Below are 55,477 nucleotides of genomic sequence, written 5' to 3'. Positions count from 1 at the left end.
CCTGCGGCGGCAGCTGTTCGCGGTCAGCCAGGACGAGGAGTTCGCCCGGGTGACGGGCCTGCCGGTGCGCGCCCTGAACCTGCTGACGGCGATCACCGCGGCCGTCACGGTCACGGTGGCGATGCGCGTGGTCGGCCTGCTGCTGGTCAGCGCGCTGATGGTGGTGCCCGTGGCGGCCGCCCAGCAGATCGGCCGCAGCTTCGCCGCGACCTTCGCGATCGCCGTCGCCATCGGGGTGAGCGTGACGATCGGCGGCACCGTCACCTCGTACTACCAGGACGTGCCGCCCGGTGCGACGATCGTGCTGCTGACCATCGGCGCCTTCATCGTGCTGACGGCGCTCGCGGCCCCGCTGGCCCGTCGCCGCGCCCGGGACCGGGCCGCCGCACACGGCACGGCGGACCCCGCGGAGTGCTCGATTCCGGGCACCCGGGAGGCAGCCGACGAGGTCGGCGTCTGACCGCCCCCGCCCCGGGCTGGCACAATGGCCCGGGCAAGGCAGACGTGAGGAGGCAACGGTGACGACCGCTGGACCGTCCGTGAAGGGCCGCGCCACCAAGCAGCGTGCCGCAGTGGCGGCGGCCCTGCAGGAGGTCGACGAGTTCCGCAGCGCGCAGGAACTGCACGACATGCTCAAGCACAAGGGCGACTCGGTCGGGCTCACCACGGTCTACCGCACCCTCCAGTCCCTCGCCGACGCCGGCGAGGTCGACGTCCTGCGCACCGCCGACGGCGAGTCCGTCTACCGCCGCTGCTCCACCGACGACCATCACCACCACCTGGTGTGCCGCAACTGCGGCAAGGCCGTCGAGGTGGAGGGCCCGGCCGTGGAGAAGTGGGCCGAGGCCATCGCCGCCGAGCACGGCTATGTGAACGTGGCCCACACGGTGGAGATCTTCGGCACGTGCGCGGAGTGCTCCGCGGGTTGAGCCGGGGCGGTTCCGCCGTGGGGCTGCGGTGCGTCGGCGGGTGCGGGTGCGTAGTGGCTGGTCGCGCCCACGCGGCGGAGCCGCATATCGATGCAGCCCCGCGCCCGTGAGGGAACTGCGCCGCCCCCGCCTGTGAAGCGCTGCTACTCCTGCTTGCCCTCCATGGCCAGCAGCTCCTCGTTCGGGATGGCCCCGCCGAAGCGCCGGTCCCGGGAGGCGAACTCCAGGCACGCGCGCCACAGGTCGCGCCGGTCGAAGTCCGGCCAGAGCACGTCCTGGAAGACCATCTCGGCGTAGGCGCTCTGCCAGATCAGGTAGTTGGAGGTGCGCTGCTCGCCGCTCGGGCGCAGGAACAGGTCCACGTCCGGCATGTCCGGGTAGTACATGTACTTCGCGAAGGTCTTCTCGTTGACCTTCGACGGGTCGAGCTTGCCGGACCTGACGTCCTGCGCCAGCGCCTGCGCCGCGTCCGCGATCTCGGCGCGGCCGCCGTAGTTCATGCAGAAGTACAGGGTCAGCCGGTCGTTGCCCTTGGTCTGCTCCTGGGCGATCTGGAGCTCCTTGGCCACGGACCGCCACAGCTTCGGCATCCGCCCCACCCAGCGCACCCGCACACCCAGCTCGTCCAGCTGGTCCCGGGTCTTGCGGATGAAGTCCCGGTTGAAGTTCATCAGGAAGCGCACCTCTTCCGGCGACCGCTTCCAGTTCTCCGTGGAGAAGGCGTACAGGGAGATGGCGCCCACGCCCATCTCGATGGCGCCCTGGAGCACGTCCAGCACGCGCTCGGCGCCGACCTTGTGCCCCTCGGTGCGCGGCAGCCCGCGGTCCTTGGCCCAGCGGCCGTTGCCGTCCATGACGATCGCCACATGCCGCGGTACGAGCTCCCCGGGGAGCTTCGGCGGCCGCGCGCCGGACGGGTGCGGCTCCGGCGTCCTGTACTCCCGGCGCTGGCGCCCCAGGATCCCGCGTACGGCCATGTGTTTCTCGTCTCCTCGTGCTTGCTTGCTTCTCTTACTTCTCGACGTAGCGCAGGGAGCGCAGCCCGCGCTCCAGGTGCCAGTGCAGGTACGCGGACACCAGCCCGCTGCCCTCCCGGACGTAGCGCGCCTCGCACGCGTCCGCGGTCTCCCAGTCTCCCGTAAGCAGGGCGCCGAGGAGTTCCAGGGCCTGGGGCGAGGGTACGACGCTGCCGGGCACCCGGCAGTCCACGCAGAGGGAACCGCCCGAGGCGACCGAGAAGAACCGGTTGGGGCCGGGCATACCGCACTTCGCGCAGTCGGTGAAGCTCGGGGCGTAGCCGTTGACGGCCAGGGACCGGAGCAGGAACGCGTCGAGCACGAGATGCGGCGCGTGCTCCCCCCGGGCGAGGGTCCGCAGTCCGCCGACGAGCAGCAGATACTGCTGCACGGCCGGCTCCCCCTCGTGATCGGTGAACCGCTCGGCGGTCTCCAGCATGACGGTCCCGGCGGTGTACCGGGCGTAGTCGCTGACGATCCCGCCGCCGTACGGCGCGATGGTCTCGCTCTGCGTGCACAGCGGCAGCCCGCGCCCGACGAGCTCGCTGCCCTTCGCGAAGAACTGCACGTCGACGTGGGAGAAGGGTTCGAGGCGCGCACCGAACTTCGACTTCGTCCGGCGCACGCCCCTGGCCACCGCCCGTACCCGACCGTGACCGCGGGTGAGCAGCGTGATGATCCGGTCCGCCTCACCCAGCTTCTGGGTGCGCAGCACGATGCCGTCGTCGCGGAACAGACTCATGGCGCCATTCTCGCAGGGTCACCGTTTCAAGGGACCTCACCCCTGCTGCGTGCGTTGGCGTACGCCGTCGCCGCGCGCAGCCGCTCGGCCGGGGTGGCGTGCCGGACGGCACCGGGGTCGGCGTCCCACTCCTTGCCGCCCCCGTACGGCCTCAACTGCACATAGGGCCCCTCATGCCCCATGACGATGCCGATGCGTCCGCTGCGGGTGTCCACGACATACGCGCCGACGGGGGGCTTCATCGCAGCACCGCCGCGAGCCGCCGGGCGGTCTCCACGGAACACCGGCCCAATTCCACGAGCGGGCAGGGTGCTTCCCGCGCAAGACTCACCGGGTCGAGCCCCAGTGACGGCAGGATAATTCCGGCCTTGGCGAGTTCTGCCCGCAATTCTTTCACCGCATCCTCCGCTTCTTCGACGCAGAGCGCCGAGTGTCGTGCCTCCACCGTGCTCCCCTTCCTTTTGGAATTTCACTCTTCGCATCCCTGTGGTGACGCTCCGCGTCTACACTCGGGAGGGGTCTGTGCCCTACAACTGCGGCGCAGCACAAAGGGGTTCGGCAATGGCCAACAGTTCATGAAAGTTCGGCCGGCGGATTTTTTCCGGGCGGTCGTGCCGGTAGCCGATGGACGACAATCAGGCCATGGATGTGGGTACAGCGGCGAGGGAATGGTCCCTGCGCCCGGCGGAAGCGGCCGATGTCGAGGCGATAGCGGAGTTGCGCGCGGTGGTGATGCGCCCCGATCTGGAGCGGCTGGGCCGCTTCGACGAGCACCGGGTCAGGCAGCGCCTGCGGGACGGCTTCTCCCCGCCGCACACGTCGGTCATCGTGGCCGACGGCGCCTTCGCGGGCAGCGTCGCGCTGCGCCCCGCCGAGGACGGCCACTGGCTGGAGCACTTCTACCTCGACCCGGGCCTCCAGGGCCGGGGCCTGGGCTCGGCCGTCCTGCGCACCCTGCTGCACGAGACGGACACCCACGGCACACCCGTCCGCCTGAACGTCCTCCAGGGCAGCCCGGCCCAGCGCCTGTACGCCCGCCACGGCTTCACGGTGGAGACCCAGGACCCGGTCGACGTCTTCATGCTGAGACGGCCGGGGGCCTCCTCCAGTAGGGGGGAAACCCCCTGAAACATCGGGCAGTTGCCCGGATGTGGAACGGGGCGGGGAGCCGTCAGGCTCGGGGCATGAAGCAGATCACGCGCAACGCCTCACTGATCGCGGCCTCCGCCGTCCTGCTCGGGCTCACCGTCCCGCTGACCGCGTCCGCGGCCCAGCCCCCGGCCTCCGGGCCTCCCCCGCTGAAGTGGACCACGTGCGAGGGCACCGGCCTCGACCCCCGGCAGCGGTGCGCCACCGTGGAGGTCCCCATGGACTACTCCGACCCCGACGGCCGGACGATCAAGATCGCTATCTCGCGTATCCCCAGTGAGAAGCCCTCGGCGCGCCGGGGTGCGCTGCTGCTCATCCCGGGCGGGCCCGGCGGGGACAGCCTCGGCGACCCCTCCGGCAAGGGGCAGAAGCTGCCGCAGAAGGTGCGGGACGCCTACGACCTCGTCGGGTTCGCGCCGCGCGGCATGGCGCCCTCCACCGCCGTCGACTGCAAGCTCGACCCCGCCGACCTCGGCATGACCAAGCTCCTGCCCTGGCCGGCCCCGGACGGTTCCGTCACCGAGAGCATGGCCACCGCCCGGCGTACGGCGGGGGCGTGCGTCCGCAACGGCGGCGAGCTGATCCGGCACATCAGCACCGCCAACGAGGCCCGCGACCTCGACCGCGTCCGGGCCGCCCTGGGCGAGCGGAAGATCTCCGCGTGGGGCGTCTCGTACGGCACGTACGTCGGCGCGGTGTACAGCCAGCTGTTCCCGCACCGCACCGACCGCATCGTGCTGGACAGCAACAACAACCCCGACCACACCCGTGTGACGCGCGGCTGGCTCGCCGCCTTCGAGACCGGCGTCGAGGACAACTTCCCGGAGTTCGCCGCGTGGGCGTCCCGGCCCGGGAATCCGCACCGGGTGGCCCGTACGCCCGCCGAGGTGCGCTCCGGCTTCCTGAGCCTCGCCGCCCGCCTCGACCGCGAGCCCCTCCCCTGGCCCGGCGCGAACCCGCCGCGGCTGGACGGCAACGCGCTCCGCCAGACCATGCTGACCAGCCTCTACGACCCCGACGACTACCCGGTCCTGGCCAGGACGATCCTGGCCGCCCGCAAGGGCACCGTGCCGCCCGTGCCCGAGGCCCCGCCCGAGTCGGTGCTCCAGAACGTCGCCGCGGTCGGCGTCGGCACGATCTGCAACGACGTCGACTGGCCCGCCTCGGCCGCCGAGTACCAGAAGGGCGTCGACGAGAGCCGGGCGAGGTACCCGCTGACCGCGGGCATGCCGCGCGGGCCGATGGTGTGTGCCGCCTGGCCGTTCGCGCCCAGGGAACCGGCGGTGCGGATCACCGGCCGCGGGCCGTCCAACGTGCTGCTCGTGCAGAACGAGCGCGATGTCGCCACCCCGCTCAGCGGTGCCCTGAAGCTCCGTCAGGCCCTCGGCGGCCGTGCCGTCATGGTCACCGTGAACTCCACCGGCCACGACGCCTACCTCGCCAACGGCAACGCCTGCGGCGACCGGACCGTCTCCCGCTTCCTGGCCGGCGGGAAACGGCCCGGTTCCGACGTCCGCTGCGCGTGACGTCAGCGGTGGCCCGCCGCCCCGTATCGGCGGGCCACCGCGTGGAACGCCTCCTTCGGCTCCCAGTGCCAGTCGGAGGCGGGGTCGTCCGGGCGGTCCTTGACCACCTTGGTGATGGCGTACGTCGCCAGGTCGAGGTCGAGGCGGGGCTCGTCCGGGCGGTGCGGGGCGTCCGCGCTGATGAACTCGAAGGTCATCGCCGCGTACAGGCCCATCGACGCGAAGACGTCCAGCAGTTCACCCACGTACGCGGCCTGGACCCGCTCGCTGCGGACCGGGTTCCCCTTGATCTCCGGCGGTTCCTTGTCGTAGTCGACGATGTCCCAGCCCATGCCGCCGGTCTCGGGGGCGCCGACGTAGGCGCACGTGCCGAACTCGGTGATGGCGAGCGGCTTGCCCCAGCGCAGGTACCGCTTCAGCTCGCGGACGTACTCGGACCGCTGCTCGAAGTACGAGTAGTAGTCGATGCCGACGATGTCGAAGAGGGTCCAGTCCGGGTCGTCGATGCTCTGGGCGGCGGCGTAGCTGAGGTTCCCCTTGAAGACGGAGCGGCCCACCTTCGCGGCCTTCGCTGTGAAGTCGGCGAGGCGGCGCCGCATCCGGGGCCAGTCGACCGTGCCGTTCTGGAGGTTGCTGATGCGCTCCAGGACCGTCTCGCCCGGCAGGATGCCGGGGACGAAGAGCCAGAACTCGCAGCCGACGCTGAGGTCGACGCTCGCGCCCTGCCGCCGCAGCCGCTCCGCGAACCGGCCGGTCTCGGCGAGGTGCTCCAGGATGTCCCGCTGCGGGACGTCCCCGAGGGTCGGCTGCAACCAGACGTGCAGTCCGCGCTCGGCTGCCTCGGCGGCGGTCCGCGTGAGGCGTTCGACGCCGTCGCCGGTGACGTCGACGGTGTCGGCGTGCAGATCGTCGCGGATGGCGCGGATGTCCTCGCGCATCCGGGCGGCGCTCCACGCGGTGCCCGGCGTCTCCCCCGCTCCGACGGTGTAGACGACGCCCCGTCGGCGCAGTCCGGTGCCGTGCCGGGCTTCCGCCGCCCGGGCCTGTCCCGCCGGTCCCACCGCCCCGGCGACCCCCACCGCGGCCGCCCCGGCCAGGAACTGCGCCCGGCTGATCCCCTTGGCCTGCTTGATCCCCTTGGTCTCGTCCATGTCCTTCACTGTGGCGAGACGGGCGCCGGGTCCGCTGTCGGCCATCGGTCTACGGCAGCGCGACCAAGGTATGCGGTGGGGCACCGAAGGAGGGGCTCACCCCTCGCCGAACCGGCGCACGTACCGCCGCTGCCAGGGCGTTTCCACCGCGTGCCGGTCGTAGTGCCGGCGGACGTACGCCACCGCCTCCCCGGCGGGGACGCCGTCCAGGACCGCGAGGCAGGCGAGGGCGGTGCCCGTCCGGCCCCGGCCGCCCCCGCAGGCGATCTCCACCCGTTCCCCGGCGGCCCGCTCCCAGGCCACGACCAGGGCGGCGCGCGCGGCCGTCCGGTCCGCCGGGAGCCGGAAGTCGGGCCAGCGGATCCAGTCCGACTCCCAGGGGCCCTCGGGCGGCCGCTTGCCGAGCAGGTAGACGCCGTAGGAGGGAAGGGGTGCGGTGGGGTCCATGGGGTGGCGCAGGCCCCGGCCCCGCACCGCACGGCCGGAAGGCAGGCGCAGGACGCCGGCGTCGCTCTCGTTCCACAGCTCACTCACCACGCCATCATCCGCCGCGGGTGGCCCTCCGGGGAGCGGAATCAGCCCACCCCCCGCGACTCCTGCGCCGCCCGGGCCTCGATGCCCCTGAAGTGGACGGCCATCGCCCGCTGCGCGCCCTCCGCGTCGCGGGCGCGCAGGGCGTCGACGATGTCGCGGTGGCGGCGGACGGTGATCTCGGGGGACGGGTCGTCGGGCCGGCCGCGGGCGCCGGAGACCCGCCGGAACACCGTCCAGAAGGCGGCGAGGAGCTGCGGGACGAGGTCGTTGCCGAGGGAGGCGTACAGGACCTCGTGGAACTCGCGGTCGAGTTCGGGGAAGGAGCGGCCCGTGCCGCCCGCGGACTCCATGCGGGTCACCACGTCCTCCAGTTTGCCGAGTTCCGCCTCGGTGACCGTCGCGGCGACCCGGCGGATCAGGCCCACCTCCAGTACCTCGCGGACCTGGAGGATCTCGTCGAGGGCGCCGGTGTCGTCGTCGTGCCGGGCCAGCGTGCGGAAGGTGAGGCCGTCGACGAGCGGGGTGAGGGAGGCCTGGCCGACGTAAGTGCCGTAGCCGTGTCTGATCTCGACGATGTCGAGGGCCTGGAGGGCCTTGAGGGCCTCACGGACGGAGTTGCGGCTGACGCCGAGGGACTCCATCAGTTCGGCCTCGGTGGGCAGCGGCGCGCCGGCGGTGAGTCTGCGGTCGAGGATGAGCTGGACGACCTGGCGCTGTATCCGGCTGGTCCTGGGCTCCTCGGACATGCGCCGCATCGTACGCGCCCCGGACGTCCCACGTCCCACCTCTGGCGGTACCCGGTACCGGAGCTTCCCTGATAAGCCGTCAACTCACGCCATTCACAGCGCCATTGGTCCGACCTCTGGCAGATACGCCATTCGTGTGCGATCCCTTGACCGCCCCCACGGGCGCTCCTATGGTCGCGCTGACCGCAGGACGTAGGACGTCGTATCTCCTCAGCTCTTCCCCTTTCCAGACCTCTCCGCTGGAGGACCCGTGCGCGACGTGACCCACGACGTGCCGGCGCTGCACCGCCGGTCGTTCCTGAAGTACACCGGCGCGCTGGGCGCGGCCGCCGCCGTCTCCGCGTCGCTGTCGGCCTGTTCCTCCGGGCCCGAGTCCACGAACGACACCGGGGGCGGGGGCGGCGGGGCGAACCGGACGCTGACCGCGGTGATCGGCTACGGCAACGACGGCAGCTGGGACCCCACCCAGACGGCGTCCGCGTTCTGCATGGCCGCCAACAACCACATCTACGAGGGCCTGCTGGACACGGATCCGATCTCCCGGGAGCCGTACGCGGCCCTGGCGACCGAGGTGCCGAAGGACCCGAACAGCACGTCCTGGAAGTTCACGCTGCGGGCCGGTGCGAAGTTCCACGACGGCAAGCCGGTGACCGCCGACGACGTGGTGTTCGTCTTCGACCGGATCCTCGACCCGGACACCCAGACCCTCGCCAAGGGCTTCTTCGCGAGCTGGCTGAAGGAGGTCCGGAAGATCGACGCGCAGAACGTGGAGCTGGTGCTCAAGTTCCCCTTTCCGGACGGGCTTTCGCGGCTGACGCTCGCCAAGATCATGCCGAAGCACGTGTTCTCGCGGCCGGGCGCCTGGGACGACGCCATCAAGGGCAAGGCGATCGGCTCGGGCCCGTACCGGCAGACCGCGCACCACCCGAAGTCGAACACCACCTTCGAGGCGTTCGACGGCTACAACGGCCCGCGCAAGCCCGCCTTCGCCAAGATGAACTGGCTGACGATCGTGGACGCGGCGCCCCGCGTCGCGAAGATCTCGGGGTCGAGCGCGGGCGCGCAGATCGCGGACAACATCCCGTACGCCAACATCGGGCAGCTGGAGAGCAGCGGGCTGACGGTCGCCGGCGGGGCCGGGATGAACAACCTGTTCCTGATGTTCAACACGCAGCACAAGCCGTTCGACGACGTGCGCGTGCGCCAGGCCCTGCGCTACGCCATCGACACGGAGAAGATGGTGGAGGTCGCGCTCAAGGGCCACGGGAAGCCGTCGAGTTCCTTCCTCGACGAGAGCAACCCGTCCTACCGCCGGGCGAAGACCGTCTACGACTACGACCCCGACAAGGCGAAGGCGCTGCTGAGGGAGGCCGGGGTCAGCGGGCTGAGCATCGACATCCTGGCGGTGAACGTCAGCTGGATCGTCGACTGCCTGCCGACCATCAAGTCCTCCTGGGACGCGATCGGGGTGAAGACGACCCTGTCCCCGCAGGAGACCACCGCCGTCTTCACCAAGTTGGACCAGAAGCAGGACTACCAGGTCGTCGCCGCCGCCTCGAACCCCAACCAGTTCGGCCTCGACGCCGACCTGATCATGCACTACAACTACGGGCCCGAGAACCTGTGGATGCAGTACACGCGGTGGGCTTCCGACCCGGTCGCCAAGCAGCTCTTCAAGGACATGGACCGGGCGACCCGGGAACCCGACCCGGAGAAGAAGAAGGCGATCGTCCAGGACTACATCGACGTCGTCGCCGAACAGGCCGTGCTCTACCCGGTCGTGCACAACGAGCTGATGACGGCCTGGGACCCGAAGCGGCTCAGCGGGATAAGGGCGCAGCCGTACCCGGGGATCAACCTCCTCCAGGCCAAGTGGGCCTGAGCGGATGACGGCCGTCCTGCGGATCCTGCTCCGCCGTGTCGCCCTGCTCGTGCCGCTGATGCTCGGCATCGTGCTGTTCGTGTTCCTGGTGATGCGGTTCTCGGACGTCGACCCGGCGTCCGCGTTCTTCCAGGGCGCCAACCCCACGCCGCAGCAACTGCACGACTTCCGCGAGGAGCACGGCCTGCTCGACCCGCTGCCGGTGCGCTACGCCGCCTTCGTCGCCGACCTGCTCCACGGCGACATGGGCACCAGCGCGCTGACCCGGGCACCGGTGATCGACCAGGTCACCACCGCGCTGCCGCTCACCCTCCAGCTCACCTTCCTCGGGCTGGGCATCGCGGTCGTGCTGTCCCTGGTGGGCGGGGTGACGGCGGCGATCTACCGGGACCGGCTGCCCGACCAGATCATCCGGGTCGTGTCGCTGACCGGCGTCGCCGCCCCCGGCTTCTGGCTGGCGCTGCTGATGATCCAGTACCTGGCGGTCGACCTGGGCTGGTTCCCGACCGGCGGCTACATCAACCCGGCCGACTCCTTCACCGGCTGGCTGAAGACGATGGCACTCCCCGCCCTCGCTCTCTCCCTCCCGGTGGCGGCGCAGCTGACCCGGATCGTGCGGACGGCCGTGGTGGAGGAACTGGACAAGGACTACGTACGGACGGCGATCGGGAGCGGGCTGCCGCCGCACGTGGTCGTGGGACGGAACGTGCTGCGGAACGCGCTCATCAACCCGCTCACCGTGCTCGGTCTGCGGGTGGGCTATCTGCTGGGCGGCGCGGTCGTCATCGAGACGATCTTCTCGCTGCCCGGCATGGGCAAGCTGATGATCGACGCCGTGAAGAACGGCGATCCGGCCGTGGTCCAGGGCGTCGTGCTGACCACGGCGGCCGGGTTCGTCGTCGTGAACCTCGTCATCGACGTCCTGTACCTGCTGGTCAATCCGCGACTGAGGGATGCGCGCCCATGATGACCCGCATGATGACCCGGAAGGGTCTCGCCGAGGCGCTGTCCCGGCCCGGCCTCCGGCTGCGCGGCTGGCGCCGGCTGCCGCTGCTGTCGAAGGTCGCCGTCTGCTTCCTGGCGGTCGTCGTCCTCATGGCGCTGCTCGCGCCGCTCCTCGCCCCGCACGACCCGCTCGACCAGCAGCCCCCGGTCGACGGCACCGGGCATCCGTCCGCCGGGCACTGGATGGGCCAGGACAGCCTCGGCCGGGACATCCTCAGCCGGCTGATGTACGGGGCGCGCTGGTCGCTGGCGATCGGGCTCGGCGCGACCGCGCTGGCCCTGGTGGCCGGCGCGCTGCTCGGGGCGATCGCCGCGACCTCCCGCAAGGCGGTGGACGAGACGCTGATGCGCTGCCTGGACGTGGTGATGGCGTTCCCGGGCATCGCGCTGGCCGCCGTGCTGGTGGCGGTGTTCGGCGGCGGGATCACGGTGCTGATCTGCGCGATCGCGTTCCTGTTCACCCCGCCGGTGGCCCGGGTGGTCCGGGCGAACGTCCTCGACCAGTACGGCGAGGACTATGTGACGGCGGAACGGGTCATCGGCGCCCGGACCCCGCACATCGTGCTGAAGCACGTGGCGATCAACTGCGCCGCGCCCGTGCTGGTGTTCTGCACGGTGCAGGTCGCCGAGGCGGTCGTCTTCGAGGCGTCGCTGTCCTTCATCGGGGCGGGCGTACGGCCGCCCGACCCGTCCTGGGGCAGTGTCATCGCGGACGGCAAGAACATGGTGCTGACCGGCGGCTGGTGGGCGACCGTGTTCCCCGGGCTGCTGATGCTGGTCACCGTGCTGTCGCTGAACATCCTGTCCGAGGGCGTGTCCGACGCGTGGGCGGCCCCGTCGGCCCGGGAGGTGGACGCGCCCGAGGGCGACCGGCTGGAGGCGCCGGAGCCCGGCAGCGGGGAGGTCGTGCCGCTGCCGGGCCTGGCGGAGGCGGCCCGGCGGCTGCGGGCCCGGGCCCGTCCGCTGCCCCGGGGCGGGCAGCCGGTGCTGGCGGTGGAGAACCTCGCCATCGGCTTCGACCAGCGGCACGGCGGCGTGGACATCGTGGACGGCATCAGCTTCGAGGTGCGTCCCGGTGAGGTGCTCGGGCTGGTCGGCGAGTCGGGCTGCGGCAAGTCGCTGACCGCCCTGGCGATCATGGGACTCGAGCCGAAGGGGGCGCGCGTCCGCGGCCAGGTCCGGTTCGACCAGCGGGACCTGCTCGCCGAGCCGATGCGCGTACGCCGCAGGCTGCTCGGCCACGAGATGGCGATGATCTACCAGGACGCCCTGTCGTCGCTGAACCCCGCGATGACGATCCGCGCCCAGCTCAAACAGGTCGTCCGGCGCGGCGGGCGGCGCGGTCCGGCCGAGCTGCTGACGATGGTCGGCCTCGATCCGGAGCGCACCCTGCGCAGCTACCCGCACGAACTGTCCGGCGGGCAGCGCCAGCGCGTCCTGATCGCGATGGCCCTGTCCCGCGAGCCGAAGCTGATCGTCGCCGACGAGCCGACCACCGCCCTCGACGTCACCGTGCAGGCGCAGGTCATAGAGCTGCTGCTGCGGCTGCGCGAGGAGCTGGACTTCGCGCTGATCCTGGTCTCGCACGACCTGGCGCTGGTCGCGGACGTCACCGACCGGGTGGTGGTGATGTACGGGGGGCAGATCGTGGAGACGGGCGTGACCGCCGACCTGGTGGAGGCTCCGGCCCACCACTACACGCGCGGCCTGCTCGGCAGCGTGCTGTCGCTGGAGTCGGGGCAGGAGCGGATGACGCAGATCAAGGGCGTCGTGCCGTCCCCGGCCGACTTCCCGGCGGGCTGCCGCTTCGCCGACCGGTGCCCGCGGGCGAGCGAGGTCTGCCGGACGACGGCTCCGGTGCTGACCGGTACGCCGGCGCACACGGCGGCCTGCCACCACCCGGCCATAGAGCTGGCGACGACGGAGACCGAGGCGGTGTCATGAGCGCCCTGGCTGACGACGACGGAGACCGAGGCCGTGTCATGAACGCCCTGGTGGAGCTGTCCGACGCCCACGTCGTCCACAAGGCCCGCAGCGGCGGCCTGTTCACCCGCGACCGGGTGTACGCCCTGACCGGCGCCGACCTGGCCATCGCGCCCGGCGAGACGGTCGGCGTGGTCGGCGAGTCGGGCTGCGGGAAGTCGACGCTGGCGAAGGTGCTGGTGGGCGTGGAGCGGCCGACGCGGGGGACGGTGGCCTTCCGGGGACAGGACCTGTGGGCGATGCCGCCGGGCGAGCGCCGCCGGGCCGTCGGCAGCAGCACCGGCATGATCTTCCAGGACCCGTCGACGGCGCTGAACCGCCGCCTGACCGTCCGGCAGATCCTGCGGGACCCGCTGGACGTGCACGACCGGGGCACGCGCGGTGAGCGTGAGGACCGCGTAAGGGAGTTGATGTCCCTGGTCGGCCTTCCCCGGGCCCTCGCGGACGCCCTGCCCGGCCAGCTGTCCGGCGGGCAGCGGCAGCGCGTCGCGATCGCCCGGGCCCTGGCGCTGGACCCGGACCTCGTCGTCGCGGACGAGCCGACCAGCGCCCTGGACGTGTCCGTCCGGGCCCAGATCCTCAACCTCCTGCTGGACCTGAAGGAACGCCTGGGCCTGGCCCTGGTCTTCGTCTCGCACGACATCCAGACGGTACGGCGGATGAGCGACCGGGTGATCACCATGTACCTGGGCCGGATCGTGGAGGAGTGCCCGGCCGCCCTGGTCACCGACCGGGCCCGGCACCCGTACACCCGTGCCCTGTTCTCCGCCACGCCCGGACTGCTCGACCCGATCGAACCGATCCCGCTGGCCGGTCCCGTCCCGTCGGCGACGCGCCCGCCGAGCGGCTGCCCGTTCCGCACCCGCTGCTGGAAGGCGGACGCGACCTGCGCGGACGAGATGCCGGGCTTCTCCGCCGCGTCGGCCCCCGCGCACCGCTTCCGCTGCCACCATCCTGTCCAGGAGGACGAGTCGACCCGCGACCTCGTCCACCGCCGCGACCCGATGGAGGCTCCATGACTTTCACCCCGCTGACCGGTGTCATCCCGCCCGTCTGCACGCCCCTGACACCGGACCGCGAGGTGGACGTCCCCTCGCTGCTCAGGCTGATCGACCATCTGGTGGCCGGCGGGGTGCACGGGCTGTTCGTGCTCGGCTCGACCTCGGAGGCGGCGTATCTGACGGACCGGCAGCGCCGGCTGGTGGTCGAGTCGGTCACGGGCCACATGGGCGAGCAGCTCCCGGTGCTGGCCGGGGCGATCGACATGACCACGCCCCGGGTCCTGGACCACGTGGCGGCGGTCTCCTCGGCGGGCGCGAACGCGGTCGTCGTCACCGCCCCGTTCTACGCCCGCACCCACCCCGCGGAGATCGCCCGCCACTACCGCGCGGTCGCCGCCGCGAGCCCGGTCCCGGTCATCGCCTACGACCTCCCCGTCGCCGTCCACACGAAGCTGCCCGCGGACGTCGTCCTGGACCTGGCCGCCGACGGTGTCCTGGCCGGGCTCAAGGACTCCAGCGGCGACCTGGCCGCCTTCCGCCAGGTCGTGACCGGCGCCCGGAACCACCCGGGCATCTCGGGCTTCAGCGTGCTGACCGGCTCCGAGCTGATCGTCGACGCGGCCCTGGCGATCGGCGCGGACGGCACGGTGCCCGGCCTCGGCAACGTCGACCCGCACGGCTATGTCCGCCTGGACCGCCTGTGCCGGGCCGGGGACCGGGACGAGGCCCGCGCCGAACAGGAACGCCTGTGCGCCCTGTTCGGCATGGTCACCGTCGGCGACCCGGCCCGGATGGGCCCGAACTCCTCGGCGATCGGCGCCTTCAAGGCCGCGCTGCACCTGCGGGGCGTGATCGACTGCCCGGTCACGGCCGAGCCGCAGGTGCCGCTGTCGCCGGACGAGGTGGAGCGGGTCGGGGAGTACCTGGCCGCGGCCGGGCTGCTCTAGAACACGTCGGCCGGGAGGCGGCGGAACTCGATCGTCTCGTACGTCCCCCGCACGCCCGTCTCGTAGAGGACGCCCACCGTCTTCCGGCCCAGCGGCACCAGGTCGGAGTAGGCGGCGGGCTGCTCGGAGAGCGTCAGCGCCTTGGTGAAGGTGGCGCCGCCGTCCGTGCTGCGCCAGACGGCCAGTGCCCGGCGGGCGGTGGGCACGGACGGCCCGGAGAACAGCAACGGGCGGTAGCGGCCGGGAAGTTGGAGGACGCTGCCCTGGACGACGGGGACGTCGTTCAGGGTGGGCTGGACGGTGTACGGGCGGTCCAGGGACTCCCCGCCGTCGCCGGAGTGGCTGTCGAGGCGGTTGCCGGTGCTGGTGCCGTGCTGGTCCCGGGCGTTGAAGTAGAGCTGCCCGTCGGGCAGTTGCGCGGCGGTGGACTCGTTGGCGTTGTGCACGCCGTCGTAGGAGTCGTCGACGAAGCCCGTCCGCCAGGTCCTGCCCCCGTCGTCGCTGAGGAGGGCGTGGGCGCCGTAGTGCCGGGGTTCCTGGCCGGTGTCCGGGGAGCCGGGCGGCGGGGACGCCGAGTGGTTGGCGGGGACGACCAGGCGGCCCGCGTACGGGCCCCGGGTGAGGGCGATCGCGTGGCCGGGGCCGGTCGCGTACCAGCGCCAGGACGGGTGCTTGACCTGCGCGGTGATCTCGCGGGGCGGGCTGAAGTGGCGGCCGTCGTCCCGGCTGCGCTGCACGAACACGCGGCGGCTCTGCTCGGGCGTGACCTCGCCGCGCATGATCTGGGCCTCCGTCACCTTCCCGCTGTTGTAGGAGGTGAGGAGCACGACCGCGCCGGTGCGCGGGTCGACGACGGGCGCCGGGTTGCCCCGGGTGTCCCCGTCCCCGGCGGCGACGACCGTGAGCGGGCCCCAGGTGCAGCCGCCGTCCGGGGAGCGCCTGAGGACGACGTCGATGTCACCGGTGTCGCCCGCGCCGCCGCGCCGTCCCTCGGCGAAGGCGAGGACGGTGCCCCGGTCCGTGGTGACCGTGGCCGGGATGCGGTACGTGGCGTAGCCTCCCTCGCCCGAGACGTACGGGACGGAGGACGTGCAGCCGGGGGCGGCCGAGGCGGGGGTCGTGGCGGTGAGCGGGGCGAGGAGGACGGCGGTGACGAGGAGTGTGCGACCGAGGTGTCTCATGCTTCTCCTGACGGAACGTCGGACCGTGCCTGTCCGTCAGATGCTCCCCGGTGTCACCATCCCCGACTCGTACGCGACGATGACCAACTGCGCCCGGTCCCGCGCCCCCAGCTTGCCCATGATGCGGCTGACGTGGGTCTTCGCGGTCAGCGGGCTCAGGCCCAGGGCGTCCGCTATCTCGGTGTTGTTGAGGCCGCGCGCGACCAGCGCGAGCACCTCCCGCTCGCGGCCGGACAGGCACTCCGGGCCGCCGCTCGCCGGTGCCGAGGGGCTGCGCAGGAACCGCTCGATCAGCCGTGCCGTCGGCCCGGGCGACAGCAGGGACTCACCGGCCGCGACCGTGCGGATGGCGTCGAGGAGTTCGGCCGGCCTGGTGTCCTTGACCAGGAACCCGGAGGCGCCGGCGCGCAGCGCCGCCACGATGTTCTCGTCGGTGTCGTACGTGGTGAGGACCAGGACCCGGACGCCCGCGAGGTCCTCGTCGGCCGCGATGAGCCGGGTCGCCTCGATGCCGTCCAGGTCGGGCATGCGGATGTCCATCACCACCAGGTCGGCGCCGACGCCGCGGGCCAGTTCCACGGCCTGCCGGCCGGTGGCGGCCTGGCCGACGACCGCCATGTCCCGGGCCGACTCCACCAGCATCGCGAACGCCTCCCGGACCAGGGTCTGGTCGTCCGCCAGCAGCACCCGTATGGTCATCCGGCCCTCTCCCCCGTCGTGGTCAGCGGCAGGACCGCCATCACTTCGAACCCGCCCCCGGTACGCGGTCCGGCGTCGAGTGTGCCACCGACGCTGCGGGCCCGCTCCCGCATTCCGACGAGCCCGAAGCCCGGGGTGCCGCCCGGGGCCGGTCCGGTGCCGTCGTCGCTGACCGTCAGGTGCAGGGCGCCCTGCCGCTCGTCCAGCTCGACGCGGACGGCCGGTTCGGGTCCGGCGTGCCGTACGGCGTTGGTCAGGGCCTCCTGCACGATGCGGTAGGCGGCGGCGCCCACGGCGGGCGGTGCCTGCCGTACCCGTACGGTCTGCTCGACCCGGGCACCGGCGAGCCGCGCGGCCTCCACCAGGTCGGGCAGGCCGTCGAGGCCGGGCAGCGGGCCGCGGGCGTCCGGGGAGCCGTGCTCGCGCAGCACCTCCAGCGTCGTACGGAGTTCGCCGCGGGCGCTGCGGCAGGTCTCGGCGATGTCGTCGAGGGCCTTGGCGACCGTCTTGCGGTCCAGCCGCTCGGGGTCGGCGGACAACACGTGGGCGGCGACGGAGGTCTGCACGCCGATGAGGGTGATGCTGTGCGCGAGCAGGTCGTGCAGGTCCCGGGCGATCCGCAGCCGCTCCTCGGCGACCCGCCGCCGGGCCTCCTCCTCCCGGGTGCGTTCGGCCCGTTCGGCGCGCTCCACGATCGAGGCCACGTACTGGCGGTAGAAACGCACGTCGACCCCGCAGAACAGCACGGCGACGACCCAGCCGGACGCCTTCAGCAGTCCCAGCGCCTCCTGCGCGCTGATGGTGAGCAGCACGCCCACCGCCATGGTGATGACGCCGATGCCGACCAGGACAGTGCGCAGCGGCCGGCCGGTGACAGCCACGGTGTACAGGGCGACGTAGGCGGCCTGGGTGGCCGCGGTGTGCGGGTAGTCGAGGAAGTGGTAGGGGAACACGCAGGTGATCACGGCGACCAGGACGAGCACCGGACGGCGGCGGCGCCACACCAGCGGCACGTGGGAGACGAGCAGCAGGGCCCAGCCGAGCGCGTCGGGCCTGCGGCCGTCGTCGACGAACAGCGCGAGCGCTGCGGCGACAACGGCCACCGAGACGGCGAGCAGCGCGTCGTTGCGCAGTGCGTGCGGGGCGGTCAGGGGGTCGCGGTTGATCGCGGCCATGATCCGCTCGGCGGACCGCGACCAGGTCGCCTGCGGGGTGGTGGGTGCCTGCACGGGCATCATCCTCGGACAGGAAGGCGCCCCTCCGGGAGAGGAGGGGCGCCGTCGGTCAGCGGGCGTCGGCGGCCACCGGTTCCTGCTCTTTCTGCGGAACCGTCCGCTCCGGCGCGCGGGAGAGCCTGCCCGGCCACCACATCCGCCGCTTCAGCAGGACACTCGCCGTGGTCACCAGGTACGTACGCACGAGGAACGTGTCCAGCAGCACCCCCACCGCGATGACGAAGCCGAGTTCGACCAGCCCCACCATGGGCAGCGTGGTCAGCACGGCGAACGTCGCCGCGAGCACCACCCCCGCCGAGGCGATGACCCCACCGGTGGTCCGCAACGCGGTGAGCGCCGCTGCCTCCGGCTCGGCCCCGCGCACGGACTCCTCCCGCATCCGATGCATCAGGAAGATCCCGTAATCCACCCCGAGGGCGACCAGGAACACGAAGGAGAGCAGCCCGAGCCCGGGATCCGTCCCGCCGAACCCGAAGACCGGCTCGAAGACCAGCCCTCCGATGCCGAGCGCCGCTCCCCACACTGCGACCACCGCCGCCAGCAGCAGCAGTGGCGCGACCAGACTGCGCAACAGCCCGACCAGGATGACGAACACCGCGGCGAGGACCAGCGGCACGATCACCTTCCGGTCCCGCGACTCGCTCGCGGCCAGGTCGATCTGCTGGGCGCTGGGCCCGCCGACATAGGCGCCCTCGGGATCGACCCCGGCCCGCAGGGCCTCGATGGTGCGGGTCTCGGCCGGCGTCTCGGGCGCGGCCGTGGCGAAGACGGCGATCTCCGTCCACCCCGCGCCACTCCGCCCGGGAACCACCTCGGCGACACCCTCGACCGCACGCGCCCGGTCGAGAACCGCGTCCGCCCGATCGCCGGGCGCGATGACCGTCACGGGACGGCTGCTGCGCTCGGGATACTCCCGCGCGAGCGTCTGCATCGCGGTGATCGACTCGGGCCGGTCGGTGAAGGAGTCCTCCTGCTTGAGGCTGCCGGACAGGTTGAGCGTGCCGAGCGCGAGGGCGCCGAGCAGGGCGGCCCCGCCGACGAGGACGGTCACGGGCCGGCGCGTCGCCGAGGTGCCCATCGCGGCGAACAGCGACCGCCGGACCTTCGGCTCACTGCCGAACGCCGGGATCAGCGGCCAGAAGACGCGCCGCCCGAGCAGGACGAGCACCGCGGGCAGCAGGGTCGTCATGGCGACCAGCGCGGCGAGCACCCCGACCGTGCCGACCGGCCCCATGCCGCTGCTGCTGTTGAGGTCGGCGGCGAGCAGGCACAGCAGCCCGGCCGCGACGGTCCCCGACGAGGCGAGGATGGCCGGCCCGCAGCCGCGCAGGGCGGTGCGCATGGCGTCGTACGGCCGCTCATGGCGCCGCAGTTCCTCGCGGTAGCGTGCGATGAGCAGCAGCGCGTAGTCGGTGCCGGCGCCGAGGACCAGCACGGTCATCACGCCGCCGCTCTGGCCGGTGACGGTGACGTCGAACAGTTCGTGCAGCCCGTATCCCGCTGCCATCGCCATGGCGGCGGCGACGCCCGCGACGGCCAGCGGGACCAGCCACAGGAACGGGCTGCGGTAGATGAGGACGAGCAGCACGGTGACGACGCCGAGGGTGGCGAGCAGCAGCGTGGCGTCGAGCGTGCCGAACACCTTGTTCATGTCGGTGTTCAGCGCCCCCGGCCCGCCGACCTCGACGCTCAGCCCGGCCCCGCCCTCGGCGATGTCCCGCACCCCGTCGACGAAGGCGTCGCGGGCCTCCTCGTCCTGGCCCGGCTGGGTGCTGGACACCGGGTACATCAGGGTGGAGCCGTCCTTCGACGGGACGCCCCGCGGCTCTCCCGCCAGGTCGTAGGCGCCGCGCACCTCGGCGATCTGCTCGCCCGCCGTGCGCCGGTCGGCGTCGGTGAGACCGCCGTCCCGGTGGTACACGAGCACCAGGTCGGTCGACTCGCCGCCCGGCAACTCGTCCTGGATCCGCGCCACCTGCGTGGAGTCGGCGCTGTCGGGCAGGTAGTCGACCGCGCGGTTCTGCTGGATGCCGGCGAACTTCCCGGCGAGCGGCCCGAGCAGCACGAGCGCGGCCAGCCACAGCCCGACCACCGCCCAGGGCACGGCCCGCCGCCGCCGTGCGGATGTCCTTGTGTCCCCCATCTGCCGAGCTCCCTCCGGTCCGGTTGTCTGGAACGGACTCCAGACTCCCGGCGCGGGAGGGCCGATTCGTCGGGCGTGAGGGCGAGTTGGCGGCTACTGCCGGGGGCGGTACGGAGCGCGCTCTACTCCCCGGGGAGTAAGCGGGCCACCGCCCTACGACGGCGTCCGCGCCGCCGCCGCCAGCACGCGGGTCACGTCGTCGGAGCAGATCGTGAGGGCCGCCCCGACCGTGGCGAGGACGTCCCGCTCGGCCGGCGTGTACGGCCCGTCCGCCAGGGCGATGCGCGCACCCTGCAGCAGGATCGATTCGCGGCCGACGGTGGCGAGGTGCGGGGCGAGCGGGTCCAGCGCCTCGTGGAGCTCTATGGCCAGCCCCGCGCCGCAGGGTTCGCCGGTGATGCGGCCGGTGTCCGCCTCCAGTGCCTCGACGAGGGCGGCCAGCTGCTCCTCGGTGCAGTCGTCGAAGCCGGCCGCGCGCACGGCGAGCACGGCGGACTCCAGTGCCGTACGGGACCCGGCGCCGCCCGCGGCCAGTACGGCGAGGGCGACGGTGTGCACGGCGTCGCGGAGCATCGCGGAGAAGCGCGTGGTCGTCGGATGGTCGAGGACGTCGGTGCCGAAGTGGCGGCGGCAGGCGGCGCACTCCACGACCGGGCCGGTCTCGCCGCGCGGCAGCACGGGCAGGCCGAGCACGGTGAAGCGGCGCTGTCCGGTCAGCCGCTGGTAGTTGCGGTCGCCGCCGCAGCCGGGGCAGAAGAACTCCCCGTCACCGGCGGCCGTCCACGCGGTACGGGTGCCCAGGATGCGGGCAAGCCCGGCGGCACGGCCGTTTCGTCCCCGTCCTGGCAGCACGTCGCACCTCCGTCACGCCGCACGGCAACGTCGCCGCGCTTGCGTGATGTTAGCCACATCTACGAGGAGGAGTCAGCACCCCGGAGGAGACCTTTCCGTGACCCTCACACGGATTGGCCGGTATGTGACGGGGCTCCGCCCGCCGGACATCGGCGGACAGAGCCCTCGAACCGCCTTCAGGGCTGGTCAGCGCGTTGCGCGGTTGACGGCCGAGACGACGGCCTTCAGCGAGGCGCGCGTGGTGTTCGCGTCGATTCCGATCCCCCACAGGACCTTGTCGTCGATCGCGCATTCGATGTAGGAGGCGGCCTGCGCGGAGGCGCCCTCGCTCATCGTGTGCTCCTGGTAGTCCAGCAGGCGTACGTCGATGCCGATGGACTGCAGGGCGTCGAAGAAGGCCGAGATCGGGCCGTTGCCGGAGCCGGTGAGGACGGTGTCCTGGCCGTCGACCGTGGCCTCCACCTGCAGCGTGTCCACGCCGTCGGTGTCGGTCGTCGACTGGTTGTTCTTGACCTGGATCCGGCCCCACGGGTTCTCGGGGTTCGGCAGGTACTCGTCCTGGAAGACGGCCCAGATGTCCTTCGGCGTGACCTCGCCGCCCTCGGCGTCGGTCTTCGCCTGGATGATCTTGGAGAACTCGATCTGCATCCGGCGCGGCAGGTCCAGCTTGTGGTCGTTCTTCAGGACGTAGGCGATACCGCCCTTGCCGGACTGCGAGTTGACCCGGATGACCGCCTCGTAGGAGCGGCCGACGTCCTTGGGGTCGATCGGCAGATAGGGGACGGCCCACTCGATGTCGTCTACGGTGACGCCCTTGGCCTTCGCGTCGGCCTCCATGGCGTCGAAGCCCTTCTTGATGGCGTCCTGGTGGGAGCCGGAGAAGGACGTGTAGACCAGGTCGCCCACGTACGGGTGGCGTGGGTGGACGTCCATCTGGTTGCAGTACTCCCACGTGCGACGGATCTCGTCGATGTCGGAGAAGTCGATCTGCGGGTCGACGCCCTGGGAGAACAGGTTCATGCCCAGGGTGACCAGGTCGACGTTGCCGGTGCGCTCGCCCTGGCCGAACAGGCAGCCCTCGACGCGGTCGGCGCCGGCCATCAGGGCCAGCTCGGCGGCGGCGACGGCGGTACCGCGGTCGTTGTGCGGGTGGATCGACAGGCAGACGTGCTCGCGGCGGGAGAGGTTGCGGCCCATCCACTCGAAGCGGTCGGCGTGGGTCGAGGGGGTGGAGCGCTCGACGGTGGCGGGCAGGTTGAGGATGATCTCGCGGCCCGGACCGGGCTGCCAGACGTCCATGACCGCCTCGCAGACCTCCAGCGCGAAGTCCAGCTCGGTGTCGGTGAAGATCTCCGGCGAGTACTGGTAGCCGAACTCCGTCTCCGGGCCCAGCAGCTTCTCCGCGTACTCCATGACCAGGCGCGTGCCGTCGACGGCGATCTGCTTGATGTCGTCCTTGGAGCCGCGGAAGACGACCCGGCGGAAGACCGGCGCGGTGGCGTTGTACAGGTGGACCGTGGCGCGCTTGGCGCCCTTCAGGGACTCCACCGTGCGCTCGATCAGGTCCTCGCGGGCCTGGGTCAGGACGGAGATGGTGACGTCGTCGGGGATGGCCCCGGGCTCTTCGATGATCGAGCGTACGAAGTCGAAGTCGGTCTGGCCGGAGGCGGGGAAGCCGACCTCGATCTCCTTGTAGCCCATCTTGACCAGCAGGTCGAACATGGCGCGCTTGCGGGCGGGCGACATGGGGTCGATCAGGGCCTGGTTGCCGTCGCGCAGGTCGGTGGAGAGCCAGCGGGGGGCGGTGGTGATCCGGTTGTCCGGCCAGGTGCGGTCGGGGATGTCGACCTGCTCGTAGCGGCCGTACTTATGGATCGGCATGGAACTGGGCTGCTGGCGGTTCGCCATGATGCGGGGGCTCCTCAGGGGGTGTCCGGAAGGACGGCCGACGACGCAGCACCAAGCTCCGCGGGGAGGGAGTCGGCCTCGACTACAGGCCCTCGCCGCGGCAGCTAAGGAGAAGCAGCCCGAAACGCATGATGCGCAGCATGCTAGCCGAGCCCCTCCCGGCGCGCGGGGTCGTATCAGTATGCGGGACCGGGCGCACATTCGGGACAAAAAGTGCGCTATACCACTTCGCCACGGAGCGTGAAGGCCCTTGTCCCGGTATTTCACCAATCATGGTGGCGACTAGTGACAGCTTCGTCACGCAGTGCAAGGGTGCCGGGCATGACGACTCACGGGGGCTTCGAGCCCGTCTTCTGCACCATCGTTCCGCCCCATGTCCTCGACCAGCTCGCCCAGGCCGAGGACCCCGCGCTCGCCGGGCCCGCGCGCCGGACCCTGGAGCGCGACGCACTGGAACGCACCCACCGCCGCCTCACCACGGTCCTCGGCGCGGCCGCCGTCCCTTCGGCCGCCGACGGCAAACCGCAGCGCACGATCTACGACGCGCGCCACGGCACCGACCTGCCCGGCCACAAGGTGCGCGGCGAGGGCGACGAGCCGGGCAAGGACGCCACCGTCAACCGGGCGTACGCGGGCCTCGGCGCCACCTTCGAGCTGTTCCTGAAGGCGTACGGGCGCGACTCGATCGACGGCGGCGGACTGCCGCTGGACGCGACCGTGCACTACGACCGCGACTACAACAACGCCTTCTGGAACGGCGAGCAGATGGTCTTCGGCGACGGGGACGGCGAGATCTTCCTCGACTTCACCATCCCGGTCGACGTCATCGGCCACGAACTCGCCCACGGCGTCACCCAGTACACGGCCAACCTCACCTACTTCGGCCAGCCCGGCGCGCTCAACGAGTCCCTGTCGGACGTCTTCGGCGCGCTGATCAAGCAGTACACGCTGGGCCAGACCGCCGCCGAGGCCGACTGGCTGATCGGCGCCGGCCTGCTCGCCCCGCGGGTGACGGGCCAGGCGCTGCGCTCCATGAAGGCGCCGGGCACGGCCTACGACGACGACGTCCTCGGCAAGGACCCGCAGCCCGCGACGATGGACGACTTCGTCCGCACCGGCCGCGACAACGGCGGCGTGCACATCAACTCGGGCATCCCCAACCACGCCTTCTACCTCGCGGCCACGGCCCTCGGCGGCCACGCCTGGGAGCGGGCGGGGCAGGTCTGGTACGACGTGCTGACCGGCGGCGAGCTGAAGCAGCAGGCGATGTTCGCCGACTTCGCCACGCTCACCGTCAAGGCCGCGCGGGAGCGGTTCGGCGACGGGGAGGAGCTGGACGCCGTGTCGAAGGCGTGGGAGCAGGTCGGGGTGCGGACCCTGTAGTTCCGTACTAGACAGGTGCCATGCGGATTCAGGTGAGGCGCACGGGCGGGTTCGCGGGCATCGAGCGGCACGCCGAGGTGGACACCTCGGGCCGGCCCGATGCCCCCGACTGGCACGCGCTGGCCGAGCGGGCCGTCGCCGCCGGGCGGAGCACACCGCCGGTCGGGGTCCCGGACGGGTTCAGCTACCAGATCACGGTGGACGGGACGACGGTGTACGCGGCCGACCCGCGGCTGACGGACGAGCAGCGGGAGCTGATCTCGCGCGTCCTGAAGGAGGGGGCCTAACGGCCGGATTCCGCCCGGCCGTTGACTTCTGTTACCGCCGGTACGGATGATCCAGCGCATGGCGACTGACGCAGACCACCCGATCCCCCGCTTCCCTGCCGGTTTCCTCTGGGGCGTGTCCACCTCGGCGCACCAGATCGAGGGCGCGGCCGACGAGCGCGAGTTGTCCGTGTGGGACGCCTTCACGGCCGAGCCGGGGCGGGTCAAGGACGGCTCGACGGCGGCGGTGGCCTGCGACCACTACCACCGCCACCGCGAGGACGTGGCGCTCCTGGCCGGCCTGGGCGTGAACGCGTACCGCTTCTCGGTCTCCTGGCCGCGGGTGCGGTCCGGCAAGGGCCTGGACTTCTACGACCGGCTGGTGGACGACCTGTGCGCGGCCGGCGTCCGCCCGGTGCCGACGCTGTTCCACTGGGACCTGCCGGCGGACCTGGACTGGCTCGACCGGGACACGGCGGCGCGTTTCGCCGAGTACGTGGCGCTGGTCGCCGACCGCCTCGGCGACCGCGTGACGAAGTGGATCACCCTCAACGAGCCCGCCGAGCACACCCTGCTGGGCCACGCCCTGGGCGTGCACGCGCCGGGCCGGCACCTGCTGTTCGACGCGCTGCCGGCCGCCCACCACCAACTGCTGGCCCACGGCCTGGCCGTACGGGCCCTGCGCGCCTCCGGCGCCACCGACATCGGCATCGCCAACTCGCACGGGCCGACCTGGGCGGCGTCGGCCGAGGCGGCGGACGTGGAGGCGGCCGACTTCTACGACGTGCTGCTGAACCGCCTGTTCGCGGACCCGCTGCTGCTGGGCCGGTACCCGGAGGGCATCGGCGAGCTGATGCCCGGGGACGTCGAAGCCGACCTGGAGGTGATCGCCGAGCCGCTCGACTGGTACGGCGTCAACTACTACGCCCCGACCCGGGTGGGCGCCCCGCAGGGCGCGGAGATCGAGTTCGGCGGGGTCACCATGCCCGCCGAACTCCCCTTCTCCGTGCGGGAGATCGAAGGCCACCCGGTCACCGACTTCGGCTGGCCGGTCGCCCCGGAGGGCCTCACCGAGCTCCTCACCGGCTTCCGCGACCGCTACGGCGACCGCCTCCCGCCCGTCGTCATCACCGAGAACGGCTGCTCCTATCCGGGCGTCGACGACCAGGAGCGCATCGCCTACCTGGACGGCCACCTCCGGGCGCTGCACCGGGCGGTGGAGGCGGGCGTCGACGTGCGTGGCTACTTCGTGTGGTCCCTGCTCGACAACTTCGAGTGGGCGGAGGGCTACGCACGCCGCTTCGGCCTGGTCCACGTCGACTTCGACACCCTGGAGCGGACCCCGAAGGCCTCGTACCGCTGGTACCGGGAGGTGCTGAGGGCGCAGGGGCCTACGGCTTGATGCCCACGCCGGTCCACAGGCTGACCTCGGCGTCCGTCGGGGCCTCGCCCTCGGTGGCGTCGGGCCGCCAGCGGTGGCCCACGGTGATGCCCGGGTCGAGCAGCTCCAGGCCCTCGAAGAAGCGGGCGACGTCCTCCTGGGAGCGGAACTGCACGGGCGTCCCGGCCGTGGTGTAGATGTCGGTGACCTTCTGCCAGGTGGCGGCGTCGAAGTCGGGCGTGCAGTGGCTCAGCGCCAGGGCGCTGCCCGAGGGCAGGGCGTCCAGCAGGCGGCGCACGATGCCGTACGGATCCTGGGCGTCGGTGACGAAGTGCATCAGGGCGTTGAGGGACAGCGCCACCGGGCGGTTCAGGTCCAGGACCTCGGCCAGCTCGGGCGCGTTCAGGAGCGACTCGGGGTCGTTGACGTCCGCCTCTATGTACGTCGTGCGGCCCTCCGCGGAGCTGCGCATCAGGCGCTCGGCGTACTTCAGGACGAGCGGGTCGTTGTCGGCGTAGACCACCCGGGCGTCGGGGACCACGGACTGGGCGACCTGGTGCAGGTTGGGCTCGGTGGGGATGCCGGTGCCGATGTCCAGCCACTGGCGGATGCCGTGCTCGCGGGCGAGGACGCGGGTGGCCCGGTGCATGAAGGCCCGGTTCTCGCGGGCGCAGACGAAGATGGCGGGATAGGCCTCGGCGACTCGCTCGGCGGCCTGCTTGTCGACCTCGAAGTGGTCCTTGCCGCCGAGGTAGTAGTCGTACATGCGGGCGGAGTGCGGCCTGCTGGTGTCGATGTCCCGCGCGGCCTGCGAGTGGGTCATGGGGGGTGCCTCTCGTGGGGGGTGGTGGTGCGCCGGCGGTGCCGGGCGGAGGGCTGCCCGGAGGTTCCGTCGGTGGTCACGTGCGTAGGGCGGATCCGGTTCAGGGGGGTTTCAGCGGGCCGTCAGGTGGTCGGCGAGGCCCTGCTTGACCCCCGCGACGAACGCGGTGATCTCCTCGGGCGTGTAGATCAGCGCGGGACCGGCGGGATCGGCCGACTGACGGACCGCCACGCGCCCGTCGGCGAGTTGCTTGGTCTCCACGCACTGGCCCCCGTTGGGGCCGCTCCACGGACGTTCCCAGCCCTGGTCCCCGAGGTCCGACGCGGGCATCCCGTTGTAGACGGCGCCCTGGGCGATGGTCATGAGTACTCCTTCCGCATGCGGTTCAACAGCGCCTTGCTGTCGGCGGACGAGGTCTTCAGCGAGAGCCGGTTGTGCGCCTCCAGATGGGCCATGACGTCGGCGCGCTGGTCCAGGTAGACGGAGGCGGAGAGGATCTCGCTGTAGACGATGTCGGGCAGCTCGCGCTCCTCGAACCGGAAGTAGGTGAAGGGCGCGCACGCCCCGACGTGGGCGCCGGCGGAGAACGGCACGATGTCGACGCTGACATGCTCCAGTTCGGACACCTCCAGCAGCCGGTCGATCTGCTCCCGCATCACGTCGGGGCCGCCCACCACGCGGTGCAGCACGGCCTCCTCCAGCACCACCCACAGCGTGGGCGCGTCCGGTCTCGTGAGCAGGCTCTGGCGGCGCAGCCGCAGCTCCACGCGCCGGTCGAGGTCGTCCTCGCTGTCGTTCGGGAAGCCGCCGCGCAGCACGGCGCGCGCGTACCCGGGCGTCTGGAGCAGGCCGGTGACGTACTGCGGCTCGTAGATGCGCAGGGTTCTGGCGCCGGTCTCCAGGCTCACGTAGGCGGTGAACCAGGACGGCATCACATCGCGGTACGGGTGCCACCAGCCGGGCTCGTTGGCCCGCTCGGCCAGGGCGACGAACTCGTCGATCTCCTGCCGGCCCGCCCCGTAGGTCTCCAGCAGCTTCTCGACGTAGAGGATCTTCAGGCCGACCTCGGCCTTCTCCAGGCGGCGGATGGTCAGCGGGGTCACGCGCAGGGCCTTGGCCGCGTCGTCGAGGGACAGGCCCGCGGTCTGCCGTGCCTCCTGGAGCCGGCGGCCGAGGATCATGCGGAGAACGGTGGGTGCGCCGACGCCGGTGCCTGATCGTGCGTCGTTCACGCACTGCCTCCCTGAAGGGTCGTCAACGGCGCATGACTGACGGGGAGTTGATCGTTCCGCCGACGTGGCCGGGGCGGGGCGATACCGTCCTTCTGAAATTATCAGGGAGATGGTTGCAGCGTGAACTGTACTGCGAGCATAGTTGCTTCTGTGACCAGGAGCCGGAAGCTCTGACTCCCCTTTTCCGGACGGTCCGTTGTCCGCTCGCCCCTTCCATGACTGCGCCCATCCCCCACGGAAGGCGAACCGCCGTGTCCCCCCACACGACATCCACCCCACGGTTCCTGGACGCGGTGCGCCCGGGCCGCACCCACTGGCTGGAGCTGCCGCCGCACCGGACCAGTGTCAGAGCCGCCCGTCATGCCACGCGTGCGCGGCTGGCCGCGTGGCAGGTGCCCGACGAGGTGTGCGACAGCGCCGTCCTGCTCGTGTCCGAGCTGGTGACCAACGCCGTGCTGCACACGCTCAGCGAGCGGGTCCTGTGCGGCGTGCAGCTGATGCCCGACGAGCGCTTCCGGCTGGAGGTCCACGACGGCGACCTCACGGGCCGCGGCATCCCCGACTGCTGCCCCGGCCTCGACGACGAGGGCGGCCGCGGCCTGCTGCTGGTCCGGGAGATAGCCGACAGCTGGGGCATCACCCGCTCGGCCCTCACGGGCGGAAACGCCGTGTGGGCGAGCCTGGCGACGGTGTTGTAGCGCCGGAAAAGGGCTCAAAACCCCAGGACTCAGAACCCCAGCTTGCGCAACTGCCTCGGATCCCGCTGCCAGTCCTTCGCGACCTTCACATGCAGGTCCAGGAAGACGGGCGTCCCCAGCAGCGCCTCGATCTGCTTGCGGGACTTGATGCCGACCTCCTTCAGGCGCTTGCCCTTGGGGCCGATGATGATGCCCTTCTGGCTGGGGCGCTCGATGTAGACGAAGGCGTGGATGTCCAGGAGGGGCTTGTCGGCGGGGCGGTCCTCGCGGGGGAGCATCTCCTCGACCACGACCGCGATGGAGTGCGGCAGCTCGTCGCGGACGCCCTCCAGCGCGGCCTCGCGGATCAGCTCCGCGATCATGACCTGCTCGGGCTCGTCGGTCAGGTCGCCCTCGGGGTAGAGCGCGGGGCCCTCCGGCAGCAGCGGGACGATCAGGTCGGCCAGCAGGCCCACCTGCTTGTCGCCGACCGCCGACACCGGGACGATCTCCGCCCACTCGAAGCCGAGCTCCTTGCCGAGCTGGTCGATCGCGATGAGCTGCTCGGCGAGCGTCTTGCCGTCCACCAGGTCGGTCTTCGTGACGATCGCGATCTTCGGCGTCTTCTTGATGGACGCCAGCTCCTTCGCGATGAAGCGGTCGCCGGGACCCAGCTTCTCGTTCGCCGGCAGGCAGAAGCCGATCACGTCGACCTCGGCCCACGTCGTGCGCACGACGTCGTTGAGCCGCTCGCCCAGCAGCGTGCGCGGCTTGTGCAGCCCCGGGGTGTCGACCAGGATCAGCTGGGCGTCCGGGCGGTGCACGATGCCCCGCACGGTGTGCCGCGTCGTCTGCGGCTGGTTCGCCGTGATCGCCACCTTCTGGCCGACCAGAGCATTCGTGAGGGTGGACTTGCCCGCGTTGGGGCGGCCCACGAAGCAGGCGAAGCCGGCCCGGTGGACATCCTCGGCCGACTCTTCGGATGACTGGGTACGAACGCTCATGGCGCCTATTCTCCCTGATCCACAGAGCCCCGCCGTACAAGCGCCCGAGCGCCGGCCGTCCGTGAGCTCCCGGCAACCTCGAGTCCATGACCTTACGGTGCACGCCGGGACGGCCTACGATCACGGGGGCCCGGGCCGCGGCGCCCCGGTCTCCTCCTCCCTCGTCTCCCCCGCCCAGAAGGTCACCCCCCAGGCATGAAGCTCATCACCGCGATCGTCAAGCCGTACCGCCTCGACGAGGTCAGGAACGCCCTGCTGGAACTCGGCGTGCACGGGCTGACCGTGAGCGAGGCCAGCGGCTACGGCCGGCAGCGCGGCCACACGGAGGTGTACCGGGGCGCGGAGTACCAGGTCGACCTGGTGCCGAAGGTCCGGATCGAGGTCGTCGTCGAGGACGCGGACGCCGACGCCGTCGTCGACGCGGTCGTGAAGGCCGCGCGGACCGGCAAGATCGGCGACGGCAAGGTGTGGGCGCTGCCCGTGGACACGGTCGTGCGGGTGCGGACGGGCGAGCGCGGCCCCGACGCGCTCTGAGCAGCGGGGCCGCGCCGCGGTCTCAGTCGAACACGAACGGGCCCGGTGACTGCGGCCCGGCCGCCGTGCAGGTGATGGTGATGCCGAAGACGGTCATCTTCAGCGAGCCGCCGAAGGCCTCCAGGCTGTCGCCGGAGGCCACGGTGCCGCTGAGGGGGCCGACCTCGACGGGGGCGCCGGCGGCCATCGCCGGGTTCTCCTTGCCGGTGAAGGTGACGCTGCCGCCGCCGGCCTTCACCAGGGTGAGCGTGGACGAGATCGAGTCCTCGCCGAGCCCGATCGGCGCGGTAATCGCGGAGGACTTGACGGTGACGGTGGCGGCGGTGCCGTCCTGGGTGGCGGTGAGCGTGGCGGCGCCGCTGCCGAAGGTGCCGCAGTCGGCGCTGATCGTCGCCGTCTGTGGGGTGACGGCGAGGGCTGCGGGGGCGAAGGCCAGACCGGTGACCGCGAGGGCCCCGGCCGCCAGTGCCGCACCTGCTCCTATTCGCTTGCATCTCATGGGATTCCGGCTCCGTTTCCGTGTGGGGGGACGGCTCGGGACGCTTTGCGGAGAGCCGAACCTGACGGTCCGTCGGAACTGACGGTTCCATTGATGCGCGAGAGGCAGTCGGCGGCAAGGTTGAAATCTGGCCTACTTACCGCCGGTTACACCGAACTTCAGCCAGCGGCCACCGTGGCTCGAACCGTTCCGTCCGGTCCGGCCACCAGCACCGGCGTCTCGGCCCCGCCGAGGTCCCGTACCGCCGCCCGGTCCTCATCGGACACGGTCTCCCCCTCGGTCACCACAGCCGCCGCCTCCAGCGACCGGGCACCGGAGGCCACCGCCATCGCCACCGCCGTCCGCAGGGCGCTGAGCTTCAGGGAGTCGAGGGCCACCGTCCCCGCGACATACGTACGTCCGGTCTCGTCCCGAACGGCCGCCCCCTCGGGCACGCCGTTACGGGCCCGCGCGGAACGGGCCAGGGTGACGATCTTGCGGTCCTCGGGGTCGAGCGCGCTGCTGTCGGTCATGAGCCGAGCATACGGAGACGAGCACGCCTGCCCGGCCACGGGGTACGCCCGGAAGGGCTCCTCAGGAACGGTCGAGGCGGAGGCGCTCGGCGCGCGGCAGGCCGGCGACGACCAGGTCGTAGGAGTCCTCGATGAGCTCCCGGACCAGCTCGTCCGGGAGCTCGCCGTCGGCCGTGACCGTGTTCCAGTGGCGCTTGTTCATGTGCCAGCCGGGGACGATCAGGCCGGGGTACTCCCCGCGGAGCCGGATCGCGTCCTCCGGGTCGCACTTGAGGTTGACTTTCAGGGGCCGCGCGTCGAGGTACGACAGGGCGAAGAGCTTGCCCCGCACCTTGAAGACGGAGACCTCCGGGCTGAACGGGAAGTCCTCCACCGCCGCGTTGCAGGACAGGCAGAAGGCGCGCAGCTCCTGGGGCGTCATTCCGGCTTCTCCTCGTCGTCCCGGAAAGGCTCCGCCGGGTCCACCGGCTCCGCCAGTACCGTCACGATCTTGTTCCGGCGGCCGGCCGCGGCCTCCGCGGTCAGGCGCAGTCCCCGGCCGTCGGGGAGGTCGACCACGGACGAGGCCCCGGCGATCGGGACCCGGCCCAGCGCCTTCGCCAGCAGGCCGCCGACCGTCTCCACGTCCTCGTCGTCGAAGGACTCCAGGCCGTACAGCTCACCCAGGTCGCCGATGTCCAGGCGGGCGGTGACGCGGTAGCGGTCCTTGCCGAGGTCCTCCACGGGCGGCAGCTCGCGGTCGTACTCGTCGGTGATCTCGCCGACGATCTCCTCGAGGATGTCCTCGATGGTGACGATGCCGGCCGTGCCGCCGTACTCGTCGATGACGACGGCGACGTGGTTGCGTTCCTTCTGCATCTCGCGCAGCAGGTCGCCGGCGTTCTTGGTGTCGGGCACGAAGAACGCCGGGCGCATGGCCGTGGACACCTGCTCGGACTCGGCGTCGCGGCTGATGTGCGTCTTGCGGACCAGGTCCTTCAGGTAGACGATCCCGACGATGTCGTCCTCGCTCTCGCCGGTCACCGGGATCCGGGAGAAGCCGGAGCGCAGGGCGAGGGTGAGGGCCTGGCGGATGGTCTTGTAGCGCTCGATGACCACCAGGTCCGTGCGCGGGACCATGACCTCCCGGACGAGGGTGTCGCCCAGCTCGAAGACCGAGTGCACCATGCGGCGCTCCTCGTCCTCGATGAGGGACTCCTTCTCGGCGAGGTCGACCAGCGCGCGCAGCTCCGCCTCGGAGGCGAAGGGGCCGCGGCGGAAGCCCTTGCCGGGGGTGAGCGCGTTGCCGATGAGGATCAGCAGCGACGGGATCGGGCCCATGATCCGGGCCAGCGGCACCAGGACGTACGCCGAGACGGTCGCCGTGTTCAGCGGGTGCTGGCGGCCGATGGTGCGCGGGGAGACGCCGACGGCGACGTACGACACGAGGACCATGACCGCGATGGCGATCAGGAGGGCCTCGGTGGTGTTGTCGAACTCCATCAGGCAGCCGTAGGTGATCAGCGCGGCGGCGGCCATCTCGCAGGCGACGCGGACCAGCAGCGCCACGTTCAGGTAGCGCGTCGGGTCGGCGGCGACCTGGGAGAGCTTGGCGCTGCCGCGGCGGCCGGAGCGCACGGCCTCCTCGGCGCGGAAGCTGGAGACCCGCGCGAGGCCCGCCTCCGCGCAGGCGGCGAGCCAGGCCACGACGACCAGGGCGACGGCGCCCAGGGCGAGTTGCGGACTCATCGGCGGGCTTAAGAGACCGTCGGCGCCGGGGACGGGCCGGTCAGGCCCCGCTCCGCGCGCCAGCCGTCCACGATGGCGGCCTGGAGGCCGAACATCTCGGCCTTCTCGTCCGGTTCCTCGTGGTCGTAGCCCAGCAGGTGCAGCACGCCGTGGACGGTGAGCAGTTGGAGCTCCTCGTCCATGGAGTGCTGCGTCTCCGCTTCCTTGCCCTGCTTCTGAGCGACCTCGGGGCACAGCACGATGTCGCCGAGCAGCCCCTGCGGCGGCTCGTCGTCGTCCTTGGACGGCGGGCGCAGCTCGTCCATGGGGAAGGACATGACATCCGTCGGGCCCGGGAGGTCCATCCACTGGATGTGGAGCTGCTCCATGGCCTCGGCGTCCACGACGATCACCGACAGCTCGGAGAGCGGGTGGATGCGCATCCGTGCCAGCGCGTAGCGGGCGATGTCGAGGATCGCCTGCTCGTCGACCTCGGTTCCGGACTCGTTGTTGACGTCGATCGACATGGTGCTGTGTGTGTCTACTTCCCCTTGTGCCCGGACTTGCCCCGGCTCTTGTGCGCGCCGTTCTGGGTGCCGTGCTTGGTGTCGTACTGCTCGTACGCGTCGACGATACGGCCCACCAGCTTGTGCCGTACGACGTCGTGGGACGACAGCCGGGAGAAGTGGACGTCCTCGACGCCGTCCAGGATCTCCTGCACCTGGCGCAGACCGCTCTTCGTGCCGTCCGGGAGGTCGACCTGCGTCACGTCACCCGTGATCACGATCTTCGAGTCGAAGCCGAGGCGGGTGAGGAACATCTTCATCTGCTCGGGGCTCGTGTTCTGGGCCTCGTCCAGGATGATGAAGGCGTCGTTGAGCGTGCGGCCGCGCATGTAGGCGAGCGGCGCGACCTCGATCGTGCCCGCCGCCATCAGCCGCGGGATCGAGTCGGGGTCGAGCATGTCGTGCAGCGCGTCGTAGAGCGGGCGCAGGTAGGGGTCGATCTTCTCGTAGAGCGTGCCCGGGAGGAATCCGAGCCGCTCTCCGGCCTCGACCGCGGGGCGGGTCAGGATGATGCGGTTGACCTGCTTGGACTGCAGGGCCTGCACCGCCTTGGCCATCGCCAGGTACGTCTTGCCGGTACCCGCCGGGCCGATGCCGAAGACGATCGTGTGCTTGTCGATCGCGTCCACGTAGCGCTTCTGGTTGAGCGTCTTGGGGCGGATCGTGCGGCCTCGCGAGGACAGGATGTTCTGCGTGAGCACCTGGGCCGGGGTCTCCTGGCCGTCGCTCTCCCCGTTCTCGCTCGCCTTCAGCATGGCGATCGAGCGTTCCACTGCGTCCTCCGTCATCGGCTGTCCGGTGCGGAGCACCAGCATCATCTCGTCGAACACGCGCGAAATGAGGGCGACGTCCACGGGGTCGCCTGCCGCGCTGATCTCGTTGCCCCGGACGTGGATGTCGGCCGCCGGGAAGGCCTTCTCGATCACGCGCAGGAGGGAGTCGCCGGATCCCAGCACCGTCACCATGGGGTGCTGGGCGGGGACGGTGAACTGCGCTCTCGCCTGCTCCTGCGCGGGGGTGTGAGCTGTGGGTGTCTGAGTCATGGGCCGGCGCTTAAGGCCTGCGGTTCCTCCTCGTCACGGCCGCGTAGCTGAGGGCGGCCTCGCGATTCCCAGGGTACGACGGGGGAGTGACAAGGCCGTAGGGGTTTTGGGCGTGGGGTTGGAAACGAGGCCGACGGAGGCTCCTTGGCCGACCGCGTCGGGCGGTGGATGGCCAGGAGGTCACGCCGAGCGCCGGAAGCCGATCGTAGGGACGGCTCTCCGCAACGGCCAGGGCCTCACCAGCTCCTCCGACACGAGCCCGGCGAGGAACCCGTACCGCTGCAACGCCGCCGGGTCCTGCCCCTCGACCGACTGCACCCGCCGCCACCACGCCGCGATCTCCGACCACCCCGGCGCCGACAACGACCCCCCGAACTCCTGCACCGACAGCGCCGCCGTCAGCCCGGCGAAGGCCAGCCGGTCCGCCAGCGGCCAGTCCGCCAGCGTCCCGGTCACGAACCCGGCGACGAACACGTCCCCGGCCCCCGTCGGGTCGAGCGCCTCGACCTCGATGGCCGGCACCTCCGCCGTCTCCCCCGTACGCCGGTCCACCGCGTACGCCCCGTCCGCGCCGAGTGTGACCACCGCGAGCGGCACGTACTCGGTGAGGGCGTGCGCGGCGGCCCGCGGGCAGTCCGCGCCCGTGTACCGCATCGCCTCCTCCGCGTTCGGCAGGAAGGCCTCGCAGTACCGCAGGTCGGGCAGCGCCGCCAGGTCCCACGCGCCGGTGTCGTCCCAGCCGACGTCGCCGAAGACGCGGGTGCCCTTGCTCGCGGCCTGGGCGATCCAGGGCGCGCTGACGCCGGGCGCGAGGGAGGCGACGGCGGCCCGGGCGCGGGGCGGGCACTCGGGGGCCGGTTCCTCCGGGGGCGGCTCGTGGCCGTGCGAGACCATCGTGCGCTCCCCCTCGTACGCCATGGAGACGGTTACCGGGGAGTGCCAGCCGGGCACCGTGCGCGACGGGGAGAGGTCGATGCCCTCGCCGTGCTCCAGGGCGTCCCAGCAGTAGTCGCCGTAGTGGTCGTCGCCGAAGGCCGCCGCGAGGGACGTACGCAGGCCCAGGCGGGCCAGGGCGGTGGCCATGTTGGCGACGCCGCCGGGGCTCGAGCCCATGCCGCGGGCCCAGGACTCCGTCCCGCGCACCGGGGCGGAGTCGAGCCCGGTGAAGATGATGTCGAGGAAGACCGTGCCGGTGAGGTAGACGTCCCAGGGCGGGTCGTCCGGCGCGCGCAGCGGGGCGAGGGGATCGACCTGGCTCTGGCGGTGCGATCCCTTTCCGGCCGGGCCCTTTCCTGCCGGGGCGGTGGACGCGATCACGATGCGCTCCCTGACGTGGTGCGGACCAGGCCAGTCTGCACCACATCACCGACAACGTGACGCCGATCATGCCGGAGCCACCCGGCCCGTCAGCTCGCGCCGGGCCCCCGCGCGCCCCCGCCCGCGCAAGGCGCGGGCAGGCACTACCAGCGCGGCACCGAGGGCGTCACCCACCGCGGGTCGGCGATCCGCATGGCCGCCGCGTCGTCGCGGTCGCGCAGCGCACCGTCGTCCGCCAGCCACCGCCGGTGCAGCACGGCCAGCCGCTCGCGGTCGAGTTCCACGCCGAGCCCGGGGGCGTCGGACACCGCGACCCTGCCGCCCTCGAAGGCGAGCCGCTCGGTGAGGACGTCCTCGGACTGCCAGGGGTAGTGGGAGTCGCAGGCGTGGTGGAGGTCCGGGACGGTGGCCGCCACGTGGGTCATCGCCGCGAGGGAGACGCCCAGGTGGGTGTTGGAGTGCATCGACACCCCGACCCCGAAGGCGCGGCAGACGGCGGCGAGCTGCTGGGTGTTGCGCAGCCCGCCCCAGTAGTGGTGGTCGGACAGCACGACCTGGACGGCGTCCTTGGTGAACGCCTCCTTGATCTCGGCGAAGGTCGTCACGCACATGTTGGTGGCGAGCGGCACGCCGGTCTTGGCGGCGACCTCGGCCATGGCGGAGGTGCCGAGGGTGGGGTCCTCCAGGTACTCGAGGACGTCCCCGAGCTCCTCGGCCACCCGCAGCGAGGTCTCCACCGACCAGGCCCCGTTCGGGTCCAGCCGCAGCGGATGCCCGGGGAAGGCCTCGGCGAGCGCCCGGACGGCCGCGATCTCCTCGTCGGGCGGGAAGACACCGCCCTTGAGCTTGAAGGAGGTGAAGCCGTACCGCTCGGTGAACCGCCGGGCCTGTTCCACCACCCCCGCCGGATCGACGGCGGCGCCCCAGTCGTCCTGCTCGGCCGGCACGCCCTCGGGGTGGCCGGCCCACTTGTAGAACAGGTACGCGCTGTACTCGACGGCGTCGCGCACCTTGCCGCCGAGCAGCGCGTGCACGGGCAGTCCGAGCGCCTTGCCGAGGGCGTCGAGGCAGGCGACCTCGAAGCCGGAGACGACGGACAGCCGCAGCTTGTCGGCGGTCTGGACGCCGCGCAGCCCGCCGACGTCGACGGCGTTCTCGACCTCGGAGGCGTCCACGGCCACCTCGTCGGCGACCGTGAACAGGCCGTTGAGGTCGCTGACCCGGCGGCCCTTCAGCCGCTCGGCGAAGGGCCGGGCCAGGTCCAGGTACTTGGTGTCGCCGTAGGTCTCCCCCACGCCCGTGATTCCGTCGGCCGTGACGACCTCGACGATCAGCCGGGGCGTGTACGGCTGGTGCACGCCCTGCGTGTTCAGCAGCGGCGGGTCCGCGACCAGGATCGGCGTCAGCCGTACCTCCGCGATGGTGAGGTTCACAGGGCGGCTCCCACGAGGTCGAGTCCGGCGGTGAGCAGGCCCCGGAGGGCGGCCAGGTCGGCGGGCGAGGGGTCGGTGAGCGGGGCGCGGACGGGGCCCACGCGGTGGCCGCGCAGCCGGGCCGCCGCCTTGACCAGCGACACGGCGTACCCGGGGACGCGGTCGCGCAGTTCGACGAGCGGGACGTAGAAGCCGCGCAGCAGTTTGTCGACGGTGCCGTCGTCGCCGTCGCGCAGGGCCGTGAAGAAGGCGTCGGCGATCTCGGGGGCGAAGGCGTGCACGGCGGAGGAGTAGGCGGGGACGCCGACGGCGGCGTAGGCGCGGGCCTGGATCTCGGCGGTGGCGGCGCCGTTGAAGAACAGGAAGCCCTCGGGCGCGGCCAGGGTGAGGCGCTGGAGCCGGTCGAGGTCGCTGTGGCCGTCCTTGAGGCCGATGACGTTCGGGAGGGCGGCGATGCGCTTGAGCGACTCGGCGGTGAAGGCGACCTGGCCGCGCTGGTAGGCGATCAGGGGCAGCGGGGTGCGGGCGGCGAGCTGTTCCAGCTGGGCGACCAGGCCGTCCTGCGGGGCCGCGACGAGGTAGTGCGGGAGGACCAGGAGCGCGTCGGCCCCGGCGTCCTCGGCGATGCGCGCGAACCGGGCGGCCTGTGCCCAGCCGTAGCCGGTCCCGGCCACGACCGGCACGCGGCCCGCCGCCTCCTCGACGGCGATGGTGACGACCTGCCGGTACTCGTCCTCGTCGAGTGAGAAGAACTCGCCGGTGCCGCAGGCGGGGAAGACCGCGCCGGGCGCGGCGGCGAGCCGGTCCGCGACGTAGGCGCGGAAGCCGTCCGGGTCGAGGGTGCCGTCGTCGCGGAAGCTGGTCAGCGGGAACGACAGCACGCCGCCCGCCATGCCGTCCCGCAGCCGGTGCGCGACCGCTACCGGTCCAGCGCTCACGGGCATCTCCTTATGTAGACGTCATTTATGTATGAGAATGGAGGCTGGATATGCGAACGTCAACCGGGCGGGCGGCGCGATTACCATCGGGCCATGTCAGACACAGGGGGCGTCCGCGAGGTGAAGTCCGCGGCACGCACGGTCGAGCTGCTGGAACTCCTCGCGGCGCGCGGCGACCGCCCGGCCCGGCTCCAGGAGCTGGCCGGTGAACTCGGCGTGCCGCGCAGCTCGATGTACGCGCTGCTCCAGACCCTGATCTCGCGCGGCTGGGTCCGCACCGACGTCACCGGCTCCCTGTACGGCATCGGCATCCACGCCCTGCTCACCGGCACGAGCTACCTCGACTCCGACCCCCGGGTCCGGGCCGTACGGCCGTATCTCGACGAGGCGTCCGAGGCGCTCGGCGAGACCATCCACATGGGCCGGCTGGACGGCCGGGACGTGGCGTATCTGGCCACGCGCGAGTCGCACGAGTACCTGCGGACGATCAGCCGGGTGGGGCGGCGGCTGCCCGCGCACGTCGGGGCGCTGGGCAAGGCGCTGCTGGCGGAACGCCCGGACGAGGAGCTCCCCGAGGGGCCGTACGAGGCGCTGACCCCGAACTCGCACGCGAGCCGGGAGTCCCTCGCGGCCGACCTCGCGCGGATCCGGGCCCGCGGCTGGTCCGAGGACCGGGAGGAGGGCGTCACCGGCATCGTCGGCTTCGGGTTCGCGCTGCGCTACGACACCCCGGCGCAGGACGCGATCAGCTGCTCGGTGCCGGTCGCCCGGCTCACGCCGGAGCACGAGGAGCGGATCGTCGCCGTGATGCGGGAGATCCGGGCGAAGGCCGAGGCGACGGTGCCGGCGGGGCCCGGATCGGTGCACTGGCGCTAGCGGAAGACGCGGGCATCACCTCGTAAAGGGCGCTCGTTTACCCGGACTTCACCGCCCCAAACACAACGTGCTCCACATCACACCCCCCGGGCTCCCGTGCCCGACTGCTTGCTTGATACAAATTGCCCGCGCGTTCCTGTCCGTCGACGGTCGTCGCCCCATCCCCCTTTCTCCGCCGCTCCTTTCGCATGCCCTGGGAACGCCCGTGTTCGCCCCCCGCACCACCCCCTGGCCCCTCGTCGCCCTTTTCACGGCCGGGTACCTCGCTCCGTATCTGCTGCCGACCACCGTCGGCCGGCTCGACTCGGACCTTCCGCTCTCCGCCACGCAGGCCGGTGCCGCCGGCAGCGCGCTGCTGCTGAGTTCGGCCGCCGCAGGTTTCGTCCTCGCCTCGCGGGTCGAACGGATCGGGGCCCGCGCCCTCGCCCGGATCGGGCTCGCCCTGGCCGTGCTCGGCTACGGCACCGCCGCGCTGACCACCGCCGTCCCGGCCGTCGTCATCGGCGCGGTCGTCGGCGGGTTCGGATCCGGTACGGCCACCACCGTCGCCGCCACCCTCATCGCCGCGCAGCGCGATCCGCACCGGGCCTCAACCGCCGGACTGCTCAGCGTCTCCGCCCTCGCGGGCGCGGTGTATCTGACGGTGCCGCACCTCGGCCCGGGGCACGGCCTGCCCCTGGCCGCGATCGCCCTCACGGCCCTGGCCGTGTGGCCGCTGACCGGCCGCCTGCCCGCCGGTACGCCGGCCGCGCCCGCCCGGCACGACAAGGCCCGGTTGCCGCACGCCCGTTCGGGGCTGGTGCTGGCCGCCGCCATGGTGTGCTGGTCGCTCGCCCAGAACTCCCTGTGGGGCGTGAGCGGACGGATCGGGCTCACTCAGGCCCACCTCAGCGAGGCCACCGTGGGTGCCGTCTTCGCCGTGGCACTGGGCGCCGGGCTGACCGGCGTCCTGGCGGCGGGCGCGCTCGGGGCGCGGCTGGGACGCGCGATGCCGATCGGCGCGGGCACGGTCCTGATCGCCGGCTGCATCGTGCTCAGCGCCTCCGCGACCGACCTGACCAGCTTCGCGGCCGGCGAGATCGCCTGGAACACGGTGTACCCGGTGGTGCTGTCGTACCTGATCGGGCTCGCCGCCTCGCTCGACCCGCGCGGCCGCTGGGCGGTGCTGGTCGGTTCGGCGTCCTCGCTGGGCACGGCCGCCGGGCCGCTGGTCGGCAGCGTGCTCTCTGCGCAGGCCGGGTTCCCGGTCATGGGCGCGGTCCTCGGCGCCGGCCTGCTCGTGATCGCCCTGCCGATGACCGCCGTCGCCCTGCACACCGGCGGCCGCCCGCTGCTGCCCGGCACGATCCGCCGCCGCGGCGGCACCCCGGCCGCCCTGGTCGCCGCCGCCACGGGCACCCCCACGGGCGCGGTCCCCGAGATCGGCGCCCCGGAGCAGCCGGTGGTGGAGATCCCCGTGGAGACCCCGGCCGTCCCCGCCCAGCGCGACTACGACCGGGCGGGACCCCGGCAGGCGGGTGCCTCGCCGGGGTCCGGGAGCCGGTAGGTCAGCCGGCCCCACCGCCCGTGCGGGCGCGCCGGTGGACGAACCAGCCCGTCACCGTGAGGGCGGCCGCGAGGGCGGCCGCCGTCAGGACGGTGGCTCCGGTGGCGGCGAGGCTGCCCGAGGTGGCGGTGGTGGCCGACGTACCCGTGCCGCCACTGGTGCCGCCGACAGCGCCGCCCGCGCCCGTGCCGCCCGTCGCGCCGGTGCCGCCGTCCGGGCCGGGGCCGCCGGTACCGCCGCCAGTGCCTCCGCCGGTGCCGCCGTCCGTGTCCACCGGGTCCTGGCCGGTGAAGGCGACCGGGACCTTGACGTCCTGGGAGCGGTCGCCGGAGAGGGTGTGGTCGGCGCGGGTGGCCAGCACGCACGTGGCCTTGAAGCAGTCGGTGAACTCGTCCTCGGCGTCCACCGTCAGCTCGACCTCGAAGGTGCCGCCCTTCCCGTACGGGATCGCCAACTCCTCGCCGTAGTCCGGCGGGTCGGAGGAGATCCACGCCGAGGAGTGCGAGGTGCCCGACATGTCGACGCCGCCGATGCACGGGGTGGGCAGTTCGCCCTCGCCGTTGTCGACGCACAGGGCGACGTAGACGCCCTTCTTCACGTCGTATCCGGAACCGGTGACCTTCAGGGTCTGGTCCTCGGTGGCGAGGTCGTTGACCGGGGTGACGGTGAGCTTCTGGCCCTCGGGGCCGGTCACCGTCCGCGTGCCGGAGGGCTCGGTGTCCTCGCCGCCACCGCCGCCCCCGCCGCCGCCCCCGCCTGGTTCCTTGACGGTGAGGGTGACCGGTGACGTGCGGGTCGTGCCCGCGGAGTTCCGGAACTCGGCGCGGTAGCGGTAGCCGTTCTGGCCCGCCTGGGCGGTGAAGGAGTACGCGTTCCTCGTCGCGCCCTCGATCGCGGACCAGGTCTGGCCGCCGTCGGGGCTGACCTGCCAGCGCACGGCCGGCTCCGGGGTGCCCTCGGCCGCCGCGACGAAGGTGACCTCGTCGCCCGGGGCCACAGACTGGCCGGTCGGGGACTGGGTGACCTCGGGAGAGACCCGGCGGTCGAACCGGACGACCGAACTCTCCGCCTGGTTGGTGAGGTGGACGGAGGCGGCGCCCGGGGTGACGGCGATGCCGCCGAAGCTTCCGGCCCGGCTGCCCGGCAGGACGACGGGTGCCGCCGCCTGCTGGAAGGTGGTGCTGTCGTACACCTCCAGGGCACCTGTGTGGTCGGCGCCGTCCGCCGCGCTGCCGTAGTCCTCGCGGAGGACGAAGGCCTCGCCCGTGGCCTGGTCGAAGGCGACCGCGGTGGGCCGGTCCGTTCCCTTGAGGGCGGTGAGGAGTTTCGCGTTCTTGTCGAAGACGAGCACCGAAAGGCCCGTGCCCACCCAGACGTTGCCGGTCCCCGGGTCCACCCGGACGAAGGAGAGGATCTCCGCGGGCAGGCCGGCCTCGGCGGTCACGGCGAGGGAGCCGGCGTCGACGCGGCGGAGCTTGCCGCCGGTGGCCTCGGCGGACCAGAGGAGCCCGCGGGCGGTGTCGTGGGCGAGTTCGCCGCCGGCGTCCAGGGTGACGGTGCGCCTGACGGTCCCGGTGGCGGTCTCCACCTCGGACAGGACGGCGCCCTGGGAGATCAGGACGGTGGCCGGGCCGGTGCCCGGAGCGGCCCCGGTGATCGCGCCGCCGGGGGGCCAGACGCCCTGCGCGGCCGGGTCGCCGTGCCTGGCGGTGCCGATGCCGCGCACCGGGTACTGGAAGACGACCCCGTCACCGGCGAGCGGGGCGATGATCCGCTGGACCGCGCGGGGCAGCAGCGTGCCGGTGGAGCCGGGGGCCTGGGCGACATGGCCGAGCACCTTGCCGTCCCCGGGGTCGACGACGTACAGGCCCGCCTCGTTGACGTCCGCGGTGTCGGGGACGTTGTCGGAACCGACGTAGAGCTTCCCGGAGTCCGGGTGCAGCAGGAGGGCGTTGGGGCGGCCGACCGTGGTGATCTCGGCCGCACGCGCGTAACTGACAGTGCCCGGGGGGACGTCCACGCCGTCGCCGCCGTCCCCGTCGCCCGGGTCCTGGCCCTGGAAGGTGATCGGGATGCGGACGTCCTGGGAGCGGTCGCCGGCGGCCCGGTGGTCGACGCGGGTGACGACCGAGCAGCCGACCTGGGTGCAGTCGAGGCCGCCGTCCTTGGCCTTGGCCTCGATCTCGACGTCGAAGGTGCCGCCGTCGCCGAAGGTCTCGGTGAGCGGGCCCTCGTTCGGGTCGCCCTCGGGGACGACCCACTTCGAGGCGCCGCTGCCGCCGCTCTGGTCGGCTCCCCCCAGGCAGGGGGTGGGGATGCGGTTGTCGCCGTTGTCCTTGCACACGGCGACGTAGATGCCCTTGGTGACGTCGTAGCCGGAGCCGGTGACGCGCAGGGTCTCGCCGCCCGGGTCGAGGTTCGCGGAGGCGGAGACGGTGAGTTGCTGGCCGTTCTTGCCGAGCGCCGTCCTCGGGGTGTCGGCGGCCTGCGCGGCGGAGCCGGCGCCCACGGCGACCGAGGCGGCCACCAGGGCGACGGCGCCGAGCAGCGCCGCCGGACGTCTGTGATGCATGAGCGGAACCTTCACCGGAAGGTGATCGGGACGTGGACGTCGTACTTGCGGTCCTCGCTGTCGAAGTGGTCGGCGCGGGTGACGACGGCGCAGGTGACGTCCTCGCCGCAGACCTGGCCGTTGTCGAGGGCCGCCTTGACGTAGATGTTCACGTCGAAGGAGCCGCCCGTGCCGAACTTGGAGCTGTTGGCGAACATGCCGCCGAAGGTGTTGTTCACCCAGTGCGAGGCACCGGTGGAGCCGCTCTCGTCCTGGCCGCCCAGGCAGGGGGTCGGCTTGGCGGCGCCCGGGGCGCCCGAGACCACGCACAGGCCGACGTAGACGCCCTGGCCCGGGTTGAAGCCGGAGCCGGTGACGTTGACGACCTGGCCGTTCGCGGAGGCCGTGTTCGGGGCGGTCACCGACAGGGTGTACGTGGTGCCGCCGTCGGTGACGGTACGTGTGGCAGTGGCGGCGGAGGCCGAGGTGGCCAGGCCCAGGGTCAGGGCGGCGGACGCGGCGACGGCCAGGCCGGCGCGGGCGGAGAAGGCGTATCTCATGGGGGGTGAGCCCTTTCTTGTCGATTCTTGTCGGTTCTTGTCGTTCTTGTCGGTCGGGTAGGCAGTGGCTAGTTGGGCGTGCGTACCGTGAACTGCGCGAGAGCCCCGCGCTGTTGACCTGTCACGGCGTACAGCTCCACCGTGTGCGCGCCCTCGGCGGCCGTGGCGTACACCGGGAAGGCCCGGGTGACACGACCCTCCTCGTCGGCCACCGCCTGGTACCGGGTGTCGCCGTCGATCGCCACGAGCACGACCGCACCGGGCGCGAAGCCCTCGCCGGTGACCCGCTGCTCGCCGCCCGGAGGCAGGGAGGCGTGCCGGAGAGCGGCCGTCGGAGGCGGCGGGGCCGTCTGCGCCGGCCGGGGTTCGGGTGCCGGCGCGCTCGGGGTCGCCGGGCTCGGCGACGGCGGCGGTACGTCGCCGGGAGTGCCGTCCCCGGCACCGGTGGCGGCCGTCACGTCGAGCAGGCCCAGCCCGTCGCCCGCGGCGAACCGCTCCCCGCTCCAGGAGGACAGCAGCCCCGCCCCCTCGTCCGTGAGGGACGCCCGCAGGCCGGTCCAGGTCATCCCGCCCACGCGAACGGCGGGTGCGGCGCCCTCCGGCGCGAGTTCGGCCAGCGTCACGTCCAGGGCGCGGCCGTCGCGGACGGCTCGCGCGTGCAGCGCGCCGCCGTCGCCTCTCAACTCCAGCCGGAGGCCGCCCAGCAGGAGCGGATCGGCCGGATCGGCGGACCGTTCGAGTCGGGCGGTGCCGCCCAACTCCACTTCTGCCGCGCCGGTTTCGGAGTGCGCGGTGCCGCCTGCCGCCGGGAACCAGGACCGGTGGCCGTGGGCTGCGGCGGGTTGGCCGGCGGTCAGCCCGATGCCCACCCCGGCGAGTTCGGCCGTGGTCCAGCTCGCGTATCCGCCGGACACCTCGCGCGGGAGGGCCTGCCCGTCCCGCGCGGCTGCCGCGCCCGGTGCCAGCGCCAGGCACAGGGCACCGACGGCCAGGGCGACGGCGCCGGGTCTCTTCGCCATCTTCGTATCCCCCTTCGGGACATGCCGTGCCCCGACGGCACGACGTGCGTGTGGTCAGCCCAGGTCCGCGCGCCCGGCCCGGCGCCGCCGGGCCCAGAACCAGGTGCCGGCGCCGGCCCCGACCAGCCCGGCCGCGGTGAGCCCCAGCGGCAGCGCGGCGGACCCGGTGCTGGCCAGCGGGCCGTCCGCGCCCTGGTCGCCGCCACTGCCGGAACCGGCCGTGCCGCCCCCGCCGGTCGCACCGTCCCCACCGGTCGTGCTCGTCCCGGCCGTCGCGGTCGGCGTCGGCGACGCACCGCCGTCACCGGCCGAGCCGCCGCCGAAGGTCACGGGAACCCGGACCGTCTGGCTCTGGTCACCACCCCGGGTGTGGTCGTTGCGGGTGATGACGGCACACCGCACGCCGGCCTTCGTGCAGTCGGTGTTGGCATCCTTGGCCCGCACCTTGAGCCGCACGCTGAAGGTGCCGTCGTGCCCGCTGCCGCCGTACGGCTTCGCCAGCCCCTCCCCGTACGAGGGCGGGTCGGAGGAGATCCACGCCGACGCCCCGGACTCGCCGGACATGTCGACGCCGCCGACGCAGGGCGTGGGCGTCCTGCCGGGGCCGTTGTCCACGCAGAAGGCGACGTAGATGCCCTTCTCCGTGTTGTAGCCGGAGCCGGTGACGGTCACGGTCTCGCCCGCCGGGTTCAGGCCGGAGGACTGGGAGACGGTGAGTTTCTGCCCCTCGGGGCCGGTCGCCGAGCCGCCGGCGGCGACGGCCGGAGCGGCGACCGCGGGCAGCAGGACCGCCGCGCCCGCGCAACCGAGGAACAGCCCAACTCCCTTGCGGTGCAGGCCACTTGCCCACGCCATGGAACACCCCCACCAGAAGAAACTAAGGGAAGGCTAACCTAAACTACTCTCGACGGTGTGTCAGGAGAGAGGACAGGAAACCCATGAGCGCATCCCGCAGACGCCTCGCCGCACTGGGCCTGACGCTCGCGCTGCTCACGGGCGCCTGCGGCGGGGGCGGGAGCGCGCCGGACGGTTCCGGCCCGTCGGCCGACTCCGCGAGCGCCCGCGCCGCGGCCGCCGGGAAGCAGCTCGCGAGGAACACGATCACGCCCCTCGCCGGAGCGGCACCCACCCCGAAGCTGCCGGTGACCGTCGACTCCTCCGACGGACGGAAGGTCACCGTGGAGGACGCCTCCCGCATCCTGCCGCTCAACGGCGGCGTGGCCGAGATCGTGTTCACCCTGGGGCTGGGCGACCGCGTCGTCGGCCGCGACATCACCGCCACGTTCGCGGAGGCGGGGAAACTCCCCCAGGTCACCAAGGCGCACGACGTGAGCGCCGAGAGCGTGCTGTCCCTGCGGCCGTCCGTGGTGCTCGCCGACACCGACACCGGCCCCAAGGAGGCGCTGGAGCAGATCCGGGGCGCCGGCGTCCCGGTCGTCGTCCTCGACCCGGCGACGAAGCTGTCCGACGTCACCACGCGCACGACCCGCGTCGCCGAGGCCCTCGGCGTCCCGGACGCGGGCCGGGCGCTCAACCGGCGGATGAACGGCGAACTCGCCGCCGCCCGCGCCGCCGTGCCCGAGGGCAGCAGGCCCAAGGTCGCTTTCCTCTACCTGCGCGGCAGCGCGGCCGTCTACCTGATCGGCGGCAGGGGCTCCGGCGCCGACTCGCTGATCGAGGCCGCGGGCGCGGTGGACGCGGGCACCGCCGCCGGGCTCGACAAGCCGTTCACGCCCATCACCACCGAGGCCCTGGCGGCGGCCCGGCCGGACGTCATCCTGATGATGTCCAAGGGCCTGGAGTCCGTCGGCGGCATCGACGGCCTCGTGAAGATCCCCGGCATCGCCCAGACCCCGGCCGGCCTGAACCGCCGCGTCGTCGCCGTGGAGGACGGCGTGCTGCTGGGCTACGGCCCGCGCACGCCGCTGGTCATCGACGTCCTGGTGGACCGCATCCACGCCCGGTGAAGCGGCCTAGGAGAACCGGTACGCCTCCACCTCGGCCAGATACCGGGCCCGCAGCTCCTCGTCGTCCTCCAGGAACGAGGCGAGGAAGGAGTTGCGGGCCAGTTCCCGCAGCCGCTCCTCGCCCAGGCCGAGGGTGTCGCGCACGGCGTCGAAGTTGTCGCCGGCGTAGCCGCCGAAGTAGGCCGGGTCGTCGGAGTTGACCGTGCACATCAGGCCGGCGTCCAGCATCGCGGGCAGCGGGTGGTCGGCGAGCGTGTCGACGGTCCGCAGCCGGACGTTGGACAGCGGGCACAGCGTCAGCGGCACGCGGTCGCGCACCAGCCGCTCCACCAGCGCCGGGTCCTCCACGCAGCGCAGGCCGTGGTCGACCCGCTCGACGCCGAGCACGTCCAGCGCCTCGGTGATGTACTCCGGCGGGCCCTCCTCGCCCGCGTGGGCGACCCGCCGCAGGCCGAGCGCGGCGGCGGCCTCGTAGACCTCGCGGAACTTCACCGGCGGGTGCCCGACCTCGGCCGAGTCGAGGCCGACGCCGGTGATCCGGTCCAGATACGGCTTGGCGGCGTCCAGGGTCGCCAGGGCCGACTCGGCGGACTCGTCCCGCAGGAAGCACAGGATCAGCCGGGTCGAGACGCCGTGGTTCGCCTCGCTGCTGCCCAGCGCGCGCCACAGCCCCTCGACGACCGTGCCGAGCTCCAGCCCGCGGCTGGTGTGCGCCTGCGGGTCGAAGAAGATCTCCGCGTGCCGCACGCCCTGCGCCGCGGCCCGGGCGAGATAGGCGTTCGCCAGGTCCTCGAAGTCCCGCTCGGTGCGCAGGACGGCCATGAGCTCGTAGTACAGGTTCAGAAACGACTGGAGGTCCTCGAACCGGTACGCCTCGCGCAGCTCGTCCGTGTCCGCGTACGGCAGCGTGACGCCGTTGCGCGCGACGAGCTCGAAGGCCAGTTCCGGTTCCAGGGTGCCTTCGATATGAAGGTGCAGTTCGGCTTTGGGGAGGGACATCAATTCATCGTACGGCCGTATCACCGACGCTTCGGAACCGGCACCCTCAGTAGATCGTGCGCCACGGTCAGCTCACCGTCGTACCCGGCGGCCCGCGCCTGCCGCTCGAACTCGTCGGGGTCGGTGTAGCGCTGGCTGAAGTGGGTGAGCACGAGGTGCCGCACCCCGCCGTCCCGGGCCACCCGCGCGGCCTGACCCGCTGTCAGGTGCCCGTGCTCGACCGCGAGTTCCTCGTCCTCGTCGAGGAAGGTCGACTCGATGACGAGCAGGTCACAGCCCTCGGCCAGCGCGTACACCCCGTCGCACAGCCGGGTGTCCATGACGAACGCGAACCGCTGCCCGCGCCGCACCTCGCTGACGGCTTCGAGCGGGACCCCGCCGAGCGAGCCCTCGCGCTGGATCCGGCCGATGTCCGGGCCCTTGATGCCGTGCGCGGCGAGCCGCTCGGGCAGCATGCGGCGGCCGTCGGGCTCGACGAGCCGGTAGCCGTACGACTCCACCGGGTGGGACAGTTTCCGCGCCTGAAGCGTGTAGCCGTCCGTACGGGCGAGGGGCCCGTCGGCGGCCACCGGGGCCTCGGTGATCCCGACGGTCTCGCGGTAGGCGGTGGCGTACCGGAGCCGGTCGAAGAAGCGCTGCCCGGAGCGGGGGTAGTGGGCGGTGATCTCGTGCGGGACCTGGTCGAGGTTGATGCGCTGGATCACGCCGGCGAGGCCGAGGGAGTGGTCGCCGTGGAAGTGCGTGACGCAGATCCGGTTCAGGTCGTGCGCGGCGACCCCGGCGCGCAGCATCTGGCGCTGCGTGCCCTCGCCGGGGTCGAACAGGATGCCCTCGCCGTCCCAGCGCAGCAGGTAGCCGTTGTGGTTGCGGTGCCGGGTGGGGACCTGGCTGGCGGTGCCGAGGACCACGAGTTCGCGTACGGACAAGGCGGCTATCCCGGGGGCCATTCGAGGCCGCGGCCGCCGAGCACGTGGCCGTGCACGTGCCAGACGGTCTGGCCGGCGCCGCTGCCGGTGTTGAAGACGAGGCGGTAGCTGTCGAGCTTCTCGTCGTCCGCGACGGCCTGGGCCTCGCGCAGGACGTCCGCGGTGAGGGCGGGGTCGGCTGCGGCGAGGGCGGCGGCGTTCTCGTAGTGCGCCTTGGGGATGACCAGGACGTGGGTGGGGGCCTGGGGGTTGATGTCGCGGAAGGCGACGGTGGTGTCCGTCTGGCGGATGATCGTCGCCGGGATGGTGCCTGCGACGATCTTGCAGAACAGGCAGTCTTCCTGGGGCTCCCCTGCCATTTTTCCTCCGGGGGTTGGCCGAAATCGGTCCGACTTGGGCATCGTATCGTCGTCTTGTGCGGGTGCGTTGTGGCTGGTCGCGCCCACGCGGCGGAGCCGCACATCGACACAGCCCCGCGCCCCTTAAGAGGTCGGCAGCGCCGGTGGCGTCTTGGCAGGTGCTGTCTCCAGCGATTCGAGCGCGATACGGATCGCCTCGTCCAGCTGAGGGTCCCTGCCCGCCGCGTAATCCTGGGGGCGCTGCACGACCTCCACGTCGGGATCCACCCCGTGGTTCTCCACCCCCCACCCATAGCCCTCCAGCCAGAACGCGTACTTCGGCTGGGTGACCAGGGTGCCGTCGATCAGGCGGTAGCGGCTGTCGATGCCGATGACGCCGCCCCAGGTGCGGGTGCCGACCACCGGGCCGATGCCGAGGGCCTTGATCGCCGCGTTGACGATGTCGCCGTCGGAGCCGGAGAACTCGTTGGCGACGGCGACGACCGGGCCCCGGGGCGCGTCGCGCGGGTAGCTCTCGGCGCGCATGCCGCGGGGCAGGTCCCAGCCGACGACGCGGCGGGCCAGCTTCTCCACGACCAGCTGGGAGGTGTGGCCGCCGCGGTTCTCGCGGACGTCGACGACCAGGCCCTCGCGGGCGACCTCGACGCGCAGGTCGCGGTGGATCTGGGCCCAGCCGGGCGCCTGCATGTCGGGGACGTGCAGGTAGCCGAGGCGGCCGCCGGACTTCTCGTGGACGTAGGCGCGGCGGTCGGCGACCCAGGCGTGGTAGCGCAGGGGCTCCTCGTCGGCGACCGGGACGACGACGGCGTGCCGTGGGTCGCCGCCGCCGGACGGGGAGATGGTCAGCTCCACCGGCTTGCCCGCCGTGCCGATCAGGAGCGGGCCGGGGCCGGCGACCGGGTCGACGGGCTGTCCCGCGACCGCGACGATGGCGTCCCCGGGGCGCACGGCGACGCCGGGCGCGGCCAGCGGGCTGCGGGCGTCCGGGTCGGAGGTCTCGGAGGGCAGGATGCGGTCGACGCGCCAGCTGCCGTCCTCGTGGCGGGAGATGTCGGCGCCGAGCAGGCCCTGGCGGGGGCCGCCGCCGTGGCCGCCGCGCGGGGTGACGTAGGCGTGGGAGGTGCCGAGTTCGCCCTGGACCTCCCACAGCAGGTCGACGAGGTCGTCGTGGGTGGCGCACCGGTCCACGACCGGGCGGTAGCGGTCGAGGACGCCGTCCCAGTCGACGCCGCTCATGTCCGGCCGCCAGAAGTGGTCCCGCATGATGCGGCCGTTCTCGTCGAACATCTGCCGCCACTCGGCGGCCGGGTCGACGAACTGGCGGACGCGGCCGAGGTCGACGGTGATGTTGGTGTCGCTGTCGTCGTCGTTCGAGGCGCGCCGGTCGCTGGGGACGACCTTCAGCCGCCCGTCGGTCCACAGCAGCACCCGCTTGCCGTCGCCGCTGACCTCGAAGTGGTCGGCGTCGACGGCGAGGTGCTCGACGCGCTGCTGGGCGAGGTCGTAGCGCTCCAGCTCGGACTTGGGGTCGGGGTCGTCCGGGGTGGCCCGGGACGCGCCGAGCACGCCCGCGACCGGGTGGCGCAGCCACAGCACCCCGTCCTTGGCGGCGCGCAGGTTGGAGTAGCGGGCGGCCTCGACCGGGAAGGGCACGATGCGGTCGGCGAGGCCCTCCAGGTCGATCCGGGTGGTGGGGGTGCCCTCGCTGTCGGGGGTCTCCTCCCGGTCGGGCGTCTCGAAGGACCGGCCGTGCCGCTGCGGCCCGAACGGGGACGGGGTGGTCGCCGCGAGCGTGATGAGGTGCGGCCGGGCGCCCTCGACGAAGGCCAGGTCGAAGACGTGCTCGTCGTAGACCGGGTCGAAGGAGCGGGTCGACAGGAACGCGAGGTGCTTGCCGTCGGCCGTGAACGCGGGCGCGTAGTCCTGGAAGCGCAGCGGGGTCGCCTCGGTGACCGACAGGTCGGTGGTGTTGGCGAGCCTCAGCTGGCACAGGGGCCGCGGGCCGGGGTGGGACCAGGCGAGCCAGGACGAGTCGGGCGAGAAGACGAGCCCCGACACATCGCCGTCCTCGCTGCGGTCCACCTCGCGCACCTCGCCGGTCTCCCGCTCTACGAGCAGCAGGCGCCCGTCGTGGGAGGCCACGGCCGCGCGGCTGCCGTCGGGGGCCATGGCGAGGTCCAGCACGCGGCCGAGCTGCCCGGCGGCGAGCCGGCGCGGCGTCGCACCGGGGGCGAGGCCGGTGGCGGGCGCGAACTCCAGGGCGTCGTCGCCCTCGGCGTCCGTCACCCACACCGCCCACTCCTCGCCGTCCGCGCGGAAGGCGCGCGGCAGCCGGGCCCGTACGCCGGGCGTCGCGGCCAGCGCGCGGGCCGGGCCGGAGCGGTGGGTGACCCAGTGGACGGAGCCGCGTACGCAGACGGCGCTGCCGCGCGCGGTGTGGTCCGGGGACGCCGACCCGAACCACCGGGCGGCGTTCACCGGGAACGGCTGGAGATCGACGCGCTGCCCGCCCAGCCGCACGTCGAGCCGGCGCGGCTCGGCCCCGTCCAGGTCGTCCAGGATCCACAGTTCACCGGCGCTGGAGTAGACGACGCGGGTGCCGTCGGTCGCGGCGTGCCGGGCGTAGAAGCCGTCGAGGGGGGTGTGCCGGCGCAGGTCGGAGCCGTCGGCGAGGGAGGAGTAGAGCGCGCCGGTGCCCTCGTGGTCGGAGAGGAACGCGATGCGCTCCCCCACCCACAGCGGGTACTCGATGTTGCCGTCGAGGTCCTCGTGCAGCCGTACGAACTCGCCGTCGTCCTCGGGGTCGATCCACAACTTGCCCGCCGTACCGCCCCGGTACCGCTTCCACCAGGCCGCCTCGCGCCCCATCGGCGCGGACAGCAGCACCGTGTGCGGGCCGTAGGCGATGTCGCCGACGGGGCCGTACGGCAGGGTGGCGGCCGGGCCGCCGTCGAGCGGGACGGCACGCGCCCAGGTGCGGCGCAGGCTCGCCTGCCCCTGGGTGCTGATCGCCAGTACCTCGCCGTCGGGGGTCCAGCCGCGCACCTGGGTCTTCGAACTGCCCCAGTACGTCAGCCGCTTGGCGGGGCCTCCGTCGACCGGGGCGATGTGCACCTCGGGGGCGCCGTCCCGGGTGGAGGTCCAGGCGACGGTGGTGCCGTCCGGGGAGATACGGGGCTGGGTCACCGGCACGTTGTCGGCGCTGACCCGCCAGGCACGGCCGCCGTCGAGCGGGGCGAGCCACACGTCGTCCTCGGCGGTGAAGGCGACCAGGTCGCCGTGCACGTGCGGGAACCGGAGATAAGCAGGCGATGCGGACTGTGTCACCCGATCACCCTATGCAGGGACGGCGCGCCGCGGACAGGGTTCGGATCACTTGCCGTTCGCCCCTCGCGTACGTCACTTGCCCTCGACGGGACGGCAGTCGGGGTACCGGTCGCACCAGATGGTCTGCGTGACGGTCACGGTGACGGTGGGCCCGGGCTGCCCGCCCGTGGGACCGCCGCCCACGGGTGGCGGGCTGGTGGCGTCGCAGTCGCCGAGTCCGTCGACCTCGAACCAGACCTTGCCGTCGACCTTGGCGGTGATGTTCCCGCGCACGCAGGCGCCGTTCACGGCGTGGGTGACCTTGCCGTCGACGGTGATCTTCTTGCCGTCCTTCGTCTCGCCCTGGCAGTCGACGGTGGCGACGGTCTTCTCACTCGCCGAGGGCGACGGTGTCGACTTGTTTCCGTCGTCGCCGTAGGAGGCGGTGCAACTGAGCCAGCGCACGCCTGCCTTCTGCCGGTCGAGCTCCTTGGTCACGGTCTCGTCGGTGGTGTACGCGACGGCCGCGGAGCTGATGCCGCTGCCCGGCTCGCACGCGACGGCACCGCCCACGGCGACGACCCCGAACACCGCCGCGACAGCCACCCGCCGGCCGCGCGGCCCCCGCCAGATCCTCCTGTACGCCCCCATGAAGGGGAGCCTGCCACTGACGGGGGCGGCGCGGTAGGGCGCAAAGGCGTCAACCGCGCAGCAGCAGCCACTCCTGGAGCTCCACCAAGTTCCCCTCCGGGTCCTTGAGATGGGCGACCCGCATGCGGTCGGTCAGGCGAACCGGCCCGTGCAGGACCGTGGCGCCGCGGAGCGTGATCTCCTCGCAGTACGCGTCCAGCGCGTCCACCCGCAGCACGACGAGGGACCGGTGCCCGGTCGCCGTCTCCCCCACCTCGTCGAGCACCTCGGCCATCATCGACCGATCCTGCAACGCGATCCCCGCGGAACCGACCGCGGGGCTGAACTTCTCGTACGGCCCCTCGGCCGACCCCGACTGCGGCTTGAGGCCGAGGACATCGCCGTAGAAGCGGTAACACGCGGCGAAGTCGGTGACGAGCAGACGTACTTGGGCGAGTTCCACGGTTCCTCCAAGGGGGGTCAGGACCAGCGGCCGGTGCGAGCCAGGAGCACGGCGGCGGCCGCGGTCCCGGCGGTCGATGTGCGCAGCACACTGCGCCCTAGGCGGTACGCCTGCGCCCCCGCCTCCTCGAACAGCGCCAGCTCCTCCGGCGCCACGCCCCCCTCGGGCCCCACGACCAGCACGATCTCGCCGGACGACGGCAGTTCGGCCGTGGCCAGCGGCGCGTCGCCGCTCTCGTGCAGGACGGCGGCGAACTCCGCGCCCGCCAGCAGCGCCGCGACCTGCTTGGTCGTGGCCGCCTCCGCGACCTCGGGGAACCGCACCCGGCGCGACTGCTTGCCCGCCTCCCGGGCCGTGGCCCGCCACTTGCCCAGCGCCTTCGCCCCGCGTTCGCCCTTCCACTGCGTGATGCAGCGCGCCGCCGCCCAGGGCACGATCGCGTCGACGCCGACCTCGGTCATCGTCTCGACGGCCAGCTCCCCCCGGTCGCCCTTGGGCAGCGCCTGTACGACGGTGACCCGGGGCTGCTCCGGCGGCTCCTCGCCCACCGAGTCCAGCCGGACGATCAGCCGGTCCTTGCCCTCGGTGTCGAGCACCACGCACTCCGCCCAGCGCCCGGCCCCGTCCGTGAGGACGACGTCCTCGCCGGGCCGCAGCCGCTTCACGGAGACGGCGTGCCGCCCTTCCGGGCCGTCGAGGACGTACCGGCCGCCCTCGCCCGCGTCGAGGTGCTCGACCACGAACACCGGCGCGGTCATCGGACGCCTCCACCCGACAACGCTGTCCTGGCGGCGGCGAGTTCACCGGCCAGCACCTCCACCAGCTGCCCGGCGGGCAGCTCCCGCGCCATCCGGTGGCCCTGCCCGGCCCACAGCGCCATGCCCTGCGCGTCACCCGCCTGGGCGGCGGCCTTGCGCAGCGGCGAGGTGAGGTGGTGGATCTCGGGGTAGGCGGCGGGCGCGTACGGGCCGTGCTCGCGCAGGAACCGGTTGACGAGGCCGCGCGCCGGCCGGCCGGAGAAGGCCCGGGTCAACTCCGTACGCACGAACAGGGGGTTGGTCAGCGCCTGCTTGTGCAGGGCGTTCGCGCCGGACTCGTGCGTGGCGAGGAACGCCGTGCCGAGCTGGGCCGCGCTCGCGCCCGCCGCAAGCACCGCGGCGATCTGGCCGCCGCGCATGATGCCGCCGGCGGCGATGATCGGGATGTTGACGGCCTCCCTGATCTGGGCGACCAGCGACAGCAGGCCGATCCCGGAGCCGTCCGTCTCGGGGACGTCCCGGTGGGTGCCCTGGTGGCCGCCGGCCTCGATGCCCTGCGCGATCACCGCGTCCGCGCCCGCCCGCTCGACGGCCCGGGCCTCGTCGGGGGTGGTGGCGGTGACCAGGACGAAGGTGCCGACGCGGTGCAGGGCGTCGACGACCTCGCGGCTCGGCGCGCCGAAGTGGAACGACACGACGGGCACGGGGTTGTCGCGCAGCACCACGAGCTTGGCCTCGTAGCCGTCGTCGCGGCCGCTCTCGGGATCGCCGAGCTCGGCCTCGTACCAGGTGGCCTCGCCGGCCAGCTGGTGGGCGTAGACGTCGACGGCGGCGGGGTCGGCGTACTCCGGCTGCGGCATGAAGACGTTGACGCCGAAGGGCCTGCCGGTGAGGCTCCGCAGCTGCTTGATCTCCTGGTACATCCCGTCGGCGGTCTTGTACCCGGCGGCGAGGAACCCGAGCCCGCCCGCCTCGCACACGGCGGCGGCGAGCTGCGGCACGGAGACGCCGCCCGCCATGGGGGCCTGCACGATCGGGAGGGGGAAGAGATCGGTCAGCGCGGAGGACATGACCGCATGTTGTCACGTCCTCCGAACAACTCCGAAACCGGCCTGCCGTGTGGCATAGACCAGAGGAACAAGCCCTCTCCCGCCGCCCGGGGGACTCCCGTCAGCGCCCGTTGAAGGCATCCTTCAACCGCGAGAACAACCCCTGCTGCCCCGGCTGGAACTGTCCCTGCGGCCGTTCCTCTCCGCGCAGCTTGGCCAGCTCGCGCAGGAGGCGTTCCTGTTCGGGGTCGAGCTTGGTCGGGGTCTGGACCTCGACGTGGACGATGAGGTCGCCGCGTCCGCCGCCGCGCAGGTGCGTGACGCCCCGGCCGTGCAGCGGGATCGACTGGCCGGACTGGGTGCCCGGGCGGATGTCGACCTCCTCCAGGCCGTCCAGCGTCTCCAGCGGCACCTTCGTGCCGAGGGCCGCCGCCGTCATCGGGAGCGTGACCGTGCAGTGCAGGTCGTCGCCGCGCCGCTGGAACATGGGGTGCGGCAGCTCGTGGATCTCGACGTAGAGGTCA

The 55,477-nt window shown here is 72.5% G+C and carries 56 protein-coding genes (2 of these 56 cut by a window edge); 17 read left to right on the top strand and 39 right to left on the bottom strand.

What is annotated here, in order from left to right; genetic code table 11:
• On the top strand, positions 1–460 hold the 3' portion of the coding sequence (locus tag IE255_RS02980; protein ID WP_190048503.1) for a metal ABC transporter permease. 443 nt of this gene lie to the left of the window's left edge; 460 of the gene's 903 nt are visible here — the last part of the coding sequence; its start codon lies beyond the left edge, outside the window; it ends in the stop codon at positions 458–460.
• 58 nt (positions 461–518) lie between these two features.
• Positions 519–929, top strand: a complete 411-nt coding sequence (locus tag IE255_RS02975) for a Fur family transcriptional regulator (RefSeq protein ID WP_190048502.1) — start codon at positions 519–521, stop codon at positions 927–929.
• A gap of 143 nt (positions 930–1,072) precedes the next feature.
• Here IE255_RS02975 and IE255_RS02970 read toward each other — a convergent pair whose 3' ends face one another.
• The 4 genes from IE255_RS02970 to IE255_RS02955 are packed head-to-tail and all read right to left on the bottom strand — an operon-like array spanning position 1,073 to position 3,132.
• Positions 1,073–1,906 carry an isoprenyl transferase gene (locus tag IE255_RS02970; RefSeq protein WP_190048501.1) on the bottom strand — a complete coding sequence of 278 codons (834 nt, stop codon included), beginning with the start codon at positions 1,904–1,906 and terminating at the stop codon, positions 1,073–1,075.
• Positions 1,907–1,940: 34 nt separating this feature from the next.
• Positions 1,941–2,687 carry a DNA repair protein RecO gene (recO, locus tag IE255_RS02965; RefSeq protein WP_190048500.1) on the bottom strand — a complete coding sequence of 249 codons (747 nt, stop codon included), beginning with the start codon at positions 2,685–2,687 and terminating at the stop codon, positions 1,941–1,943.
• Positions 2,688–2,713: 26 nt separating this feature from the next.
• Positions 2,714–2,929: a hypothetical protein gene (locus tag IE255_RS02960; protein WP_086599578.1), complete on the bottom strand. Its 216-nt coding sequence runs from the start codon at positions 2,927–2,929 to the stop codon at positions 2,714–2,716.
• Entirely contained in the window at positions 2,926–3,132 is a 207-nt protein-coding gene (locus tag IE255_RS02955) for a hypothetical protein (RefSeq protein WP_190048499.1), read from the bottom strand. Before IE255_RS02955 ends, IE255_RS02960 begins: the two co-directional genes overlap by 4 nt.
• Positions 3,133–3,329: 197 nt before the next feature.
• Between IE255_RS02955 and IE255_RS02950 the strand changes: the two genes are divergently transcribed.
• Positions 3,330–3,815, top strand: a complete 486-nt coding sequence (locus IE255_RS02950) for a GNAT family N-acetyltransferase (RefSeq protein ID WP_190048498.1) — start codon at positions 3,330–3,332, stop codon at positions 3,813–3,815.
• 56 nt (positions 3,816–3,871) lie between these two features.
• Positions 3,872–5,362: an alpha/beta hydrolase gene (locus IE255_RS02945; RefSeq protein WP_190048497.1), complete on the top strand. Its 1,491-nt coding sequence runs from the start codon at positions 3,872–3,874 to the stop codon at positions 5,360–5,362.
• Between the two features lie 2 nt (positions 5,363–5,364).
• On the opposite strand, the gene IE255_RS02940 is transcribed toward IE255_RS02945, so the two are convergent.
• The 3 genes from IE255_RS02940 to IE255_RS02930 all read right to left on the bottom strand — a co-directional run bounded on the left by IE255_RS02940 (position 5,365) and on the right by IE255_RS02930 (position 7,802).
• Positions 5,365–6,513, bottom strand: a complete 1,149-nt coding sequence (locus IE255_RS02940) for a glycoside hydrolase family 113 protein (protein ID WP_229906262.1) — start codon at positions 6,511–6,513, stop codon at positions 5,365–5,367.
• Between the two features lie 96 nt (positions 6,514–6,609).
• Positions 6,610–7,047 carry a protein-tyrosine phosphatase family protein gene (locus IE255_RS02935; RefSeq protein WP_190048496.1) on the bottom strand — a complete coding sequence of 146 codons (438 nt, stop codon included), beginning with the start codon at positions 7,045–7,047 and terminating at the stop codon, positions 6,610–6,612.
• Positions 7,048–7,088: 41 nt separating this feature from the next.
• On the bottom strand, positions 7,089–7,802 hold the full coding sequence (locus tag IE255_RS02930; RefSeq protein WP_190048495.1) for a FadR/GntR family transcriptional regulator: 714 nt from the start codon (positions 7,800–7,802) through the stop codon (positions 7,089–7,091).
• Between the two features lie 241 nt (positions 7,803–8,043).
• Here IE255_RS02930 and IE255_RS02925 point away from each other — a divergent pair, with 241 nt between their 5' ends.
• Genes IE255_RS02925 through IE255_RS02905 form a run of 5 tightly spaced genes read left to right on the top strand, consistent with a single transcriptional unit; the run spans position 8,044 to position 14,611 of the window.
• Entirely contained in the window at positions 8,044–9,675 is a 1,632-nt protein-coding gene (locus tag IE255_RS02925) for an ABC transporter substrate-binding protein (protein WP_190048494.1), read from the top strand.
• Positions 9,676–9,679: 4 nt separating this feature from the next.
• Positions 9,680–10,642, top strand: coding sequence for an ABC transporter permease (locus IE255_RS02920; protein WP_190048493.1), 963 nt, complete (start codon positions 9,680–9,682; stop codon positions 10,640–10,642).
• A gap of 8 nt (positions 10,643–10,650) precedes the next feature.
• Positions 10,651–12,624: a dipeptide/oligopeptide/nickel ABC transporter permease/ATP-binding protein gene (locus tag IE255_RS02915; protein ID WP_190048492.1), complete on the top strand. Its 1,974-nt coding sequence runs from the start codon at positions 10,651–10,653 to the stop codon at positions 12,622–12,624.
• Positions 12,625–12,662: 38 nt separating this feature from the next.
• Positions 12,663–13,682, top strand: a complete 1,020-nt coding sequence (locus IE255_RS02910) for an oligopeptide/dipeptide ABC transporter ATP-binding protein (RefSeq protein WP_190049328.1) — start codon at positions 12,663–12,665, stop codon at positions 13,680–13,682.
• Positions 13,679–14,611 carry a dihydrodipicolinate synthase family protein gene (locus IE255_RS02905; RefSeq protein ID WP_190048491.1) on the top strand — a complete coding sequence of 311 codons (933 nt, stop codon included), beginning with the start codon at positions 13,679–13,681 and terminating at the stop codon, positions 14,609–14,611. Before IE255_RS02910 ends, IE255_RS02905 begins: the two co-directional genes overlap by 4 nt.
• On the opposite strand, the gene IE255_RS02900 is transcribed toward IE255_RS02905, so the two are convergent.
• The 6 genes from IE255_RS02900 to leuA all read right to left on the bottom strand — a co-directional run bounded on the left by IE255_RS02900 (position 14,608) and on the right by leuA (position 22,629).
• Positions 14,608–15,792: a sialidase family protein gene (locus IE255_RS02900; RefSeq protein WP_190048490.1), complete on the bottom strand. Its 1,185-nt coding sequence runs from the start codon at positions 15,790–15,792 to the stop codon at positions 14,608–14,610. The genes IE255_RS02905 and IE255_RS02900 overlap by 4 nt on opposite strands.
• A 36-nt stretch (positions 15,793–15,828) precedes the next feature.
• The gene (locus IE255_RS02895; RefSeq protein WP_190048489.1) at positions 15,829–16,491 is read right to left on the bottom strand and encodes a response regulator; all 663 of its coding nucleotides are present in this window, start codon (positions 16,489–16,491) and stop codon (positions 15,829–15,831) included.
• Entirely contained in the window at positions 16,488–17,729 is a 1,242-nt protein-coding gene (locus IE255_RS02890) for a sensor histidine kinase (protein WP_372487566.1), read from the bottom strand. The genes IE255_RS02895 and IE255_RS02890 overlap by 4 nt, the downstream gene beginning before the upstream one ends.
• Positions 17,730–17,775: 46 nt before the next feature.
• Positions 17,776–19,869, bottom strand: a complete 2,094-nt coding sequence (locus IE255_RS02885; protein WP_190048488.1) for an MMPL family transporter — start codon at positions 19,867–19,869, stop codon at positions 17,776–17,778.
• 153 nt (positions 19,870–20,022) lie between these two features.
• Complete coding sequence (locus IE255_RS02880; RefSeq protein WP_190048487.1) at positions 20,023–20,721, bottom strand: TerB family tellurite resistance protein; 699 nt, start codon at positions 20,719–20,721, stop codon at positions 20,023–20,025.
• Between the two features lie 186 nt (positions 20,722–20,907).
• Entirely contained in the window at positions 20,908–22,629 is a 1,722-nt protein-coding gene (gene leuA, locus IE255_RS02875) for a 2-isopropylmalate synthase (RefSeq protein WP_190048486.1), read from the bottom strand.
• A gap of 321 nt (positions 22,630–22,950) precedes the next feature.
• Here leuA and IE255_RS02870 point away from each other — a divergent pair, with 321 nt between their 5' ends.
• From IE255_RS02870 to IE255_RS02860, 3 genes are read left to right on the top strand one after another with little or no spacing between them, the layout of a single operon-like run.
• Complete coding sequence (locus IE255_RS02870) at positions 22,951–24,012, top strand: M4 family metallopeptidase (RefSeq protein ID WP_190048485.1); 1,062 nt, start codon at positions 22,951–22,953, stop codon at positions 24,010–24,012.
• 20 nt (positions 24,013–24,032) lie between these two features.
• Entirely contained in the window at positions 24,033–24,299 is a 267-nt protein-coding gene (locus IE255_RS02865) for a protealysin inhibitor emfourin (protein WP_190048484.1), read from the top strand.
• A 46-nt stretch (positions 24,300–24,345) separates the two neighbouring features.
• Positions 24,346–25,680, top strand: a complete 1,335-nt coding sequence (locus IE255_RS02860; RefSeq protein ID WP_190048483.1) for a GH1 family beta-glucosidase — start codon at positions 24,346–24,348, stop codon at positions 25,678–25,680.
• Here the strand turns inward: IE255_RS02860 and IE255_RS02855 are convergent.
• From IE255_RS02855 to IE255_RS02845, 3 genes are all read right to left on the bottom strand, one after another.
• Complete coding sequence (locus IE255_RS02855; protein ID WP_190048482.1) at positions 25,670–26,482, bottom strand: SAM-dependent methyltransferase; 813 nt, start codon at positions 26,480–26,482, stop codon at positions 25,670–25,672. The two genes, IE255_RS02860 and IE255_RS02855, sit on opposite strands and share 11 nt — an antisense overlap.
• 111 nt (positions 26,483–26,593) lie before the next feature.
• Complete coding sequence (locus IE255_RS02850) at positions 26,594–26,845, bottom strand: DUF397 domain-containing protein (protein WP_190048481.1); 252 nt, start codon at positions 26,843–26,845, stop codon at positions 26,594–26,596.
• Positions 26,842–27,714 carry a Sco1979 family transcriptional regulator gene (locus IE255_RS02845; protein WP_190048480.1) on the bottom strand — a complete coding sequence of 291 codons (873 nt, stop codon included), beginning with the start codon at positions 27,712–27,714 and terminating at the stop codon, positions 26,842–26,844. The genes IE255_RS02850 and IE255_RS02845 overlap by 4 nt, the downstream gene beginning before the upstream one ends.
• Positions 27,715–27,965: 251 nt before the next feature.
• On the opposite strand from IE255_RS02845, the gene IE255_RS02840 reads away from it, so the two are divergent.
• Positions 27,966–28,412, top strand: coding sequence for an ATP-binding protein (locus IE255_RS02840; RefSeq protein ID WP_229906261.1), 447 nt, complete (start codon positions 27,966–27,968; stop codon positions 28,410–28,412).
• Between the two features lie 29 nt (positions 28,413–28,441).
• Here IE255_RS02840 and era read toward each other — a convergent pair whose 3' ends face one another.
• Complete coding sequence (gene era / locus IE255_RS02835; RefSeq protein ID WP_190048478.1) at positions 28,442–29,395, bottom strand: GTPase Era; 954 nt, start codon at positions 29,393–29,395, stop codon at positions 28,442–28,444.
• Positions 29,396–29,590: 195 nt separating this feature from the next.
• Between era and IE255_RS02830 the strand changes: the two genes are divergently transcribed.
• Positions 29,591–29,929: a P-II family nitrogen regulator gene (locus tag IE255_RS02830; RefSeq protein WP_190048477.1), complete on the top strand. Its 339-nt coding sequence runs from the start codon at positions 29,591–29,593 to the stop codon at positions 29,927–29,929.
• 22 nt (positions 29,930–29,951) lie between these two features.
• Here the strand turns inward: IE255_RS02830 and IE255_RS02825 are convergent, their stop codons facing one another.
• The 9 genes from IE255_RS02825 to IE255_RS02785 form a co-directional block, all read right to left on the bottom strand.
• On the bottom strand, positions 29,952–30,428 hold the full coding sequence (locus IE255_RS02825; protein WP_190048476.1) for a hypothetical protein: 477 nt from the start codon (positions 30,426–30,428) through the stop codon (positions 29,952–29,954).
• Between the two features lie 158 nt (positions 30,429–30,586).
• Positions 30,587–30,940: a cytidine deaminase-like protein gene (locus IE255_RS02820; protein WP_190048475.1), complete on the bottom strand. Its 354-nt coding sequence runs from the start codon at positions 30,938–30,940 to the stop codon at positions 30,587–30,589.
• A gap of 61 nt (positions 30,941–31,001) precedes the next feature.
• Entirely contained in the window at positions 31,002–31,361 is a 360-nt protein-coding gene (locus tag IE255_RS02815) for an MmcQ/YjbR family DNA-binding protein (protein WP_190048474.1), read from the bottom strand.
• Positions 31,358–32,668 carry a hemolysin family protein gene (locus tag IE255_RS02810; protein ID WP_190048473.1) on the bottom strand — a complete coding sequence of 437 codons (1,311 nt, stop codon included), beginning with the start codon at positions 32,666–32,668 and terminating at the stop codon, positions 31,358–31,360. Before IE255_RS02810 ends, IE255_RS02815 begins: the two co-directional genes overlap by 4 nt.
• Positions 32,669–32,676: 8 nt before the next feature.
• On the bottom strand, positions 32,677–33,174 hold the full coding sequence (gene ybeY / locus IE255_RS02805; protein WP_190048472.1) for an rRNA maturation RNase YbeY: 498 nt from the start codon (positions 33,172–33,174) through the stop codon (positions 32,677–32,679).
• A gap of 14 nt (positions 33,175–33,188) precedes the next feature.
• Positions 33,189–34,256 (bottom strand): PhoH family protein, encoded by a 1,068-nt coding sequence (locus IE255_RS02800; protein ID WP_190048471.1) that lies wholly within the window; start codon positions 34,254–34,256, stop codon positions 33,189–33,191.
• A gap of 180 nt (positions 34,257–34,436) precedes the next feature.
• Positions 34,437–35,573 carry a carbohydrate kinase family protein gene (locus tag IE255_RS02795; RefSeq protein WP_190048470.1) on the bottom strand — a complete coding sequence of 379 codons (1,137 nt, stop codon included), beginning with the start codon at positions 35,571–35,573 and terminating at the stop codon, positions 34,437–34,439.
• Between the two features lie 143 nt (positions 35,574–35,716).
• Positions 35,717–37,006, bottom strand: a complete 1,290-nt coding sequence (locus tag IE255_RS02790; RefSeq protein WP_190048469.1) for a glucarate dehydratase family protein — start codon at positions 37,004–37,006, stop codon at positions 35,717–35,719.
• Complete coding sequence (locus IE255_RS02785; RefSeq protein WP_190048468.1) at positions 37,003–37,950, bottom strand: 5-dehydro-4-deoxyglucarate dehydratase; 948 nt, start codon at positions 37,948–37,950, stop codon at positions 37,003–37,005. Before IE255_RS02785 ends, IE255_RS02790 begins: the two co-directional genes overlap by 4 nt.
• Positions 37,951–38,037: 87 nt before the next feature.
• Here IE255_RS02785 and IE255_RS02780 point away from each other — a divergent pair, with 87 nt between their 5' ends.
• Together IE255_RS02780 and IE255_RS02775 are read left to right on the top strand one after the other, a co-directional pair.
• Positions 38,038–38,820: an IclR family transcriptional regulator gene (locus tag IE255_RS02780; RefSeq protein WP_190048467.1), complete on the top strand. Its 783-nt coding sequence runs from the start codon at positions 38,038–38,040 to the stop codon at positions 38,818–38,820.
• Between the two features lie 205 nt (positions 38,821–39,025).
• Complete coding sequence (locus tag IE255_RS02775) at positions 39,026–40,366, top strand: MFS transporter (protein ID WP_190048466.1); 1,341 nt, start codon at positions 39,026–39,028, stop codon at positions 40,364–40,366.
• Position 40,367: 1 nt separating this feature from the next.
• Here IE255_RS02775 and IE255_RS02770 read toward each other — a convergent pair whose 3' ends face one another.
• The 4 genes from IE255_RS02770 to IE255_RS02755 all read right to left on the bottom strand — a co-directional run bounded on the left by IE255_RS02770 (position 40,368) and on the right by IE255_RS02755 (position 45,351).
• The gene (locus IE255_RS02770) at positions 40,368–42,938 is read right to left on the bottom strand and encodes an immunoglobulin domain-containing protein (protein WP_190048465.1); all 2,571 of its coding nucleotides are present in this window, start codon (positions 42,936–42,938) and stop codon (positions 40,368–40,370) included.
• 11 nt (positions 42,939–42,949) lie between these two features.
• A complete protein-coding gene (locus tag IE255_RS02765; protein WP_190048464.1) occupies positions 42,950–43,477 on the bottom strand; it encodes a neocarzinostatin apoprotein domain-containing protein in 528 nt (175 codons plus the stop codon).
• Between the two features lie 68 nt (positions 43,478–43,545).
• Entirely contained in the window at positions 43,546–44,496 is a 951-nt protein-coding gene (locus IE255_RS02760; protein WP_190048463.1) for an HtaA domain-containing protein, read from the bottom strand.
• 54 nt (positions 44,497–44,550) lie between these two features.
• Positions 44,551–45,351, bottom strand: coding sequence for a hypothetical protein (locus tag IE255_RS02755; RefSeq protein WP_190048462.1), 801 nt, complete (start codon positions 45,349–45,351; stop codon positions 44,551–44,553).
• 83 nt (positions 45,352–45,434) lie between these two features.
• Between IE255_RS02755 and IE255_RS02750 the strand changes: the two genes are divergently transcribed.
• On the top strand, positions 45,435–46,463 hold the full coding sequence (locus IE255_RS02750; protein WP_190048461.1) for a heme/hemin ABC transporter substrate-binding protein: 1,029 nt from the start codon (positions 45,435–45,437) through the stop codon (positions 46,461–46,463).
• Between the two features lie 6 nt (positions 46,464–46,469).
• Here IE255_RS02750 and IE255_RS02745 read toward each other — a convergent pair whose 3' ends face one another.
• The 9 genes from IE255_RS02745 to dnaJ form a co-directional block, all read right to left on the bottom strand.
• On the bottom strand, positions 46,470–47,462 hold the full coding sequence (locus IE255_RS02745) for an adenosine deaminase (protein ID WP_190048460.1): 993 nt from the start codon (positions 47,460–47,462) through the stop codon (positions 46,470–46,472).
• A gap of 20 nt (positions 47,463–47,482) precedes the next feature.
• Entirely contained in the window at positions 47,483–48,388 is a 906-nt protein-coding gene (locus IE255_RS02740; RefSeq protein ID WP_190048459.1) for a ribonuclease Z, read from the bottom strand.
• Between the two features lie 5 nt (positions 48,389–48,393).
• Positions 48,394–48,747, bottom strand: a complete 354-nt coding sequence (locus IE255_RS02735) for a histidine triad nucleotide-binding protein (RefSeq protein ID WP_190048458.1) — start codon at positions 48,745–48,747, stop codon at positions 48,394–48,396.
• A 123-nt stretch (positions 48,748–48,870) separates the two neighbouring features.
• A complete protein-coding gene (locus IE255_RS02730) occupies positions 48,871–52,074 on the bottom strand; it encodes a S41 family peptidase (protein ID WP_190048457.1) in 3,204 nt (1,067 codons plus the stop codon).
• Positions 52,075–52,146: 72 nt separating this feature from the next.
• A complete protein-coding gene (locus IE255_RS02725) occupies positions 52,147–52,704 on the bottom strand; it encodes a hypothetical protein (RefSeq protein WP_190048456.1) in 558 nt (185 codons plus the stop codon).
• Positions 52,705–52,753: 49 nt separating this feature from the next.
• Positions 52,754–53,146: a VOC family protein gene (locus IE255_RS02720; protein ID WP_190048455.1), complete on the bottom strand. Its 393-nt coding sequence runs from the start codon at positions 53,144–53,146 to the stop codon at positions 52,754–52,756.
• Positions 53,147–53,163: 17 nt separating this feature from the next.
• Entirely contained in the window at positions 53,164–53,904 is a 741-nt protein-coding gene (locus IE255_RS02715) for a 16S rRNA (uracil(1498)-N(3))-methyltransferase (protein WP_190048454.1), read from the bottom strand.
• The gene (locus tag IE255_RS02710) at positions 53,901–54,974 is read right to left on the bottom strand and encodes a nitronate monooxygenase (RefSeq protein WP_190048453.1); all 1,074 of its coding nucleotides are present in this window, start codon (positions 54,972–54,974) and stop codon (positions 53,901–53,903) included. The genes IE255_RS02715 and IE255_RS02710 overlap by 4 nt, the downstream gene beginning before the upstream one ends.
• 100 nt (positions 54,975–55,074) lie before the next feature.
• Positions 55,075–55,477, bottom strand: partial view of a molecular chaperone DnaJ gene (gene dnaJ, locus IE255_RS02705; RefSeq protein ID WP_190048452.1) — the end only. Its footprint extends 734 nt past the window's final position; only the last 403 of its 1,137 coding nucleotides appear in the window; its start codon lies beyond the right edge, outside the window — the gene reads right to left on this strand; its stop codon occupies positions 55,075–55,077.

Origin of the sequence: Streptomyces lomondensis (assembly GCF_014651035.1) — a bacterium.
Taxonomy (GTDB): Bacteria; Actinomycetota; Actinomycetes; order Streptomycetales; family Streptomycetaceae; genus Streptomyces; species Streptomyces lomondensis.
This window is presented reverse-complemented; position numbering and strand designations above follow the sequence as displayed.

Bases quoted from the DNA above. Each gene is read 5' to 3' on its own strand.
- IE255_RS02970 (WP_190048501.1), bottom strand. From the start codon at position 1,906: ATGGCCGTACGCGGGATCCTGGGGCGCCAGCGCCGGGAGTACAGGACG.
- recO (WP_190048500.1), bottom strand. From the start codon at position 2,687: ATGAGTCTGTTCCGCGACGACGGCATCGTGCTGCGCACCCAGAAGCTG.
- IE255_RS02960 (WP_086599578.1), bottom strand. From the start codon at position 2,929: ATGAAGCCCCCCGTCGGCGCGTATGTCGTGGACACCCGCAGCGGACGC.
- IE255_RS02950 (WP_190048498.1), top strand. From the start codon at position 3,330: ATGGATGTGGGTACAGCGGCGAGGGAATGGTCCCTGCGCCCGGCGGAA.
- IE255_RS02945 (WP_190048497.1), top strand. From the start codon at position 3,872: ATGAAGCAGATCACGCGCAACGCCTCACTGATCGCGGCCTCCGCCGTC.
- IE255_RS02940 (WP_229906262.1), bottom strand. From the start codon at position 6,513: ATGGACGAGACCAAGGGGATCAAGCAGGCCAAGGGGATCAGCCGGGCG.
- IE255_RS02930 (WP_190048495.1), bottom strand. From the start codon at position 7,802: ATGCGGCGCATGTCCGAGGAGCCCAGGACCAGCCGGATACAGCGCCAG.
- IE255_RS02920 (WP_190048493.1), top strand. From the start codon at position 9,680: ATGACGGCCGTCCTGCGGATCCTGCTCCGCCGTGTCGCCCTGCTCGTG.
- IE255_RS02915 (WP_190048492.1), top strand. From the start codon at position 10,651: ATGATGACCCGGAAGGGTCTCGCCGAGGCGCTGTCCCGGCCCGGCCTC.
- IE255_RS02910 (WP_190049328.1), top strand. From the start codon at position 12,663: ATGAACGCCCTGGTGGAGCTGTCCGACGCCCACGTCGTCCACAAGGCC.
- IE255_RS02905 (WP_190048491.1), top strand. From the start codon at position 13,679: ATGACTTTCACCCCGCTGACCGGTGTCATCCCGCCCGTCTGCACGCCC.
- IE255_RS02900 (WP_190048490.1), bottom strand. From the start codon at position 15,792: ATGAGACACCTCGGTCGCACACTCCTCGTCACCGCCGTCCTCCTCGCC.
- IE255_RS02895 (WP_190048489.1), bottom strand. From the start codon at position 16,491: ATGACCATACGGGTGCTGCTGGCGGACGACCAGACCCTGGTCCGGGAG.
- IE255_RS02890 (WP_372487566.1), bottom strand. From the start codon at position 17,729: ATGATGCCCGTGCAGGCACCCACCACCCCGCAGGCGACCTGGTCGCGG.
- IE255_RS02885 (WP_190048488.1), bottom strand. From the start codon at position 19,869: ATGGGGGACACAAGGACATCCGCACGGCGGCGGCGGGCCGTGCCCTGG.
- leuA (WP_190048486.1), bottom strand. From the start codon at position 22,629: ATGGCGAACCGCCAGCAGCCCAGTTCCATGCCGATCCATAAGTACGGC.
- IE255_RS02870 (WP_190048485.1), top strand. From the start codon at position 22,951: ATGACGACTCACGGGGGCTTCGAGCCCGTCTTCTGCACCATCGTTCCG.
- IE255_RS02865 (WP_190048484.1), top strand. From the start codon at position 24,033: ATGCGGATTCAGGTGAGGCGCACGGGCGGGTTCGCGGGCATCGAGCGG.
- IE255_RS02860 (WP_190048483.1), top strand. From the start codon at position 24,346: ATGATCCAGCGCATGGCGACTGACGCAGACCACCCGATCCCCCGCTTC.
- IE255_RS02855 (WP_190048482.1), bottom strand. From the start codon at position 26,482: ATGACCCACTCGCAGGCCGCGCGGGACATCGACACCAGCAGGCCGCAC.
- IE255_RS02850 (WP_190048481.1), bottom strand. From the start codon at position 26,845: ATGACCATCGCCCAGGGCGCCGTCTACAACGGGATGCCCGCGTCGGAC.
- era (WP_190048478.1), bottom strand. From the start codon at position 29,395: ATGAGCGTTCGTACCCAGTCATCCGAAGAGTCGGCCGAGGATGTCCAC.
- IE255_RS02830 (WP_190048477.1), top strand. From the start codon at position 29,591: ATGAAGCTCATCACCGCGATCGTCAAGCCGTACCGCCTCGACGAGGTC.
- IE255_RS02825 (WP_190048476.1), bottom strand. From the start codon at position 30,428: ATGAGATGCAAGCGAATAGGAGCAGGTGCGGCACTGGCGGCCGGGGCC.
- IE255_RS02820 (WP_190048475.1), bottom strand. From the start codon at position 30,940: ATGACCGACAGCAGCGCGCTCGACCCCGAGGACCGCAAGATCGTCACC.
- IE255_RS02815 (WP_190048474.1), bottom strand. From the start codon at position 31,361: ATGACGCCCCAGGAGCTGCGCGCCTTCTGCCTGTCCTGCAACGCGGCG.
- IE255_RS02810 (WP_190048473.1), bottom strand. From the start codon at position 32,668: ATGAGTCCGCAACTCGCCCTGGGCGCCGTCGCCCTGGTCGTCGTGGCC.
- ybeY (WP_190048472.1), bottom strand. From the start codon at position 33,174: ATGTCGATCGACGTCAACAACGAGTCCGGAACCGAGGTCGACGAGCAG.
- IE255_RS02800 (WP_190048471.1), bottom strand. From the start codon at position 34,256: ATGACTCAGACACCCACAGCTCACACCCCCGCGCAGGAGCAGGCGAGA.
- IE255_RS02785 (WP_190048468.1), bottom strand. From the start codon at position 37,950: ATGCCCGTGAGCGCTGGACCGGTAGCGGTCGCGCACCGGCTGCGGGAC.
- IE255_RS02780 (WP_190048467.1), top strand. From the start codon at position 38,038: ATGTCAGACACAGGGGGCGTCCGCGAGGTGAAGTCCGCGGCACGCACG.
- IE255_RS02770 (WP_190048465.1), bottom strand. From the start codon at position 42,938: ATGCATCACAGACGTCCGGCGGCGCTGCTCGGCGCCGTCGCCCTGGTG.
- IE255_RS02765 (WP_190048464.1), bottom strand. From the start codon at position 43,477: ATGAGATACGCCTTCTCCGCCCGCGCCGGCCTGGCCGTCGCCGCGTCC.
- IE255_RS02760 (WP_190048463.1), bottom strand. From the start codon at position 44,496: ATGGCGAAGAGACCCGGCGCCGTCGCCCTGGCCGTCGGTGCCCTGTGC.
- IE255_RS02755 (WP_190048462.1), bottom strand. From the start codon at position 45,351: ATGGCGTGGGCAAGTGGCCTGCACCGCAAGGGAGTTGGGCTGTTCCTC.
- IE255_RS02750 (WP_190048461.1), top strand. From the start codon at position 45,435: ATGAGCGCATCCCGCAGACGCCTCGCCGCACTGGGCCTGACGCTCGCG.
- IE255_RS02745 (WP_190048460.1), bottom strand. From the start codon at position 47,462: ATGTCCCTCCCCAAAGCCGAACTGCACCTTCATATCGAAGGCACCCTG.
- IE255_RS02735 (WP_190048458.1), bottom strand. From the start codon at position 48,747: ATGGCAGGGGAGCCCCAGGAAGACTGCCTGTTCTGCAAGATCGTCGCA.
- IE255_RS02725 (WP_190048456.1), bottom strand. From the start codon at position 52,704: ATGGGGGCGTACAGGAGGATCTGGCGGGGGCCGCGCGGCCGGCGGGTG.
- IE255_RS02715 (WP_190048454.1), bottom strand. From the start codon at position 53,904: ATGACCGCGCCGGTGTTCGTGGTCGAGCACCTCGACGCGGGCGAGGGC.
- IE255_RS02710 (WP_190048453.1), bottom strand. From the start codon at position 54,974: ATGTCCTCCGCGCTGACCGATCTCTTCCCCCTCCCGATCGTGCAGGCC.